This is a genomic window from Brevibacterium sp. (assembly GCF_052105255.1).
Classification (GTDB): Bacteria; Actinomycetota; Actinomycetes; order Actinomycetales; family Brevibacteriaceae; genus Brevibacterium; species Brevibacterium linens_B.
This window is the reverse complement of the sequence record NZ_JBQDYQ010000020.1, coordinates 1-43,627: the sequence shown is the minus strand read 5'-3', so window position 1 is coordinate 43,627 and position 43,627 is coordinate 1. Positions and strand designations below refer to the sequence as shown.

Genomic DNA, 43,627 nt, shown 5'->3' with positions numbered 1-43,627 from the left:
CGCGGGGGGGGCGAGCCCGGTGCTCCCCCACTCCCCCCGCGGCGGGGGCCTGCCCGCCGGTGGCGCCCGCCCCCCCCGGGGTCAAGACTGGGGGGGGGGCCCCGTGGGCGGGGCCCCCCCCGACGTGTCTGACTCACGGCTCGGCAGATCCCGGCCGAGAGTCGGTCGAGGAGTTTACTTCTCCTCGGCAGCCTCGTCAGCGGTCTCGGCGTCAGCCTCGACAGCATCGGCCTCGACAGCGGCGTCCTCGGTGGGCGCCTCGTCGACGACCTCGGCCTCAACCGGTGCCTCTTCAGCCGGAGCGGCAGCGGCGGTGGCCTGTTCGGCTTCCTTCACGGTCGCCTGCTTCGGCGAGTAGGGCTCGAGGACCAGTTCGATGACGGCCATCGGGGCGTTGTCGCCGGGGCGAGGACCGATCTTGGTGATCCGGGTGTATCCACCGGGACGCTCGGCCATCGTTTCGGCGATCGAGGTGAAGAGCTCGTGCACGATCGACTTGTCGGAGATCTGGCCGAGCACGCGACGACGTGCGGCCAGGTCACCCTTCTTGGCGTTCGTGATCATGCGCTCGGCAACCGGGCGCAGGCGCTTGGCCTTGGTCACGGTCGTCTTGATCTGCTTGTGCTCGAACAGCTGGGCTGCCAGGTTGTTGAGCATCATGCGCTCGTGTGTGGGCGATCCGCCGAGGCGGGGACCCTTGGTTGGGGTTGGCATTGTCAGTTACTCCTAGGTCTTAATCAGTACTGTTCGTCTTCGACGTAGGACTGGTCCTCATCAACGAGTCCGGCTTCGAAGCCGGCAGGACTGTCCTTGAGGCTCAGGCCGAGCTCGTTGAGCTTCGCCTTGACCTCGTCGATCGACTTCGAACCGAAGTTGCGGATATCCATCAGATCGGCTTCGCTGCGAGCAACGAGCTCACCGACGGTGTGGATGCCTTCGCGCTTGAGGCAGTTGTAGGAGCGCACGGTCAGGTCGAGATCTTCGATCGCCAGCGCCAGGTCGGCGGCCAGTGCCGCGTCCACAGGCGAGGGTCCGATCTCGATGCCTTCAGCTTCGACGTTGAGCTCTCGAGCCAGGCCGAAGAGTTCGACCAGGGTCTTGCCCGCAGATGCGATGGCATCGCGCGGGGTCATCGAGGGCTTGGTTTCGACGTCGAGGACCAGTCGGTCGAAGTCGGTGCGCTGTTCGACACGCGTGGCTTCGACCTTGTAGGTGACCTTGAGAACCGGGGAGTAGATCGAATCGACCGGGATCCGGCCGATCTCTGCATCCGCGTTCTTGTTCTGAGCGCTCGAAACGTATCCGCGTCCACGTTCGATGGTCAGTTCCATGTCCAGACGCCCCTCACCATTCAGCGTGGCGATGTGCAGGTCCGGATTGTGGATCTCGACCCCGGCGGGAGCAGAGACATCGGCAGCGGTCACGGTGCCGGGTCCCTGCTTGCGCAGGTAGGCGACGACCGGTTCGTCGAATTCGGACGATACGACCAGGGACTTCAGGTTGAGGATGAACTCGGTGACATCCTCCTTGACTCCCGGTACGGTGCTGAACTCGTGGAGCACTCCGTCGATCCGGATGGACGTGACGGCGGCACCAGGGATCGAGGACAGCAGGGTCCGGCGAAGCGAGTTGCCGAGGGTGTAGCCGAATCCGGGCTCGAGCGGTTCGATGGCGAACCGTGAGCGGTTATCGGAGACGACTTCTTCCGTGAGCGTTGGGCGCTGTGCAATGAGCACGTGGGCTTCCTTTCAGCGAACATCCGCTATATGACGTTCGCACTGCACGTCATGGCTCTGAGGCCATGAAGAACGGTTCGGGTTATCTGGGAATCCGTTCTGCGACCGATGTCGGACAAGTGCCCGTCATCCGTTGCAGTTCCACGGAAGGATCAGCCGCGGCGGCGCTTGGGGGGACGGCAGCCGTTGAACGGAACGGGGGTGACATCCTGGATGGTTCCCAGTTCCAGGCCGGCGGCCTGCAGCGAACGGATGGCCGTCTCGCGGCCCGAGCCCGGTCCCTTGACGAACACGTCGACCTTCTTCAGGCCGTGTTCCTGCGCCCGGCGAGCAGCCGATTCAGCAGCCATCTGAGCGGCGTACGGGGTCGACTTGCGCGAACCCTTGAAGCCGATCTCACCTGAGGAGGCCCAGGAGATGACAGCACCGGTCGGATCGGTGATCGACACGATGGTGTTGTTGAAGGTTGATTTGATGTGAGCCTGGCCGGCAACGATATTCTTCTTCAGCTTGCGGCGAGGCTTGCGCACTGTAGCGGCGCGTGACTTGGGAGGCATATGTCCTACTCCTGATCGAGGTGGTTGGCGCTGGCCAACCGGGTGAGCGTGTTACTTCTTCTTACCGGCCACGGTGCGCTTGGGTCCCTTGCGGGTACGCGCATTGGTCTTGGTCCGCTGACCGCGAACCGGCAGACCGCGGCGGTGACGCAGGCCTTCATAGCTTCCGATTTCGACCTTGCGGCGGATATCGGCGGCCACCTCACGACGGAGGTCACCCTCAACCTGGAATGTGCCCTCGATGTAGTCACGCAGCTGGACGAGCTCTGCGTCGCTCAAGTCCTTCACACGGGTATCAGGGCTGATTCCCGTTTCGGTCAGGGTCTGGCGCGCACGGGTGCGGCCCACACCATAGATGTAAGTCAAGGCGACTTCCACACGCTTTTCACGCGGGATGTCGACTCCGGCAAGTCGTGCCATGGGTACTGTCTCCTGTTGTTGTTTCGGAGGTGCTGATGCAGACCTGTCCTTGGTCTCCCAAGGTCTCCGGCCCCCGACCGGAGGTATCGTCCTGTGTCCGTTCCGCCGAAGCTCTCACTTCTCGCGGGTCCGAACGCAGATGGCGAGGTCTGCGCGGGTGTGGTGCTGCTGAAGCCCCTCTCGGAGGAGCCTCGATCTGCTCAGAACGAGCTGCTCAGCCCTGGCGCTGCTTGTGGCGCGGGTTGGAGCAGATGACGATGACCCGACCGTGACGGCGGGTAATCTGGCAGTTCTCGCAGATCTTCTTGACGCTGGGCTTAACCTTCATCGTTTTTCCTTCTTTCGGTCCCTGCCCGGCAGGACAGGACGCGAATGATCGAAGATCCTTACTTGTAGCGGTAAACGATTCGTCCGCGCGAGAGATCGTATGGAGACAGCTCCACGACGACCCGGTCCTCGGGAAGGATGCGGATATAGTGCTGTCGCATCTTTCCGGAGATATGTGCGAGCACCTTGTGCCCGTTGCTCAGCTCGACCCGAAACGATGCGTTCGGCAGAGCCTCGACAACGGTGCCCTCGATCTCAATGACCCCTTCTTTTTTGGCCATATCGTTCGCTAACCTCGTATTCCCGCGAAACCTTCGCGTTCGACGTAATCGTGTATCACCGACTCAGTGCCGGTGACCCCTCGGCCTGCCGTCCTCGTCACCACATGAAAAGATGTGGATGGCAGAAGCCGCCCACAACTGAAAAAGGGTGAGTTGAATGAGAACAGACCAATCATCAACCCTACACTACGGGGAAAGATTCTTCCACACGGTGTTCGCTTCCGGGCGTGAAGTCCCTTACAATTCCATCCTCGCCGAGGCGGCCGACCGCTCCCGTGACGGCTGAGGTCGAATGCACCCGACGTTCACCGACGCGACTGCTAGCGTGAGAACCGCCCCCGACGCAGTCCCCGAAGAGGAGTACACAGATGTCCGATTTCGATGCCATCACCGAGGAGTCCCTGGTCACGAAGGGCGGGCGCAAGTGGTCGTCCTTCCCCGGTTCCATCGGAGCCTTCATCGCCGAGATGGACTTCGGGGTCGCTCCTGCAGTGCGTCAGTCGCTGCAGACCATCGATGACCGCGACCTCTACGGCTACGCTCCCGCCGATCTCGTCGCCGATCTGAAGACAGCGACCTCGAGCTTCTGCTCCGAGCACTACGGCTGGCGCATCCCCGTCGGCCACATCGAACCGGCCAGTGATGTGCTGGCCGCGTTCCTCGGCGTGCTCACCCACCTCACCCCGCCCGACACCCCGATCGTGCTGCCGACACCGGCCTACATGCCCTTCTTCGACGTCGCGCGGGTGACCGGCCGCGAACTCATCGAAGTTCCGATGCTGCGGTCGGAATCCGGCTGGTCCCTCGATCTCGACGCCATCGCCTCTGCCCTGACGCCCGGTGCGACATTCGTTCTGTGCAATCCGCACAATCCGATCGGCAAGGTCTACACCGAGGCCGAGCTGTCGGCACTCGCGGACGTCGTCGAGGACGCAGGAGCCCGGGTGTTCTCCGACGAAATCCATGCTCCCGTCGTCTATGCCCCCGCACGGCACATCCCGTATGCCGCCCTCACCGAGGCGACCGCCGCGCACACCGCGACCGCGACGGCCGCGTCGAAGGCCTTCAACATCCCCGGCCTCAAATGCGCTCAGCTCATCCTCACCTCTTCTGCCGACCGTGATGTCTGGGCCGAGAAGGGGCAGTTCGTCTCCGGTGCCGCCTCGAACCCGGGAATCCTGGCGACGACCGCCGCATACACCCGCTCGAGCGACTGGCTGAGCGAGGTCAACGGCTACCTCAAGGCAAACCGCGATCATTTCACCGATCTCGTCGGCTCGCTGCTGCCGGGGGCCGCCTACATCGAACCCGAAGGCACGTATCTGGCGTGGTTGGATCTGCGCGGCTACGGCCTGGAGTCGGGTCTGTCCGCTATCATCCGTTCCCGCGCCGAGGTGGCCGTGACCGAGGGTCGCCTGTGCGGTGAGGTCGGGGCCGGGCATATCCGGTTCAACTTCGCCCTCCCCCGTCCTCTGCTCACCGAGGCGGTCGAGAGGATCGCCCGGATCCTCTGAGCCCCGTCCCGAGGCACGTTGTTCTTCGGCGGCTCAGTGCTCGGGCAGCCATTCGATGAGGTCGAAAGAGGAGCTGGCTCCCGCACACTCGCGGATCTGCTGATCGAAGCGCAGATAGTACTCGAGATTGCACTGCTGCATGAGAGCGCGGAACCGCACGGCCGGCTGAGTGCCGTCGACGAGGGCTTCGGGCAGCAGCGGGTGGGTCATCACGGCACGCGCGATGTCAAAGTACAGATCGAAGAAGCCTCTCAAGCTCAGCTCCGGGCATCCGGTTCCCGGCGCTGATCCGCCCGAGGTCAGTGCGTTCATGCGCTGCTCCAATTCAGGCAGCTGGGCGAGAGCGGCATCGAGTTCGAAGGCCCGAGTCGTCATCCTGCGAGCCGCGGCCGTGGAGTCGGGTGTCAGCTCTCCCGCCTCGGACCAGCTGGGACCCGACATCTCGGGCAGCCGCGCCGACAGCTGAGCGGACCGGTCTGCGAAGCCGATGAGGATTCCCGGCCTCAGCTGCCTGTATCCCAAGCTCTGGGCAATGTACTGCAGTCGGTCCCGCAGACCGCGCGAGGACTCCGGAACGGAATACACAACAGTGTGGAAGCGACCCTCGTAGTCCGGAAAGACATGGTCGCCTGCGATGTCGCCGAAGTCCGAGAGGACGTGTTCGCTCAGGCGGTAGACGGAGACCCGCCCGAAACGCTCACTGCTGATGATGCCTCGTTGGACCATTCGCACGAGCTGATTGTGCACGCTCGAGGAAGAATACCCGTGCTCACCCAGCACACTGACGATGACGGGCCCCGGCAGTCCACTCGCCTGCAGACACCCGAAAGCGGAGATCACATCGAAGGCGATACGTGTCATCCGATAGCGATCGCCCACATCTGTCCGACGTTTCGGGACATCGTGGACACTCGTCATGGCCAGATCCTACCGTGAAAACACAAGGATCGGTGCCGACAAGGACCGAGATCGCAGCGAAGCGACGAGGAGCCACAACATGGATGACGAGAAGCACTCAATCGATCAGCGCGCGTACCAGATGTCCCGCACATCGGGAATGCTGGCGGGGGCCATCACGGCCTTCATCGCCTTCTGCGCGTTCCAGATCTTCGGGTTCACCATCGCCGAGACCGCAACATGGATGTTCGCGCTCGGGCTGATGGCGGCGTCCGGAACTTTCGCCGCCGTCTACTTCGTCGGCAGGTCGACCCTGAGGAGGCAGATGGCGGCCACCTGAGTTCGGGCTCGGGCCCCCTCCCCCGCGGATCTCCCCTCAGATGCCGTTCGGAGGCACGGGAGTGATTCCGAACGGTGCCAATCCGGCCGCTCCACCGTCGGCGGCTGTGAGTACCCAGACTCCCCCATCGTGGCGAGCCACGCTGTGTTCCCAGTGGCTCGCCCGTGAGCCGTCTGCCGTGACGACTGTCCAGTCATCGGCAAGGGTGCGCGTATCCGCGCCGCCGGTGGTGAGCATCGGTTCGATCGCCAGGCACATTCCGGGCTTGATCTTCGGGCCGTTCGAACGCGCACGGTAGTTGAGCACCTCTGGAGCCATGTGCATGGAGGTGCCGATCCCGTGTCCGGTGAACTCCTCGACGAGACCCAGGTGGGGGAAGGACTCGGAGACGAAGTCATCGATGGCGTCTCCGATGTCGCTGACCTTCGTGCCCGTTGCGAACGCCGCGATGCCTGCCCACATGGCCGCCTCGGTGGCGGTTGAGAGCTCACGGTCGGCGGCCGTGCCCGCTTCGTCGCCGCCGACGATCATCGTCAGCGCGGAGTCCCCGTGGAAGCCGTCGACGATCGCACCGCCGTCGATCGAGACGATGTCGCCGGCGTGGAGGACACGAGGCCCCGGGATGCCGTGGACGATCTCCTCGTTCACGGAGATGCACACGACCGCAGGAAATCCCTGATAGCCCTTGAAGTTCGACCGTGCCCCGGCGGAGTCGATGACCGCCTCGGCGGCGGCGTCCACCTCGGCCGTGGTGGCCCCGGGAACGGCCGCGGACCGGGCTGCTGACAGCACTTGCCGTGTCAGCTGCCCGGCCCGATGCATGAGCTCAAGCTCCGCGGGAGTCTTCAGCTCGATACGCGGTCCGAAGATCATCGAATGGACGACAGGATGCGTTCGGTGATGTCGTCGACGTCGCCGAGGCCGTCGACCTGGCGCAGCAGTCCGCGGCTGCGGTAGATATCGGTCAGCGGCTGCGTCTGCTCTTCGTACACGTCGAGACGGTGGCGGATGACGTCTTCGCTGTCATCGCTGCGGCCCTCGGTCTGAGCCCGCGCGAGCAGGCGGGCGACGACCTCGTCGGTGTCGGCCGTGAGTTCGACGACGTGCTCGATGGCTGTGTCCTCGGCTGCGAGGATCCGATCGAGCTCATCGACCTGGGCACTGGTGCGGGGGTATCCGTCGAGGAGGAACCCGACAGCTGCATCGTCCTGTGCCAGACGGTCGGCGACCATCGAGTTCGTGACCTCGTCGGGCACGTATTCGCCGGCATCCATGTAGCGTTTCGCCAGCTTGCCCAGCTCGGTCTCACCCTTCACATTCGCCCGGAAGATGTCTCCGGTCGAGATGGCTGGGATGCCGAGCGCCTCGGACAGGCGGGCGGCCTGGGTGCCCTTGCCGGCGCCGGGAGGGCCGATCAGGATGATGCGTGAACTCATAAGATGTCCTTCCAATGGGATGTCCGCTGAACGTCAGCGTCCGGTCGTATCAGCGCAGCAGACCCTCGTAGTGGCGCTGCTGCATCTGTGCGTCGATCTGCTTGACCGTTTCGAGGCCGACGCCCACGACGATCAGCAGGGAGGTGCCGCCGAACGGGAAGTTCTGATTGGCATTGATGAGCACCAGCGCGATCAGCGGGATGAGGGCGACGAAGGCAAGGTAGAGCGAGCCGGGGAAGTTGATGCGGCTGAGTACGAAGCTGAGGTATTCGGCAGTCGGGCGACCGGCACGGATGCCGGGAATGAAGCCGCCGTACTTCTTCATATTGTCCGCGACCTCTTCAGGATTGAAGGTGATGGCCACGTAGAAGTAAGCGAAGAAGATCGTCAGCAGTGCGTACACGGTGATGTAGATCGGGTGATCACCGCGGGTGAAGTAGGTGTTGATCCATTCGACCCACTTCGACTCGGGATCGAAGAACTGCGAGATCAGGCTCGGCAGGTAGAGAACCGAAGAGGCGAAGATGACGGGGATGACACCGGCCATGTTCACCTTGATCGGGATATAGGTCGAGGTTCCGCCGAACATCCGACGGCCCACCATGCGCTTGGCGTACTGGACGGGAATCCTGCGCTGCGACTGCTCGACGAAGACGACGAGAGCGACGAGAACGAGACCGACTGCCATGACGATGAGGAAGATGTCGACGCCCTGCTCACGGAAGATCGCGCCGAGCGAGGACGGGAACGCCGATGCGACGGAGGTGAAGATGAGCAGCGACATTCCGTTGCCGACGCCATGCTCGGTGATCTGTTCGCCCAGCCACATGATCAGGCCAGTGCCTGCGGTCAGCGTCAGCACGAGGACGGCGATGCCCCACCAGGTGTCGTTGGCGATGAGGTCCTGGCAGCCTTCGACCTTTCCGAACAGTGCCCCGGAGCGGACGGTCGCAACGAGAGTCGTCGAGTTGAGGATCGCGAGGCCGATGGTCAGGTAGCGAGTGTACTGAGTCAGCTTCGCCTGACCCGAGGCTCCTTCCTTGTGAAGAGCCTCGAAGCGCGGAATGACCACGCGCAGCAGCTGGACGATGATGCTCGCGGTGATGTAGGGCATGATGCCCAGAGCAAAGATCGACAGCTGCAGCAGCGCGCCGCCGCTGAAGAGGTTGATCATGGCGAATCCGCCCTCATTGAGCTGAGGCGAAGCCACGCATTCCTGCACCTTGGTGTAGTCGATGCCAGGCGAGGGAATGAACGAGCCGAGTCGGAAGATGACAAGAATGCCCAGGGTGAAGAGGAGTTTCTTCCTCAAGTCGGGCGTTCTGAAGGCCCTCCGGATTGCGCCGATCAAGCGTCCTCCTCGTTGGGGGATGAAAAGTCAGAGTCGTGGTCGCGACCTGGCGATTGAGACAAATACCTGCAAAAGACTACCAGGGTATGCCCTCCAGGCCGAAACCGGCGAAGCCCGTTGCGGCCTGAGTTTCAGGCGCTGTCCGAGAGGTCTCGGGGGCTCGGTTCGAGGTGGCATCGTCATGGACTCTCACCGGTGTGCTCGCGGCGGAGCGATGCTCGCCGCCGTGACAGTTGCGAGCATGCAGAAGGGGGCGGCCACCGAAGTGGCCGCCCCCATTCCGGCGATGAGGCCGGGATACCGTCCGCGGGGAACGGATCAGGCCTCGTTGGCGCTTCCGCCTGCAGCCTTGATCTTCTCGGCTGCGGAGCCGGAGAACTTGTCTGCAGTGATGTTCAGGGCCACGGTGATCTCACCGGTGCCGAGAACCTTGACGGGCTGCTTTGCGCGCACAGCGCCCTTCTCCACGAGGTCGGCGACGGTGACGTCTCCGCCCTCGGGGAACAGGCTGGACAGCTTGTCGAGGTTGACAACCTGGAACTCCACCTTGGCGGGGTTCTTGAATCCACGCAGTTTGGGCAGACGCATGTGCATCGGAGTCTGGCCGCCCTCGAAGCCGTGCGGAACCTGGTAGCGGGCCTTCGTGCCCTTGGTTCCGCGTCCGGCGGTCTTGCCCTTCGAAGCCTCACCACGACCGACGCGGGTCTTGGCGGTCTTGGCTCCCGGGGCAGGGCGCAGATCGTGCAGCTTCAGCGAGTCGTTGTTCGACATATCAATCGACCTCTTCCACAGTCACGATGTGGCGGACAGCGTTGATCATTCCCCGGATCTCGGGGCGATCTTCCTGCACCACAACGTCGTTGGTCCGCTTGAGACCGAGCGAACGCAGCGTGTCGCGCTGGCTCTGACGGTATCCGATTGCGGACTTGCGCTGAGTAATCTTGAGCTTTGCCATCAGGACTTCGCCCCACTTTCAGCGGCTGCTCGCAGCAGTGCGTGCGGAGCAACCTCGTCGACGGGCAGGCCGCGGCGAGCCGCAACCTCTTCCGGACGCTCGAGGCCCTTCAGCGCGGCGATCGCGGCGTGCACGATGTTGATCGCGTTCGCCGAGCCCAGCGACTTGGACAGGACGTCCTGGACGCCTGCCGCATCGAGGACCGCACGGACGGGTCCACCGGCGATGACTCCGGTACCCGGAGCGGCCGGACGCAGCAGGACGACGCCTGCAGCCTCCTCGCCCTGGATCGGGTGCGGAATGGTCTTCTGGATGCGGGGAACGCGGAAGAAGTTCTTCTTCGCTTCCTCGACACCCTTGGCGATGGCGGCAGGAACTTCCTTCGCCTTGCCGTAGCCCATGCCGACCATGCCGTCGCCGTCGCCGACCACGACGAGAGCCGTGAAGGAGAACCGACGTCCGCCCTTGACGACCTTCGACACGCGGTTGATCGTGATGACGTGTTCGATGAACTGGTTCTTGTCTTCACGGTCGTTGCGACCGCCGCGTCCGCGACCTTCGCCGCGTCCGCGACCCTGACCGCCCTGTCCGCCCTGGCCGCGGCCACGGGAAGAACGGTCACCGCTGTTGTCGGTGCGGGTCTCAGCAGCTGCCTGCTGTTCCTTGTTCTCTTCAGTGCTCATAGGGCCAATCCTCCTTCACGGGCACCTTCGGCGATTGCCTGCACACGGCCGTGGTAGGCATTGCCTCCACGGTCGAAGACGACGGATTCGATTCCGGCGTCCTTGGCACGCTGAGCAACCAGCTCGCCCACCTTGCGGGCCTTGCCGGTCTTGTCGCCTTCGAATGTCCGCAGGTCGGCTTCCATGGTGGAGGCCGAAACCAGGGTCTTGCCGACGGTGTCGTCGATGACCTGGACGAAGACGTGGCGCGTGGAGCGAGTCACTGAGAGGCGAGGGCGCTCGGTCGTGCCGCTGACATGCTTGCGCAGTCGAGCGTGACGACGCTTGCGAGCAGCTGCCCTGCCTTTGCCGTAGCTTTCCTTCTTGCCAAAGGCCATCTTTACTTACCAGCCTTTCCGACCTTGCGACGGACGATTTCGCCGGCGTAGCGCACGCCCTTGCCCTTGTAAGGCTCGGGCTTACGCAGCTTCCGGATGTTCGCAGCCGTCTCACCGACGAGCTGCTTGTCGATTCCGTGGACAGCGACCTTGGTCTGGCCGTCGACGCTGAAGGAGATTCCCTCCGGCGGTTCGACGACGATCGGGTGGCTGTAGCCGAGGGCGAACTCGAGGTTCGATCCCTTGGCCAGGACACGGTAACCGGTTCCGACGATCTCGAGGGCCTTGGAGTAGCCATCGGTCACACCGACGATCATGTTGTTGATGAGCGTACGGGACAGTCCGTGCAGCGAACGCGATTCGCGCTCCTCGTCCGGACGGGCCACTGTGATGACACCGTCTTCGAGCGAGACCGTGATCGGCTCGGCGATGGTGACGGACAGCTCGCCCTTAGGTCCCTTGACGGCGACATCCTGGCCGTCGACCTTGACCTCGACGCCGCTGGGAACGGAGATCGGGTTCTTGCCAATACGTGACATGTTCTTCTCTCCTTCCTTTACCAGACGTAGGCGAGGACTTCCCCACCCACACCCTTCTTGGCGGCCTGACGGTCCGTCAGGAGACCTGACGAGGTCGACAGGATGGCGATGCCGAGGCCGCCGAGAACCTTGGGCAGGTTCGTGGACTTCGCGTAGACGCGCAGTCCCGGCTTCGACACACGGCGCAGGCCGGCGATCGAACGTTCCCGGTTGGGTCCGAACTTCAGGTCCAGGAGCAGCGTCTTGCCGACTTCGGCGTCTTCGACGCTCCAGCCGGTGATGTAGCCCTCGGTCTTGAGGATCTCGGCGATGTTCGACTTGAGCTTCGAGAACGGCATGCTGACGTCCTCGTGATAAGCCGAGTTGGCGTTGCGCAGACGCGTAAGCATGTCTGCGACTGGATCAGTCATTGTCATTTGGGCACGTGCCCTTCCTCGTTACGGTTTCCGCCCACATGCTGTGCTTGGACCTGCAACGTAGCGATTATTTTTGCTTGAACGGGAACCCGAGGTGACGCAGCAGTGCACGTCCCTCATCGTCGGTTGCCGCGGTGGTGACGACGGTGATGTCCATACCGCGGACACGGTCGATCCGGTCCTGGTCGATCTCGTGGAACATGGACTGTTCCGTGAGGCCGAAGGTGTAGTTGCCGTGTCCGTCGAACTGACGATCCGAGAGTCCACGGAAGTCGCGGATACGCGGCAGTGCCAGAGTGATGACGCGGTCGATGAACTCCCACATCCGAGCTCCACGCATGGTCACGTGGGCGCCGATGGGCTGACCTTCGCGCAGCTTGAACTGTGCGATGGACTTGCGGGCACGGGTCACGACGGGCTTCTGACCGGTGATCAGAGTCAGGTCGTTGATCGCGCCTTCGATCATCTTGGAATCGCGTGCTGCGTCACCCACACCCATGTTCACGACGACCTTGGTCAGTCCGGGAACCTGCATGGGGTTGGCGTAGTTGAACTCTTCCTGCAGCTTCGCAACGATCTCTTCGCGGTAAATCTGCTTGAGACGCGGTGCGGGACGGCTGGTGGTTGTTTCCGTCATCAGATCTCCTCCCCGGTGCGACGCGAGAAGCGAACCCGAACGGTCTTGGTGCGACCGTCGCGCTCGACGCTCTCCTCGCGGTATCCGACGCGGGTGGGCTTGTTGTCCTTGGGGTCAACGAGCGCCACGTTGGACACGTGGATGGGGGCTTCGTGGGTCTCACGGCCACCAGCGGTGCCGCCGGCCTGAGTCTGCGTAGCCTTCTTGTGCTTGATCACGCGGTTGACGCCCTCAACGAGGACGCGGTTGCGTTCGGGGTAGACGGCAAGGACCTTGCCCTGCTTGCCACGATCGCCACCACGGGACTGCCGAGCGCCGGCGATGACCTGGACGAGGTCGCCCTTCTTGATATTGAGCTTGTTCGCCATGCTCACAACACCTCCGGTGCCAGGGAGACGATCTTCATGAACTTCTTGTCGCGGAGTTCGCGTCCCACGGGCCCGAAGATACGGGTGCCGCGCGGTTCCTCATCGTTCTTGAGGATGACGGCTGCATTCTCATCGAACTTGATGTACGAACCGTCGGGACGACGACGTTCCTTGGCAGTGCGAACGATGACGGCCTTGACGACGTCACCCTTCTTCACGTTTCCGCCCGGGATCGCATCCTTGACGGTTGCCACGATGGTGTCACCGATCGAGGCGTAGCGCCGACCGGAGCCACCCAGGATCCTGATTGCCAGGATCTGCTTGGCGCCAGTGTTGTCGGCGACTTTGAGTCGCGACTCTTGCTGAATCACTATTTTCTCCTGTCGTCGCGCTGGTTCTCACGCCTTGAGCGTGAGCCTTGCGGAACGGATTCATTGACATTTCACCCCGTTCCCGGTAGCCGCCCGCGGCCTGCAGGAGGCCGCGGGCGGGACCGGGTGGGTGGGGTGGCGTTGACTACTTGGCGCGTTCGACGATTTCGACGAGCCGCCAACGCTTCGCGGCCGAAAGGGGCCGCGTCTCGGCCACGAGGACGAGGTCGCCGATGCCGGCGGTGTTCTCTTCGTCGTGAACCTTGTACTTGACCGACTTGCGCATGACCTTGCCGTAGAGGCGGTGCTTCATGCGCTCCTCAACCTCGACGACGATGGTCTTGTCCATCTTGTCGGATACGACGTAACCACGTGCGGTCTTGCGGGAGTTGCGTTCCGCAGCAGTGGCCTCGGTATTCGTGGTCTCCGCCATCACTTGCTCTCTTCCTTGGCATCAGCGGGGTTCGGACGGATGTCCAGCTCCCGTTCGTTGAGCACGGTGTAGATACGAGCGATGTCGCGACGCACGGCCTTGAGGCGACCGTGGCTCTCCAGCTGACCGGTGGCCGACTGGAAACGCAGGTTGAACAGCTCGGCCTTGGCCTTCTTGAGCTCTTCCTGCAGACGCTCGTTGTCGTAACCGTCAAGCGCGTCGATGGAAAGGTTCTTCGAACCGATAGCCATTCTCACTCACCACCTTCGCGGGCCACGATACGGGCCTTCAGCGGAAGTTTGTGGATCGCCAGGCGCAGGGCCTCGCGAGCAACTTCCTCGGACACACCGCCGAGTTCGAACATGACTCGACCGGGTTTGACATTGGCGATCCACCACTCCGGCGAACCCTTACCGGAACCCATGCGGGTCTCGGCAGGCTTCTTCGTCAGCGGGTGATCAGGGTAGATGTTGATCCACACCTTGCCGCCGCGCTTGATGTAGCGGGTCATGGCAATACGTGCGGCCTCGATCTGACGGTTGGTGACATAAGCCGGCTCGAGAGCCTGGATGCCGTAGTCACCGAAGGACACCGTCGTGCCTCCCTTGGCGGCGCCGCCCCGGTTGGGGTGGTGCTGCTTGCGGAATTTCACTCGACGAGGGATCAGCATTTCTCAGCCCTCCGATCCGGCCTCAGCCGCGGGGGCTTCGGCACTGTTCTCAGTATTACGGGCCTGGTCGCCTCGGCGCGGTGCGCCTTCCTGACCACGTCCGCGGCCTCCACGACCGCGCCCACGGCCACGCGGGCCACGAGCAGCAGGAGCCTTGGCCTGCTCGGCGGCAAGCTCCTTGTCGGTCATGTCGCCCTTGTAGATCCACACCTTGACGCCGATGCGTCCGAAAGTGGTGTGGGCTTCGTGAACGCCGAAGTCGATGTTCGCGCGCAGGGTGTGCAGCGGCACACGACCTTCACGGTAGAACTCGGACCGGCTCATCTCAGCACCGCCGAGGCGGCCGGAGCACTGCACGCGGATGCCCTTGGCACCTGCGCGCTGCGCGCTCTGGATCGCCTTGCGCATCGCACGGCGGAAGGCCACGCGGCTGGCGAGCTGTTCGGCAACACCCTGAGCGACGAGCTGTGCGTCGACCTCGGGGTTCTTCACCTCAAGGATATTGAGCTGAATCTGCTTGCCGGTGAGCTTTTCGAGCTGACCGCGGATGCGGTCCGCTTCGGCTCCGCGACGGCCGATGACGATGCCCGGACGTGCGGTGTGGATGTCGACGCGAACACGGTCACGCGTGCGCTCGATGTTGACCTTCGAGATGCCGGCCCGCTCGAGACCGGTGTTCAGAATCTGGCGGATCTTGACATCTTCGAGCACGTAGTCGCGGTAGCGCTGCCCCGGCTTGGTCGAGTCAGCGAACCACTTCGACTTGTGATCCGTGGTGATTCCGAGTCGGAATCCATTCGGATTGATCTTCTGGCCCATTAGCGGTTCCCCTTCCGGCTCTTGCGCTGAGGCAGGTCGTCACCGCTGGCCAGGACCACTGTCACGTGGCTGGTGCGCTTCTCGATGCGAAAAGCGCGGCCCTGGGCACGCGGACGGAACCGCTTCATGGTCGGCCCCTCGTCCACGAAGGCTTCGGAGATGACCAGTTCGTTCTCGTCGAACGCAACGCCTTCCTCGTCGGCCCGGACACGCGCATTGGCGATGCCGGAGGCCACGAGCTTGTAAATCGGATCTGATGCCGACTGTTCTGCAAACTTCAACACTGCAAGTGCTTCGGTCGCCTGCTGACCACGAATGAGGTCGATGACGCGCCGAGCCTTGCGAGGCGTAACGCGCAGGTAACGCGCCTTAGCCTTGGCTTCCATCGCTTCCTTCTCTCTTCTCTAGGATCGAAAGAGTGCCCCGCCTCAGCGGCGGCGCCCCTTGCGATCGTCCTTTTCGTGGCCACGGAACGTCCGTGTCGGTGCGAACTCGCCGAGCTTGTGTCCGACCATCGACTCAGTGATGAAGACGGGGACATGCTTGCGTCCGTCATGTACTGCGATGGTGTGTCCCAGGAAGTCCGGGATGATCATCGAGCGACGAGACCAGGTTTTGATGACATTTTTGGTGTTCTTCTCGTTCTGACGAGCCACCTTCTGGAAGAGGTGTTCGTCGACGAAAGGACCCTTTTTGAGGCTACGAGGCATAAGTCAGTACTCCAATCAGCGCTTCTTGCCGGTCCGGCGACGGCGCACGATGTACTTGTCGCTCTCTTTGTTCGGCCGGCGTGTGCGGCCCTCCAACTGACCCCACGGGCTGACTGGGTGACGACCACCCGAAGTACGGCCCTCGCCACCACCATGCGGGTGGTCGATCGGGTTCATCACGACACCGCGGACGGTCGGGCGCTTGCCCTTCCAACGCATGCGGCCTGCTTTGCCCCAGCTGATGTTCGACTGCTCGGCATTGCCGACCTCGCCGATCGTCGCACGGCAGCGCGCATCGACGTTGCGGATTTCGCCCGAGGGCATCCGCAGCTGTGCGAAACGGCCGTACTTCGCCACGAGCTGCACGGACGAACCGGCAGAACGAGCGATCTTGGCACCGCCGCCGGGACGCATTTCGACTGCGTGCACGACAGTGCCGACCGGGATGTTGCGCAGGGCAAGGTTGTTGCCCGGCTTGATGTCTGCACCCGGACCGGCTTCCACCTGTGCGCCCTGCTTGAGGTTCTGCGGGGCGATGATGTAGCGCTTCTCTCCGTCTGCGTAGTGCAGCAGAGCGATGCGAGCCGTACGGTTCGGGTCATATTCGATGTGTGCGACCTTCGCCGGAACGCCATCTTTGTCATGGCGGCGGAAGTCGATGACACGGTACTGACGTTTGTGACCGCCGCCCTGGTGGCGAGTGGTCACGCGTCCCTGACTGTTGCGGCCGCCGCGCTTGGGCAGCGGGCGCAGAAGCGACTTCTCCGGTGTAGACCGGGTCACTTCGACGAAGTCGGCGACCGACGAGCCACGGCGGCCCGGGGTCGTCGGCTTGTGCTTACGGATTCCCATGAGTCTTGTCCTTCTTTGACGAAGGATCGCTTAGAGCGATCCACCGAAGATGTCGATCGATCCGTCCTTGAGGGCGACGATGGCACGCTTGGTGTCCTTGCGCTTTCCCCAACCGGTGCGGGTGCGGCGGCGCTTGCCCTGACGGTTCAGGGTGTTCACCTTGGCAACCTGCACATCGAAGATCGTTTCAATGGCTTGCTTGATCTCGGTCTTGTTCGAGTCCTGGTCGACGAGGAAGGTGTACTTGCCTTCGTCCATCAGGCTGTAGGTCTTCTCCGAGACGACCGGAGCGACGATGATGTCGCGCGGGTCCTTGAAGTTCAGACTCATGATGCGTCCTCCGATTTGCGGTTTCCGCTCAGGAACGCGGCAAGAGCTGCCTCGGTGAACACGATGTCATCGGCGAGCAGCACATCATAGGTGTTGAGCTGATCGGAGGTGAGCACGTGAACGTGGGGCAGGTTGCGCACGCTCAGGTAGGTGAGCTCGTCGTCACGCTCGAGCACCACGAGAGTGTTCTTGCGCTCGGACAGGCCGGCCAGTGCGGCCTTCGCCTGCTTGGTCGACGGGGCGTCGCCGGTGACCAGGTTCTTCATCACGAAGACCTGATCGAGCCGTGCGCGGTCGGACAGGGCTCCGCGCAGAGCGGCGGCCTTCATCTTCTTCGGGGTCCGCTGCGAGTAGTCGCGCGGGACCGGTCCGTGCACGATTCCGCCGCCGTTGTACTGGGGAGCGCGGATCGAACCCTGACGGGCGTTGCCGGTTCCCTTCTGGCGGTAGGGCTTGCGACCGCCACCGCGAACTTCGGAGCGGGTCTTCGTCTTGTGCGTGCCCTGACGGGCCGCAGCCAGCTGTGCAACGACGACCTGGTGGATCAGGGGCACGTTGGTCGGCACGCCGAAGACCTCGGCGGGCAGATCAACCGAACCGGCCTTGGCACCAGCGGCATCGATGACGTCGACTGTCTTGACATCAGTCATTACGTTCAGGCCTCCTTCACGGCCGAGCGAACGAGGACGACTCCACCCTTGGGGCCGGGAACGGCGCCCTTGATGAGCAGGAAGTTGTTCTCGTTGTCCACGGCATGGATCGTGAGGTTCTGGGTGGTGTGCTTGACAGCGCCCATACGGCCGGCCATGCGCATACCCTTGAACACGCGACCAGGTGTTGCGGCTCCGCCGATCGAACCTGGCTTGCGGTGGTTGCGGTGCTGACCGTGGGAGGCACCGACACCGGCGAAGCCGTGACGCTTCATGACACCGGCGGTTCCCTTGCCCTTGGTCTTCGCGGTCACATCGACCTTGATTCCGGCTTCGAACGTGTCGACGCCGAGTTCCTGGCCGAGCTCGTAGTCAGCAGCATCTGCAGTGCGCAGTTCGACCAGGTGACGGCGTGGGGTCACACCGGCCTTTTCGAAGTGGCCTGCAGTCGGCTTGTTGACCTTGCGAGGATCGATTTCGCCGAATGCGATCTGCACAGCGGGGTAACCATCGGTTTCCTCGTTGCGGACCTGAGTTACGACGTTGTTTCCGGTGGCCACAACGGTCACCGGTACGAGGTTGTTCTGCTCATCCCAGACCTGGGTCATGCCCAGCTTGGTTCCCAGCAGGCCCTTGACCTTGCTGGTGGTCGGGAGAGCGGATGAACGAGTGTTCGCCATTGCTGCCTCCCTTAGAGCTTGATCTCGATGTTGACGTCGTCAGCGAGGTCGAGGCGCATCAGCGAATCGACCGCCTTCGGCGTCGGGTCGACGATGTCGATCAGACGCTTGTGCGTGCGCATCTCGAAATGCTCACGGCTGTCCTTGTACTTGTGCGGCGAACGGATGACGCAGTACACGTTCTTCTCCGTTGGCAACGGCACGGGGCCCACTACAGTCGCGCCAGCGCGAGTGACGGTGTCCACGATCTTGCGTGCGGCACTGTCAATCACAGCGTGGTCGTACGACTTGAGCCGAATGCGGATCTTCTGTCCCGCCATGGCGTCGTCTCTTTCTTTAGTTGCTTCCGGCCATCAACTCGCAGAGGCTCGAAGGCTCACTGCCGTCTGTGCCGGCTGACCATGACCGACCCCCGAGGTCGGGCGTGTCGGCTATTCCTACCGGAGAAGATCTCACTTCACCGCAGGCGCCGACGGCGCTTCTACTCATTGGCTGCTCGGTCCGAACCCGCATGGTGCAGATTCATCGATCCGATAGTGTTTCGGGCTGTTCGCGGTATCACTACCGCAGTGCAGGGGTCAACGCCCGAAACGCAACTTCACTATCTTGTCATAGAGCACTTCACCCGCGCAATTCCGGGGACCGTGCCTGTGAGGGAACTCTCAAGGATTCAGTGAGGCACTTCTGTTCTCGCCTCGCGCTCCGCGCCCCTCGGCTGCTCATCCACCTGCACCGTCCGATCGAGCACTGACGACACCGGCTGGAAATGACGACCATTGCCCGGGCATACAGAAGGGGCCGCAGTCCCGAAGGACTGCGACCCCAACCTGTGGTGCTCAGTCAGTCAGATCAGGCGGTGATCTTGGTGACTCGACCGGCGCCGACGGTGCGGCCACCTTCGCGGATTGCGAAGCGGAGGCCGTCCTCCATGGCGATCGGCTGGATGAGCTCGACCGACATATCGGTGTTGTCGCCGGGCATGACCATCTCGGTGCCCTCGGGCAGCGTGATGACACCGGTGACGTCCGTGGTCCGGAAGTAGAACTGCGGACGGTAGTTCGAGTAGAACGGGTTGTGACGTCCGCCCTCGTCCTTGCTCAGGATGTAGACCTGAGCCTCGAACTTGGTGTGCGGGGTGATCGAACCCGGCTTCACGATGACCTGACCGCGCTCAACATCCTCGCGCTTGGTGCCGCGGAGGAGCAGACCGACGTTCTCACCTGCACGGGCATCCGGCAGGGTCTTGCGGAACATCTCGATAGCGGTGACAGTCGTCTTGGACGACTTCTCCTTGATGCCGACGATTTCGATTTCGTCGTTCGGCAGGAGCACGCCGCGCTCGACACGACCGGTGACGACGGTTCCACGACCGGTGATCGTGAAGACGTCCTCGACGGGCATGAGGAACGGCTTGTCGACATCGCGCTCCGGCTCCGGAACGTTGTCATCGACGGCAGCCATGAGATCCTGAACGCTCTTGACCCACTTCTCGTCGCCTTCCAGCGCCTTGAGAGCGGACACCGGAATGACCGGAGCGTTGTCTCCGTCGAAGTCCTGGCTCGAGAGCAGGTCGCGGACCTCGAATTCGACGAGCTCGAGGAGCTCCTCGTCATCGACCATGTCGGACTTGTTCAGAGCCACGACGATGTAGGGAACGCCGACCTGACGCGCGAGCAGCACGTGCTCACGGGTCTGGGGCATCGGTCCGTCGGTAGCGGCGACGACGAGGATCGCACCGTCCATCTGAGCGGCACCGGTGATCATGTTCTTCACGTAGTCGGCGTGACCCGGGGCATCGACGTGAGCGTAGTGACGCTTCTCCGTCTGGTACTCAACGTGCGAGACGTTGATGGTGATGCCGCGCTCCTTCTCCTCAGGTGCGTTGTCGACCTGGTCGAAGGCGCGAGCCTCATTGAGATCCGGGTACTGATCCGCCAGGACCTTGGTGATCGCAGCGGTCAGGGTGGTCTTTCCGTGGTCAACGTGGCCGATGGTGCCGATGTTGACGTGCGGCTTAGTCCGTTCGAAACTAGCCTTTGCCACTGGGTTCCTCCTCGTGGTTGGAATAAGATATGCGGTTCATATCTTAGACCTTGTGTTGGTTATCTTTCATTCCGGAGACCATGTTCTTGATCACCGGGGCGACCGGAATTCGGAGATTACTCTCCGCCGCGCACCTTCTGGATGATCTCCTCGGCAACAGCCTTCGGGACCTCCGCATAGCTGGAGAAAGTCATCGAATACACCGCACGGCCCTGGGTCTTCGACCGCAGATCACCGATGTAGCCGAACATCTCCGACAGCGGGACCACAGCCTTGACGACCTTCACACCGGAAGCATCGTCCATCGACTGAATCTGTCCACGCCGGGAATTCAGGTCGCCGATGACGTCACCCATGTATTCCTCAGGGGTACGCACCTCGACGTCCATGACCGGCTCGAGAAGAACCGGGTTCGCCCGCTGGACGGCCTCCTTGAAGACCATCGAACCGGCGATCTTGAATGCCATCTCCGAAGAGTCGACATCGTGGTAGGCGCCGTCGACCAGAGTGGCCTTGACACCCACCATGGGGTAACCGGCCAGGGCACCGAGCTGCATGGCGTCCTGGATGCCGGCGTCGACGCTCGGAATGTACTCGCGCGGAACGCGTCCGCCCGTGATGGCATTCTCGAACTCGTAAATCGTATCGCCTTCGACCTCGAGAGGTTCGAAGGTGACCTGGACCTTCGCGAACTGTCCCGATCCACCCGTCTGCTTCTTGTGGGTGTAATCGTACTTCTCGACAGTGCGACGGATGGTCTCACGGTAGGCGACCTGCGGCTTGCCGACGTTCGCCTCGACCTTGAACTCGCGACGCATGCGGTCGACGAGGATGTCGAGGTGCAGCTCGCCCATTCCGCGGATGACGGTCTGGCCGGTCTCGTCGTCAAGCTCGACCTGGTAGGTCGGGTCTTCCTTGACGAACTTCTGGATGGCCGACGACAGCTTCTCCTGGTCGCTCTTGGTCTTCGGCTCGATGGCCACGGAGATCACAGGCTCCGGGAAGGTCATCGATTCGAGAGCGATCGGGTTGGCCGGGTCGCTGAGCGTGTCGCCCGTCGTGGTCTCCTTGAGACCGATGAAGGCGTAGATGTGGCCGGCGAACGCCTCTTCGACAGGGTTCTCCTTGTTGGAGTGCATCTGGAAGAGCTTGCCGACGCGTTCCTTCTTGCCCGACGAGGTGTTGAGCACCTGTTCGCCGGACTTCACATGACCGGAGTACACGCGCACGTAGGTCAGCGATCCGAAGAACGGGTGGGAGGCGACCTTGAAGGCCAGAGCCGAGAACGGCTCGTCCGTCGAAGGCTTGCGGGTCAGTTCCTCTTCGTCGTTGCTCGGGTTGTGTCCGATCATCGGAGGCACGTCGAGCGGTGAGGGGAGGTAGTCGATGACCGCGTCGAGCATGGGCTGCACGCCCTTGTTCTTGTAGGCGGAACCGCACATGACCGGGAAGGCCTCGGACTTGATGACGAGTTCGCGGATGCCGGCCTTGATCTCAGCCGTCGTGAGCTCTTCGCCCTCGAGGTACTTCTCCATGAGCTCTTCCGAGTTCTCGGCGACGTCCTCGACGAGCTGCGCACGATACTGAACAGCCTTGTCCTTGAGATCCTCGGGGATCTCGACCTCGGTCATGTCCTGACCCATCTTAGTCTCGTCGGGCCAGATGTAGGCCTTCATCTCGAGCAGATCGACGACACCGGCGAATTCGCTTTCGGCACCGATCGGCAGCTGGATGACCAGCGGCTTCGCGCCGAGGCGCTCCTTGATGGTGTCGACGGTGAAGTAGAAGTCAGCACCGAGCTTGTCCATCTTGTTGACGAAGCACACGCGCGGAACGTCGTACTTGTCGGCCTGACGCCACACGGTCTCCGACTGGGGCTCGACGCCCTCTTTGCCGTCGAACACGGCGACGGCACCATCGAGGACGCGCAGCGAACGCTCGACCTCGACCGTGAAGTCGACGTGACCGGGGGTGTCGATGATGTTGATCTGGTTGTTGTCCCAGTAGCAGGTCGTCGCGGCCGACGTGATCGTGATGCCGCGCTCCTTCTCCTGGTCCATCCAGTCCATGGTGCCGGCGCCGTCGTGGGTCTCGCCCATCTTGTAGTTCACGCCGGTGTAGAAGAGGATGCGTTCGGTCGTCGTTGTCTTACCGGCATCAATGTGGGCCATGATGCCGATATTACGGACCTTGTTCAGGTCGCTGAGCACGTCAAGTGCCACGGTGTCTCTCTCTCGATCGATGATTTGCTCGACTCCCCTGTGCAGCCGGCCGGCGGCACTCGCGGACGAGGTCCGCCGACCGGCGCGCAGGGCAGACGATTACCAGCGGTAGTGGGCGAAGGCCTTGTTGGACTCGGCCATCTTGTGAGTGTCCTCGCGGCGCTTGACTGCTGCGCCGAGGCCGTTGCCGGCGTCGAGGATCTCATTCATGAGCCGTTCGGTCATGGTCTTCTCACGGCGCTGGCGGGAGTATCCCACGAGCCACCGCAGAGCCAGAGTGGTCGAACGAGCCGGACGAACATCAATCGGCACCTGGTAGGTCGCACCGCCGACGCGGCGGGAGCGGACCTCGAGGGACGGACGGATGTTGTCGAGAGCCTTCTTCAGGTTGACAACGGGGTCGTTGCCGTTCTTCTCGCGGGTGCCTTCGAGAGCGCTGTAGACGATCCGCTCTGCGGTCGAGCGCTTGCCGTCGAGCAGGATCTTGTTGATCAGCTGCGTGACGAGCGGTGAGCTGAAGACCGGGTCAACGACGATCGGTCGCTTGGGTGCAGGACCTTTGCGTGGCATTACTTCTTCTCCCTCTTCGCACCGTACTTGCTGCGGGCCTGCTGGCGACCCTTGACGCCCTGGGTGTCGAGCGAACCGCGGACGATCCGGTAGCGGACACCGGGCAGATCCTTGACGCGGCCACCGCGCACGAGCACGATCGAGTGCTCCTGCAGGTTGTGTCCCTCGCCCGGGATGTAGGCGGTCACCTCGATCTGGCTCGAAAGCTTGACACGAGCGACCTTGCGAAGAGCCGAGTTCGGCTTCTTGGGGGTGGTGGTGTACACACGGGTGCACACTCCACGACGCTGCGGGCTGCCCTTGAGGGCAGGAGCGTCCGATCCTGCTGTATTGACATGCCGTCCCTTGCGGACGAGCTGTTGGATTGTCGGCACTAAGCGTTCTCCATTTGCTTCTCGATAGACCTAATTCCCAATGCCGGCCACGACCGCAGTCGCCTCTGTGAACCGTGGGACATATCCGACCGGACACCGGGTGAAGCTTGGCTCCCGATGCCAGTAACCACGCGAGTCATCGACCCCTGCGCCCGGGTGTGTCGCAAGGACACGGAAGCACAGAGACGACATCTCGGCGGCCTGCATCGACGACTTCTCTCAGGGATTCCGAGCCTCACAGAACACTCGGCAGGATCGATCGACGACGCAGATAACACAATCAGTCGCCTACCAGAATATCTCTCTCGAGCACGTCTGGTCAAAATGGCGATCATCCATCTTACCTCTCCGCACCGGCGAAATCACGCAGCACTCCCCTCGCCCGATCAACCACACGGCTCACCAGCGTATTCACAGACCGGCGGCGCACTTCTCAGCACTCGGCGAACCACGGTCGCCGCCTGGGGCGGATTCACAGCGATTCCGGTCGGCCGCCTCGGCGAGGACCCATCCCCACTTTCCTTGACTCGTTCAAGAGAAGCAGGCATTCTGGTGCTGTGAAAGGGACGAAGCATGAACACGACGACGCCGCTGCGGCTCTGCGGCAGACGTCGCTGCGCGTGACGAAACAGCGGGTCGCAGTCCTCGGTGCCGTGCGGGATCACCCGCATGCCGACACCGAGACCGTGATCCGCTCGGTGCGGGAATCGCTGCCGGCGGTCTCCCACCAGGCTGTCTATGATTCGCTTCACACTCTGACCGAGGTGGGGCTCGTCCGCTGCATCAGGCCTGCGGGCTCGGTGGCGCGGTACGAGCGTCGCATCGGGGACAACCACCATCATCTGGTGTGCCGATCGTGCAATCTCATCGTCGATGTCGACTGCACGATCGGGCAGGCTCCGTGCCTGACCCCGTCCCATGATGCCGGCTTCGTCATCGAGCAGGCCGAAGTGACGTTCTGGGGTCTGTGCCCCGACTGCGCGGCCGCCGGTGCTCAGCCGACCGGCGACGATCAGTTCTCGGTCGTGTGACTCCGGCTTCCGTTCACCACCACCCGTCTTCTCCCGAGGACACGACTATGCCCTTTCTGCGAGGGTTGCCCATCCCGTCATCCGAGTCGTCGAATGCGACTCGACTGTGAAAGGAACACGATGACCCAGACGACCACCGGCGGCTGCCCGGTCGCACACACTTCCACGGAACCGGCGGCGCCGGATTCCGACCAGTTGGTCAATCCCGTCCAGGGTGATGCCAACGCTCAGTGGTGGCCCAATCGGCTCAACCTCAAGATCCTCGCCAAGGGTCAGCCGGCACGCGACCCCATGGACCCCGACTTCGATTACGACGCGGAGTTCAACAGTCTCGACTACTACCAGCTCAAGGCCGACATCGAAGCACTGCAGAAGGACAACCAGGACTGGTGGTCCGCTGACTTCGGGCACTATGGTCCGTTCATGATCCGCATGGCCTGGCACTCGGCCGGCACCTACCGCGTGCAGGACGGCCGCGGCGGCGGCGGCGAAGGCCAGCAGCGGTTCGCACCGCTGAACTCCTGGCCCGACAACGTCTCACTCGACAAAGCTCGTCGCCTGCTGTGGCCGGTGAAGAAGAAGTACGGCAAGAAGATCTCCTGGGCCGACCTCTTCATCCTCGCCGGCAACGTCGCGCTCGAATCGATGGGCTTCAAGACCTTCGGCTTCGCCGGCGGCCGCAAGGACGTCTGGGAACCCGACAACGATGTGTACTGGGGCTCCGAGACCGAGTGGCTGGGCACCGACAAGCGCTATGTGGGCAACCGTGAGCTGCAGAAGCCCCTGGCCGCGACCACCATGGGACTCATCTACGTCAACCCCGAGGGCCCCGAAGGCGAACCCGATCCGGTCAAGGCCGCGATCGACATCCGCGAGACCTTCGGACGGATGGCCATGAATGACGAGGAGACCGTCGCTCTCATCGCCGGTGGACACACCTTCGGCAAGACGCACGGTGCCGGCCCCGAATCTCACAAGGGCGCCGACCCGGAGGCCGCCCCGCTCGAAGAGCAGGGTCTGGGCTGGAAATCCGACTTCGGTTCGGGCCAGGGCAATGACTCCATCGGCTCGGGCATCGAGGTCACGTGGACCTACCACCCGACCCGCTGGGACAACGAGTTCTTCCACATCCTCTTCGCCTACGAGTGGGAGGTCTTCGAGAACGAAGGCGGACACCTGCAGTGGCGGCCCAAGGACGGCGGCGGAGACGATATGGTCCCGATGGCCCAGGGCGACGGACGCCGCGAGCCCCGCATGCTCACCACCGACCTGTCGCTGCGCTTCGATCCCATCTACGAGAAGATCTCCCGCCGCTTCAAGGATGATCAGAAGGCGTTCGAGGACGCCTTCGCCCGCGCCTGGTTCAAACTCACCCACCGCGATATGGGTCCCGCGACCCGTTACCTCGGTCCCGAAGCTCCGGCCGAGGAGCTCATCTGGCAGGACCCGGTCCCGGCCGGAACTCCGCTCGATGACGCCGGCCTCGAAGCCGTCAAGGCCGCTGTCCGTGAGTCCGGTCTGACCGTCTCGCAGCTCGTATCGACGACCTGGGCCGCCGCGTCGTCCCACCGCGTCTCGGATATGCGCGGCGGAGTCAACGGCGGTCGTCTGCGCCTCGAACCGCAGCGCAGCTGGGAGGCCAACGAGCCTGCCAAGCTCGCCGAGGTGCTCCCGGTACTCGAGGGCATCGCCGAGTCCACCGAAGCATCGTTTGCCGATGTGCTGGCGATCGCCGGTGCCGTCGGAGTCGAGTCCGCTGCCGCTGCGGCCGGTCACCCGGTTACGGTTCCGGTCTCCACGGGTCGCGGCGACGCCACCCAGGAGCAGACCGATGTCGACTCCTTCGGCTACCTCGAGCCGACCCACGACGGCTTCCGGAACTACCTCACCGAGGGCCTTCCGCTCAAGGCCGAGTACCTCCTGCTCGACAAGGCCAGCCTGCTGGGTCTGACCCCGCCCGAGCTCACGGTCCTCATCGGCGGACTCCGCGTCCTCGGTGTGAACTACGAGGACTCCGCTCTCGGTGTCTTCACCGACCGGCCCGGAGAACTGACGAACGACTTCTTCGTCAATCTGCTCGAGCTCGGCAACGTCTGGAAGCCCGTCGGACCGTCCGAGACCGCCAATGTCTACGAGTGCTTCTCCCCCTCGGGCGAGAAACTCTGGACCGGCAGCCGGATCGACCTCCTGTTCGGAGCGAACTCCGAGCTGCGCGCGATCGCCGAGGTCTACGGCTCGGATGACGCGAACGAGAAGTTCGTCGCCGACTTCGTCAGGGCCTGGACGAAGCTCGTCGAAGCCGATCGCTTCGACCTCAAGCGCTGATCCGGCGACGGTCGCCGAGGTGACCGACGCGTCAGCATGACGATGCCCCCACCGATCGGTGGGGGCATCGTCTGTGCCGCACTGATATCAGCAGCGTTCACTCGTCCCGGTTGAGCACGGCGAATCCGGTGAAGATCCGGTCGAAGTGCGCGACGGCTGCGTTCTCGATCGTCGTCTCGTCGGTGCCTGCCGAGGTGGTGTCAGCGCTCGCGTCCGATCCGTCGGAGTCGGAGGCGCTGCCGTCCGAGCTGGATCCATCGGAGCCGGACCCGTCGGAGGAGTCCCCGGAGTCGGTGCTGCCGTTCTGGTTTCCCGGCATTCCGTTGGACTGTCCGCCGGGCATGCCGCCGCCGTTGGACTGCCCGCCGGGCATGCCTCCGCCGTCGGACTGTCCGCCGCCGTCCTGAGCACCGCCCTGTTGGCCGCCCATTCCGCCGAGTCCGTTCTGGCCTCCCGGGCCCTGGCTCGTCCCCGAATCATTCGACGCTGTTGCCGCCGATACCCCGATCGCTCCCCCGGCGAGACCGCCGACGACGAACAGGGCCGAACCGGCGAGCACCGCCGGGACGAGCGGGACTCTCCGCTTCTGCTTCCGCGGTCCTGCGGTGCTGCCGAACTGTGTACTCTGCGCAGACTGTTCGTAGGGGTTCACCCACGGCCGCTGACCCTCCGGGACCCCGGCCTGCGGATCGGGTGCCGAGCGCGTGGTCTGCTCGGCCCATCCGTTCGCACGGCCTTGGTCGGCCGGTGGCGATTGCATTGCCCAGTTGGGTCCGGCATGAGGTCCTGCCGTGCCCTGCGCTTCGATCCTGCGAGTGGTGTCCGCGCCGTTCGAGTCCGGCGCTGCATTCTCCGCGTGGTTCCGGTTCTCCTCGTGGTTGCGGTTCTGGTCGGGGTTCTGGTTCTCGGTCATGGAATCTCCTCTGGTTGTCGGTGATACCACTCTCGGCCCCCTCGCTGTAGCCCGTCCCGGTCGTGCCTGTGGCCAGCCTGTGCGATTGGCCTCAAGCCGCAGGCAGGCGCAGCTCGAAGGTCGTACCCGCGTCCGTGCTCGACATCGAGATGCCGCCGCGCATGAGTTCGACGAGTCCGGCGGCGATCGACAGTCCCAGCCCCGAGGAACCTCCCTTGGCTCCGTCCTGCCGTGTCCGCGAGGGGTCTCCACGCACGAAGCGGTCGAAGACTCGGTCCCGGATCTCGGGCGGAATGCCCTGACCATCGTCGCTGATGCGGATCGCCACGACATCGCTGGGCAGCTGGCCGGAGACCGGTTTCCGGGTCGCCAGTGCCTCGACGTGCACGTTGGTGCCGGGCGGCGTGTGCACGCAGGCGTTCGTGAGCACGATCGACACGACCCGGCGGACCTGATCGGCTGCTCCGCGCACCTCGAGGGCCTCCGGGGGGACATCGAGGGAGATCGCATGGTCGGGATTGACCACATGGACATCCTCGACGAGTTCGACGAGCAGTGAGGAGACGTCGACGGTGTCCTCTCTCGTCGGCTGGCGGCCGGCTTCGAGCCGAGCGAGGAGAAGGAGATCATCGACGAGGGACGACATCCGCATCGCTCCGGAATCGATCTTGCCCAAGGAGGTGGTCACCTCGGCGGGCAGAGCATCACGGTACGGGCGGGTGAGGTCGGCCCAACCGCGGATCGTCGCGATCGGAGTGCGCAGCTCATGGGAGGCGTCGGCAACGAAGCGGCGCATCTGCTCCGTGCCGCGGTAGCGCTCCTCGAGGGCGGATCCGACATGGTCGAGCATCCGGTTGACCGAGGCTCCCACATCGCCGACCTCCGTGCCCGGCACCGCGAGCTCGGCGGGAACCCGCAGGGCGAGCTCGGGTTTGCCGGCACTCAGCTCGAGGTCGGTGACCTCCCTGGCAGTGCGCGCGACGTCGCGCAGGTCCCGCAGCTGGCGATGGATGATCACGGCCATGAGCGCGGCCGTGGCGATGACGCCGAAGAGGACGACGAACGCGGTCGTCCACGCCGTGCGCTCGAGCGCGGAATCGACGTTGCCCTGCGGGACGCCGTAGACAGTGGTGGTTCCGCCGTCGTCGAAGGCCACGACCCGGTAGGCGCCGAACCCGGGCACCCGCACGGACTCATGGGCGGACGAGGCGCCGCCGGGTTCGACCTCGAGCAGGGCGTCGATCGCTTCTGCGGACAGCGCGCGCGGACGGGTCAGTCCCGCCTCGGCGATGAGTCCCTCTCCCCCGTCACCGGAATCAACGACGACGAGAGCTCCGTCGCCGACCCCCGGCTGGAAGAGATAGCGCAGAGCCGAATCGACCGCCGCCGCCGAGTCGTCGCCCCCACCGGAGGTGCCCGTGTTGCCGCTCGCCCCGGGGCCCGCGCCGGGGCCGTCTCCCGAACGTGCATGCGAGGTCATCGATGTCAGTTGGGCGTCGAGGTCGGTCATCAGCGAACCGCGCACGCTCAGCCAGGAGGCGGTGCCGATTCCGGCGCCGACGAGGAGGAGGACGAGTCCGGCGAGGACGATGAGCCTCGTCTGCAGCCGCCACCGGCGCAGCGTCACTGTTCCGCCCGCATGATGTAGCCGGCCCCGCGCTTGGTGTGGAAGAGGTTCGGCAGGTCGGGGAACGGGGTGTCGATCTTCTTCCGCAGGTAGGAGACGTAGAGTTCGACGATGTTGCCGTTGCCGCCGAAGTCGTAGTCCCACACGCGATCGAGGATCTGGGCCTTCGACAGCACCACCCGCGGGTTGCGCATGAACAGCAGCAGCACCTCGTATTCGCGTGCCGTCAGCTCGATCGGATGACCGGCGCGGGTGACCTCGTGGGAGCGTTCGTCGAGTTCGAGGTCACCCACGCGCAGCACGTCATCCTCATCGACTGGACCGTTCGAGATCCCCCGGCGCAGGCGCACCTCGATCCTGGCGATGACCTCGTCGAGGTTGAACGGCTTCGTCACGTAGTCGTCCCCGCCCAGCCGCAGACCCGTCAGCCGGTCGTCGACCTCGTCTCTGGCCGAGAGGAAGACCACCGGAGTGTCGATGCCCTCTCCCCTGACCTTCTCGATGACGGCGAAACCGTCGAGGTCGGGCAGCATCACGTCGAGGACGATCGCGTCGAAGTGCTCGCTGCGGGCCAGCGCCACTGCCTCGCGGCCCGTGCCGACTCCCTCGGCTTCCCACCCGCGAACCTGGCAGGCCATGACGAGGAGCTCGGCGAGGTTCGCTTCGTCGTCGACGATGAGGATGCGCGCCGGTGGATTCGCTGTCGGGTTCATAACTCGATTATCCCCTCAACCCGCACTGAGATCGTAGAGCGAAACGGAGTCGACGGTCGTCGCCTCGTAATTCGCCTCGACCCAGTCCGCGATCTGGGATGAGGCAGAGTCCGAGCCCCCGCCGGGACCTTGGCCGCCGGAACCCGATCCGATGTAGTAGTGGATCTTGCCTTCGGACACGAGCTGCTTGAACTCGGCGAGGGTCGGCGAAGGGTCGGTGCCGTTGAAGCCGCCGATCCCCATCACGGGTTCTTCGAGCGAGAGCTGGTATCCCGCCGCCTGGTTCGCCCCCGTCGTCGCCGCCACCCACGTGTAGTCCGCGGCATCCTGTTCGAGCAGCTGTGTGAGTTCGTCCGAGGGGTCGGAGGCGCCCAGCAGACCGCCCATTCCGCCTCCGCCGCCGGCGCCGCCGGGCATCCCACCGGTGCCGCCCCTGCCGGCTTCGGAATTGCCTGCCCCGCCGGGCGTGCCATCCGTGCCGCCGCCCGGCCCGGCTCCTCCGCCGGGCATTCCGCCACCGCCGGGTCCACCGCCCAGACCTGCGCTCGTGCCGGCGATCGTGACGATCGATCCCTGCGTCGTCCCGGCGATCGTGCGCACGGCCAGCTGAGCCGGAATCGCGGCGCTGCCGAGGACGGCCAGCGCGACGAGCACCGAGGCGAGCGCCGTGCCGAACCGCCGGTGCGCGGTGACGATGAGAACCAGAGCGCCGAGGATCGAGACGATGAGCACGCACCAGCGCAGGATGCTCGGAATCCCGGTCATCTCCGAGCTGATGATGAACTGCCACGCCCCGGTCAGGGCCCAAGCCACTGCCAGCAGCAGACGCGGGAGGAATCCGTCACGAGCGAGCAGCACCGCGACGGCGAGGCCGATGACGGCGGCGATCGCGGGAATGAGCGCGACCGTGTAGTACTCGTGGACGATCCCGTTCATATTCGACAGCACGAGCCACGTGACGATCAGCCACGCACCCCACATGAGCAGTCCCGCACCGAGGCTGCCCGTGCCGATTGCGCCGGACGCGCTCACCGCACGGCCGGTTCCCTGGTCACCGTCCGTGACGGTGGGAACACGGCGACGGCGGGCCACCTCGGCGAGGGTGAGGAGAACGATCGTCACGACCAGGAAGAACAAGGCGGTGGGCAGGAACCACGACGCCTGCTGGCCGAAGCTGCCGGTGAAGAGGCGGGTGATTCCCGTTTCGCCCCATCCGCCGCCCTGACCGCCGCCTCCTCCGCCGACGGACCCGGTCTCGTTGCCGGTCAGCCGTCCGAAGCCGTTGTAGCCGAAGGTGAGTTCGAGGAAGGAGTTCGACTGGGAGCCGCCGACGTAAGGGCGGGAGCCGGCGGGGGTGAGTTCGACGAGGGCGATCCACCAGCCGGCGCTGACGATCATCGACCCGAGCGGGACGAGCAGCCACAGCAGGCGACGGGGCCAGGAGGTGCGGGCGAAGAGCACCCAGGCCACAGCGAGGCCGGGGACGATGAGGAGGACCTGGAACTGTTTGGTCAGGAAGCCCAGCCCGAGGCAGACCCCGGCGAGGACGAGCCAGCCGACGATGCGGCGGGCCGAGCGTCGCCGGCGGGCCTCGGTGAGCGTGCGCAGGGCGTGCTGGGTCGCGACGACCGCACCGATCATCAGAGTCACCAGCAGCGCGTCCGGGTTGTTGAACCGGAACATCATCGCCACGACCGGGGAGACGGCGAAGATCGCACCGGCACCCAGCGCGGCGGCCTTCTCAAGCCCCGGACCGACATGGGGCCGCAGGCTCAGCCGCAGCGAATGGACGACGAGGAGCACGCTCACCCCGGCCAGGAGGACCTGGGGCAGCAGCATCGAGAACGATGAGAAGCCGAAGACTCGGGCGCTCAGGGCCATCAGCCACAGGGAGGCCGGGGGTTTGTCGACGGTGATCGCGTTCGCCGAGTCGAGCGAGCCGAAGAGGAACGCCTCCCAGTTCTCCGATCCGGCCTGCACGGCCGCCGCATAGAAGGAGTTCGCCCAGCCGTTGGCCGTGAGGTTGAAGAGGAAGGCCGCGATCGTGCCGAGTGTGAGCACGGTGAGCGTGATCGGGTACCAGTGCCGTCGCAGTCCGCGGCTGCGGGCATATCGGGTGGGGGTCTCAGACATGGTCGATGTCCTTCTCGTTCGAGTTTGCCGTTCCGGCTGCAGCAGGCGTGGTCGCGCGGTGGGCGCTGTGGTGGGAACCACGGGCGAAGACCCATGTGCGCATGAGCACGAACCGGACCACAGTGGCGGCGAGGTTCGCCGCCGTCAGCACGGCGAGGGTGCCGACGGTCGCCCACGGCCCGGTGAATCCGTCAGCGACGACCAGGCCCGCCGAGGTGAAGGCCAGGCACAGGCCGAAGGCCGCCAAGCCCTTCACCTGGGAGGTCAGGCGGCGGTGCGGAGATCTCGCTCCGAATGTGTGTCCCCGGTTGAGAGCCGTGTTCGCAATCGTCGAAAGGAGCAGCGCAAGCATGTTCGCCGCGGGTTCCGAGACGAATTGGATGCCGAGGAGGAACAGCACGGCGTAGAGCACGGTGCTGATGATCCCGACGTCGATGAAGTGGAGGATCTGAGCTCCGGTGTTCGGTGCGGGGACGGTGTGACTGACCCGGGTGGGTCCGCCGGTGAGCAGCCGGACGATGCCCTTGATGTCCTTCCACGCCGTGCTGACCACGTCGACTGAGGAGTCCGGGTCGTCCGTCCAGTCCGTGCCGAACTCGTGGATGCGGTACCCGGCCCACTCGGCGCGAGCGAGCAGCTCAGTGTCGAAGAACCACTCGGAATCCTCGACCTGCGGCAGCAGTTCCTTCGCTGCCCGTGCCGACAGCGCTTTGAAACCGCATTGGGCGTCGCTGAACCCGACTCCGAGGCTGAGCTTGAGCAGTCGGTTGTAGCAGCGGGAGATGATCTCGCGTCTGATCCCGCGTTCGACCGCCACACCGAGCTGCAGGCGCGAGGCGATGGCGACATCGGCCAGCCCCGACCGGATGATCTCGACCATCGGGTCGAGGACGCGGATGTCTGTGGCCAGATCCACGTCCGTGTAGGCGACGACGTCCGCCGACGAGGCCTGCCACACCTGGTTCAATGCGCGACCGCGGCCCTTCTGTTCGAGGCGGACGTACTCGACCTGCGGATGCGTCGCCGCCAGGGTCGCGGCGATGATCGCAGTCTCATCGGTGCTCGCATTGTCGGCGATGATGATCGTGACCTCGGTGCCGCGGGCGGGTTCGACGGCCAAGAGGGTCTCGATCGAGGCGGCCAGCGAGGCCTCCTCGTTGTACACCGGGACGACGAGGTCGACAGTCGTGGTCGGTCGGATGGTCGTGTCTGCTGTCTGCGTCTCCGGCTGCCGCCAGGCGCTGCTCTCATGTCTCATGCCCTCCACATTCGCTGCGGTCGATAGGCCCAGCATTGGTCGAAGCTGTGGCCCTGCTGTGGAGTCCTCGTCACGACAGTCCTCCCTGCTCGCAGATGTGAAGACCGCTACACTGGGCACCATGGCCGACGACGATTCCCCTCCTCCTCAGCGGCGCATCCGCGCCTCCGACCAGGACCGCGACGATGTCCTCTCAGTGATCACCGATGCCGTGACGAACGGCCGCCTCGATCCCGAGGAGACGACGCAGCGACAGGATGACGCCATCGGAGCGAAATTCCTCGACGAGCTCATCCCCCTCATCGACGACCTGCCCGAAGGAGACTCGCTCCACCGGAGGCTCGCCCGCCAGACCGGCCGGACACCTGGTCCCACAGATCCGGGGTCCCAGCTGCAGCGGCGCGGACCTGGCGCACTCTCCCCAGCTGCGGAACCGGGATCGGCCTCGCCGATGAACTCCGTGGCCATCATGTCCGGACGTCAGCTCGACGTACCTCCCGGCACCGCCGAGGTCACCACCTACGCCCTCATGGGCGGAGACGACATCGACCTGTGCGAAGTCATGGGTCCCGGAGTGACCGTCGAACTGAACTCATATGCGATGTGGGCCGGCAACGACATCTGGGTGCCCCCGGGAGTGCGCATCCGCGACGAGACCATCAACATCATGGCGGGCAACGAAGTCCGCCGATCCGCGCAGGGTGACGGGTCCAACGGGACCGTGATCCTCAAGGGCTTCTCCCTCATGGCCGGACATGACGTCCGGCTCGCCAAAGGCTATCGAGCAAAGGATCAGGGTCAACTGGAATGAAGATCGGTGTACTCACCTCGGGAGGTGACTGCCCGGGCCTCAACGCTGTCATCCGCGGCATCGTCCGCAAAGGCATCCGCGCCTATGACGCGGAGTTCGTCGGCATTCGCGACGGCTGGCGGGGTCTGCTCGACGACGACATGGTCGATATGACCATGCTCGACGTGCGCGGACTGTCCGGACGCGGGGGAACCATCCTCGGCACCTCCCGCACCCACCCCTATGAGGACGGCGGACCCGAGCGGATGCGGGAGGTCATGGCCGCCCACGGCATCGATTCGCTCATCGCCATCGGCGGCGAAGGCACCCTGGCCGGCGCCTCACGTCTGGTCCATGAAGAGGGCCTGCACATCGTCGGCGTGCCCAAGACCATCGACAACGACCTCGGCAACACGGATTACACTTTCGGCTTCGACACCGCACAGTCCATCGCCACCGAGGCCATCGACCGACTTCGCACCACCGCAGAGTCCCACCACCGCTGCATGGTCATCGAGGTCATGGGACGCAATGTCGGATGGATCGCGCTGCACGCCGGCATGGCCGCAGGCGCACACGCGATCCTCATGCCCGAGTTCCCCGTCTCCTTCGAACAGATCTCGGACTGGGTGCGCTCGGCCAGGGACCGTGGGCGCGCACCTATCGTCGTCGTCGCCGAAGGGTTCACCCCCGAAGGATTCGACTCACAGGTCGCCGACCACGGCGTCGACAACAAGGGACGGGTCCGCCTCGGCGGGATCGCGAACTACCTGGCCCCGAAGATCGAGGAGATCACCGGCATCGAATCTCGGGCGACGATCCTCGGACACCTGCAGCGAGGCGGCTCCCCCACCGCGTACGACCGGGTCCTGTCGACCCGGTTGGGCATGGCGGCAGCCGACCTCGCCCAGCACGGCCACTGGGGCAAGATGGCCAGCCTCAAGGGCACGGACATCGTCTCGGTCGAGATGTCATCGGCCGTCGACAGCCTCAAGTCCGTGCCGCTGCATCGCTGGGAAGAGGCACAGGTGCTCTTCGGCTGAGTGATTGCGAGAGCTTCACCGAGAAACGGGTGGAGTGTCGAGACTCGGGCGCACACCCGTGTTTCGACACTCAGCCCGTTTCTCGCTGTCGCAGCGTGAATGACGAGAGGGGCATCCACCGTGTGGTGGATGCCCCTCATCGCGTGCCTCTCTCAGACGCTGCGACTCAGCCGTTCAGTCTCAGCTGAACGCACCGTAGTCGTAGTCCTCCAGCGGGATGGCGGAACCGGAATCGGCGCCGACGCCCGCGTAGAAGTCGCCGTAGCTGTTGGTGAACATCTCGGCCTTGGCCTCTTCGGTCGGCTCCACCACGAGGTTGCGGTGAGTCTGCAGGCCGGTGCCGGCAGGGATGAGCTTACCGAGGATGACGTTCTCCTTCAGTCCCATGAGCGTGTCGGACTTGCCTTCCATGGCCGCCTCGGTGAGGACGCGGGTGGTCTCCTGGAAGGACGCGGCCGACAGCCACGACTCGGTGGCCAGCGAAGCCTTCGTGATGCCCATCAGCTCGTCACGAGCCGAGGCCGGCTGGCCGCCTTCGGCGACCACACGACGGTTCTCCGCCTGGTAGCGGCCGCGGTCGACGAGCTCACCGGGCAGCAGGTTCGTGTCACCCGACTCGATCACGGTCACGCGACGCAGCATCTGCCGCACGATGACCTCGATGTGCTTGTCGTGGATGCCCACGCCCTGCGAACGGTAGACCTTCTGAACCTCCTCGACGAGGAAGCGCTCGGCCTCACGGCGACCACGGATACGCAGCACCTGCTTCGGATCGACGGCACCGACGATGAGCTGCTCTCCGGCCTTGACGTGCTGGCCGTCCTCGACCATGAGACGGGCACGCTTGGACACTGCGTGCTCGATCTCCTCGCTGCCGTCATCGGGGGTAATGATGACGAAGCGGGTCTTGCGGCTGTCGTCGATCTTCGCCCGTCCGGTCGCCTCGGCGATGGGGGCGAAGCCCTTCGGTGTGCGAGCTTCGAAGAGCTCGGTCACACGCGGCAGACCCTGCGTGATATCACCGGTCGAAGCGGCGGCACCACCGGTGTGGAACGTACGCATCGTCAGCTGGGTACCGGGCTCACCGATCGACTGGGCAGCGACGGTGCCGATGGCCTCGCCGATGTCGACGAGCTGACCGGTCGCCATCGAGCGACCGTAGTGCTCGGCGGAGATCTGCGCATCGGAATCGGCTGTCAGCACAGAGTGGACCTTGAGCTCCTCGATGCCGTTGGCCACGAGCATATCCACCACAGCGCCGGTGACATCGGACTTCGCCGGCAGGAGCACATTGCCCTCGGCGTCCGTGACATCGGAGACGGTGAGTCGACCGTAGACGCTGGTCTCGGCGTACTCGTGCGGAACCAGGTTACCCTCGTGGTCGCGTTCGGCGATCGGCAGGGTGATGCCCTTGTTCGACTCGGCCTCTGCGGCACGGATGATGACATCCTGCGACACATCGACGAGACGACGGGTGAGGTAACCGGAGTCAGCGGTACGCAGAGCGGTATCGGCCAGACCCTTACGAGCACCGTGCGAGGCGATGAAGTACTCGAGCACGGCGAGTCCCTCACGGTAGTTCGACACGATCGGACGCGGGATGATCTCACCCTGCGGGTTCGTCACCAGACCACGCATACCGGCCAGCTGACGCACCTGCATCCAGTTGCCGGATGCGCCGGACTCGACCAGGCGCAGCACCGAGTTCTCCGCGGGGAAGTTCGTGCGCATGATCTGGTCGACCTTCTCGGTCGTCTCAGTCCACAGCTTGACGAGCTCGTTGCGACGCTCGTCGTCGGTCAGTGCACCGAGTTCGTACTGCTGCTGAACCTTCGTGTCGATGACTTCGGCATCGTCGATGATCTCGGTCTTCGCCTCGGGTGAGACGACGTCCGACATTGCGATGGTGATGCCGGAGCGGGTAGCCCAGTGGAAGCCGCCGGCCTTGAAGTTGTCCAGCGTGTGTGCGACCTCGACCTTCGGGTATTCCTCGGCCAGGTGGTTGACGATCCGGCTCAGGGCCTTCTTGTCGATCGTCGAGTTCACGAAGGCGTAGTCGGCAGGCAGGTACTCGTTGAACGTCGCGCGACCGAGAGTGGTCTGCACGTCCAGCGGGTCTCCGGCCTCCCAGCCCTCGGGAAGATCCATGTCCGCGCTGGGAACGACGTCTTCCAGGCGGATGGTGATCGGCGAGCCCAGGTCGAGCTCTCCGTGGTCGAAGGCCATGATGGCTTCGCCCATTCCGGAGAACGCGCGTCCTTCGCCGGGCAGTCCCTTGCGCTCGGAGGTGAGGTGGAACAGACCGATGATCATATCCTGCGAAGGCATGGTCACGGGCTTGCCGTCCGAGGGCTTGAGGATGTTGTTGGCCGAGAGCATGAGGATGCGGGCCTCGGCCTGCGCCTCGGGGCTCAGCGGCAGGTGCACAGCCATCTGGTCACCGTCGAAGTCAGCGTTGAAAGCCGAGCAGACGAGCGGGTGCAGCTGGATGGCCTTACCCTCGATGAGCTGCGGCTCGAACGCCTGGATGCCCAGGCGGTGCAGGGTCGGTGCACGGTTGAGCAGCACCGGGTGTTCGGTGATGACCTCTTCGAGGACGTCCCACACCTGCGGATGCTGACGCTCGACCATGCGCTTGGCCGACTTGATGTTCTGAGCGTGGTTGAGATCGACCAGACGCTTCATCACGAAGGGCTTGAACAGCTCCAGCGCCATGGTCTTGGGCAGACCGCACTGGTGCAGGTGCAGCTGCGGACCGACGACGATGACCGAACGGCCCGAGTAGTCCACACGCTTACCGAGCAGGTTCTGACGGAAACGTCCCTGCTTGCCCTTGAGCATGTCCGACAGCGACTTGAGCGGGCGGTTGCCCGGTCCGGTCACCGGGCGTCCGCGACGTCCGTTGTCGAACAGCGAGTCCACGGCCTCCTGCAGCATCCGCTTCTCGTTGTTGACGATGATCTCGGGAGCACCGAGGTCGAGCAGACGCTTGAGGCGGTTGTTGCGGTTGATGACACGACGGTAGAGGTCGTTGAGGTCCGAGGTCGCGAAGCGTCCACCGTCGAGCTGGACCATCGGGCGCAGCTCCGGCGGGATCACCGGGACGACGTCGAGGACCATGCCCTCGGGGTTGTTGTCGGTGGTCAGGAACGCGTTGACGACCTTGAGCCGCTTGAGTGCACGGGTCTTGCGCTGTCCCTTGCCGGTGGCGATGAGCTCACGCAGCTTCTCCGCTTCGCCTTCGAGATCGAAGTCGATGAGGCGCTTCTGGATCGCCTCGGCGCCCATGGCACCGGTGAAGTACAGGCCGAAGCGGTGGAACATCTCGCGGTACAGGCTCTCGTCACCTTCGAGGTCGTTGACCTTGAGGTTCTTGAACCGATCCCACACCTGCTCGATACGGTCGACCTCGCGGTCGGCGTTCTTGCGCAGCTTGTCCATTTCCTTCTCGGCGGTGTCGCGCAGCTTCTTCTTGGCCTGGGCGGTTCCGCCTTCGGCCTCGAGCGCGGCGAGATCCTCTTCGAGCTTCTTGGCACGACGGTCGATGTCAGCGTCACGGCGGGTGCCGATCTGCTGCTTCTCGACGTCGATCTTGTTCTGCAGGCTCGGCAGATCACGGTGACGGGAATCCTCGTCGACCGAGGTGATCATGTAGGCCGCGAAGTAGATGACCTTCTCGAGGTCCTTCGGAGCCAGGTCCAGCAGGTAGCCCAGACGAGAGGGCACACCCTTGAAGTACCAGATATGGGTCACGGGAGCGGCGAGCTCGAGGTGGCCCATCCGCTCACGACGCACCTTGGCACGGGTCACCTCGACGCCGCAGCGTTCGCAGATGATGCCCTTGAAGCGGACTCGCTTGTACTTTCCGCAGGCGCACTCCCAGTCACGGGTGGGGCCGAAGATCTTCTCGCAGAAGAGTCCGTCCTTCTCCGGCTTCAGGGTGCGGTAGTTGATGGTCTCAGGCTTTTTCACCTCACCGTGTGACCAGCCGCGGATGTTCTCCGTGGTGGCAAGACCGATGCGCAGTTCATCAAAGAAATTGACGTCAGGCACGTAAATCCTCTTTCCTGGCGATGAACGAATCGTTCATCAAAAAGTTGTGTCGGTTGAAGTGGAAGTCCTCAGACTTCTTCTACGGTTTGTGCTTCGCGGCGGGAGAGGTCGATGCCGAGCTCTTCGGCTGCGCGGTAGACTTCGTCCTCCGACTCGCCCATCTCGACATGGCCTCCGTCGGAAGACAGGACTTCGACGTTGAGGCACAGGGACTGCATCTCCTTGATGAGGACCTTGAACGACTCCGGGATTCCCGGGTCGGGCAGGTTCTCACCCTTGACGATGGCTTCGTAGACCTTCACACGGCCGGGGATGTCATCGGACTTGATCGTCAGAAGCTCCTGCAGGGTGTAGGCGGCGCCGTAGGCCTCGAGGGCCCAGACTTCCATCTCACCGAAGCGCTGACCACCGAACTGCGCCTTACCACCGAGCGGCTGCTGGGTGATCATCGAGTACGGTCCGGTCGAACGCGCGTGGATCTTGTCGTCGACGAGGTGGTGGAGCTTGAGCATGTACATGTAGCCGACCGAGATCGGGTACGGGAACGGCTCACCGGAGCGGCCGTCGAACAGCTGAGCCTTGCCCGAGGAGTCGATGAGGCGGTCCCCATCGCGGTTCGGGGTCGTCGAATCCAGCAGTCCGCGCAGCTCCTGCTCGTGCGCACCGTCGAAGACCGGGGTGGCCAGGTTGGTGCCGGCCTCGGCTTCGCGAGCGGCATCGGGCAGCTCGGCAGCCCACTCGGGGTTGCCCTCGATCTTCCAGCCCTGCTTCGAGATCCATCCGAGGTGGACTTCGAAGACCTGACCGATGTTCATACGGCGGGGAACACCGTGCGGGTTGAGGATGACGTCGACGGGGGTGCCGTCGGCGAGGAACGGCATGTCCTCGACCGGCAGGATCGTCGAGATGACGCCCTTGTTTCCGTGACGGCCGGCCATCTTGTCGCCGATGGTGATCTTGCGGCGCTGGGCCACGTAGACGCGGACCATCTGGTTGACGCCGGGCGAGAGCTCGTCGTCGTCCTCACGGTCAAAGACGCGGACACCGATGACGGTGCCGATCTCGCCGTGGGGAACGCGCAGCGAGGTGTCGCGGACCTCACGGGACTTCTCACCGAAGATCGCGCGCAGCAGGCGCTCTTCCGGGGTCAGCTCGGTCTCACCCTTCGGGGTGACCTTGCCGACGAGGATGTCACCGTCGGTGACCTCGGCGCCGATGCGGATGATTCCGCGATCGTCGAGATCGGCCAGAGCGTCGGGCGAGATGTTCGGGATGTCCCGAGTGATCTCTTCGGCACCGAGCTTGGTGTCGCGCGCATCGACCTCGTGCTCCTCGATGTGGATCGAAGAGAGCACATCGTCCTGAACGAGACGCTGCGAGAGGATGATCGCATCCTCGTAGTTGTAGCCTTCCCAGGACATGAACGCCACGAGGAGGTTCTTGCCCAGAGCCATCTCGCCGTTCTCGGTGGACGGCCCGTCGGCGAGGACGGTTCCGGCCTCGACGCGGTCGCCTTCGTCGACGAGGATGCGCTGGTTGTACGAGGTGCCGTGGTTCGACCGCTTGAACTTCGCCGCCTTGTAGGTCAGCTGGGTTCCGTCGTCGGCGAGCACGGTGACGTAGTCGGCCGAGACCTCGGTGATGACACCGGACTTCTCAGCGGTGATGACATCGCCGGCGTCGACGGCGGCACGGTATTCCATGCCGGTGCCCACGACCGGGGATTCGGCCATCACCAGCGGCACGGCCTGACGCTGCATGTTCGCACCCATGAGGGCGCGGTTGGCGTCGTCGTGCTCGAGGAACGGAATCAGAGCCGAAGCCACAGACACCATCTGACGTGCGGAGACGTCCATGAAGTCGATCTGGTCGTGCTGGACCAGCTCTGCCTCACCGCCGCCGCCCTTCGGACGGGCCAGGACCTCGACCTCGGCGAAACGCTGGTGGTCGGTCAGCGGTGCGTTGGCCTGGGCGATGTTGAACTCGAGTTCGTCATCGGCGGTCAGGTACTGCGTCTCATCGGTCACGACACCGTCGACGACCTTGCGGTAAGGCGTCTCGATGAAGCCGAAGGGGTTGATGCGGGCGTAGGACGCCAGCGAACCGATCAGACCGATGTTCGGACCTTCGGGGGTCTCGATCGGGCACATGCGGCCGTAGTGCGAGGGGTGCACGTCACGGACTTCCATGGCGGCACGGTCACGCGAGAGACCGCCGGGTCCCAGTGCGGAGAGACGGCGCTTGTGGGTCAGACCCGCGAGCGGGTTGTTCTGATCCATGAACTGCGAGAGCTGCGAGGTGCCGAAGAACTCCTTGATCGCGGCCACCACGGGGCGGATGTTGATCAGGGTCTGCGGGGTGATCGCCTCGACGTCCTGAGTGGTCATGCGCTCACGCACGACGCGTTCCATCCGGGACAGACCGGTGCGGATCTGGTTCTCGATGAGCTCGCCGACGGCACGGATGCGGCGGTTGCCGAAGTGATCGATGTCGTCGAGCTTGACGCTGATCTCGACCTCTTCGCCGTCGCGGGTGCCCTTGGCCGTGTCCACTCCGGCGTGCAGAGACACGAGGTAGCGAATGGTGGCCACGACGTCCTCGGTGGAGAGCACCGAGTCCGACAGCGGGGCTTCGACGCCGAGCTTGCGGTTGACCTTGTAGCGGCCGACCTTGGCCAGGTCGTAGCGCTTCGGGTTGAAGTACAGGTTGTTGAGCAGGTTGCGAGCGGCCTCAGCGGTCGCGGGCTCTGCCGGGCGCAGCTTCTTGTAGATGTCGAGCAGCGCTTCGTCCTGCGTGGTGACGGTGTCCTTGGCCATCGTCTCGCGGATCGATTCGAACTCGCCGAACTCTTCGAGGATCTTCGCTTCGGACCAGCCGAGGGCCTTGAGCAGAACCGTCACGGACTGCTTGCGCTTGCGGTCGAGGCGAACACCGACCTGGTCGCGCTTGTCGACCTCGAACTCCAGCCAGGCACCGCGGGACGGGATGATCTTCGCGGTGAAGATGTCCTTGTCCGTGGTCTTGTCGACGCTGGATTCGAAGTAGGCGCCGGGCGAACGCACGAGCTGGGAGACGACGACGCGCTCGGTGCCGTTGACGATGAACGTGCCCTTGTCGGTCATGAGGGGGAAGTCACCCATGAACACGGTCTGGCTCTTGATCTCGCCCGTGTTGTTGTTCATGAACTCGGCGGTGACGTACAGCGGCGCCGAGTAGGTCATATCGCGTTCCTTGCACTCATCGATCGAGTACTTGGGAGCTTCGAACCGGTGCTCGCGGAACGACAGCGACATGGATCCGCCGAAGTCTTCGATCGGCGAGATCTCTTCGAAGATGTCTTCGAGTCCCGAGGTGGTTGCGACTGAGTCGTCCCCGATCTCGATGGCCTCGGCGACGCGGTCCTGCCACGCCTCCGATCCGATCAGCCAATCGAAGCTGTCCGTCTGCAGACCGAGCAGATCGGGAACCTCGAGGGGCTCGCGAATCTTCGCGAAGGAAATTCTCTTGGGGGGATTAGCGGTCCTGGTGTTGTCGTTGGCGGCGGCCAATTGGTTCCTTCCGAGTGCTTCACCATCTGATACTTCGTCTGCCCACTCGCTCCGGCGACGTCCACGGGGTGTGTCAAATTTCGACTCCCGGCGTCGGCATGGTTCACTTGAGTGGAAATGCTGTGCCCACCGCTATATGAAGGCACACCACAGGCAGAACGATGCAAATATCAAGCTTATAGCATCAGGTCAAGCCTGGCAAGACGGACGGTTTCAGGGCACATTCTTCGAATACAGTCCCACCCATGCCCAGGTGCCGAATCCCGCCTGATCGGAGATCGCCAGCATCCACGAGTTCTCCACGGCGTTCCAGGTGTACACGCGCTCGTCCGCCGAATGCTGCGCGAGGCTGCGGTGATTGGCGACCTTGAGCCGGGCACCGAGGCGGTGCCCCCGGTGCTCGCTGAGCACCGGGGTTCCTCCTTGCCAGCCCACGGTCGGCCTGTCGGCTGAGGACCCGACCTGTGTGTACCCCGCCGGTTCCCCGTCGAGGAGGGCGAGTGCCGTGGCCATGGATTCTCCCTTGGCCATCTTCTCTGCGTCGAGGGCCCTCACGTGCTCGCCGTCCCAGCTCTCCTCTCCCCCGTTACCTTTTAAGTAGCCCCATCATCCGTCAGGATAGAAGGGGTCGCTGG

48 protein-coding genes are annotated in these 43,627 nt (G+C 64.1%); 6 read left to right on the top strand and 42 right to left on the bottom strand.

Features of this window, described 5'->3' with window-relative positions:
• Positions 1–174 precede the first annotated feature (174 nt).
• The 6 genes from rplQ to infA form a co-directional block, all read right to left on the bottom strand.
• Entirely contained in the window at positions 175–714 is a 540-nt protein-coding gene (gene rplQ, locus ACTIIH_RS07790) for a 50S ribosomal protein L17 (RefSeq protein ID WP_101555477.1), read from the bottom strand.
• 23 nt (positions 715–737) lie between these two features.
• Positions 738–1,736: a DNA-directed RNA polymerase subunit alpha gene (locus ACTIIH_RS07785; protein ID WP_025777903.1), complete on the bottom strand. Its 999-nt coding sequence runs from the start codon at positions 1,734–1,736 to the stop codon at positions 738–740.
• 152 nt (positions 1,737–1,888) lie between these two features.
• The gene (gene rpsK, locus ACTIIH_RS07780) at positions 1,889–2,293 is read right to left on the bottom strand and encodes a 30S ribosomal protein S11 (protein ID WP_025777904.1); all 405 of its coding nucleotides are present in this window, start codon (positions 2,291–2,293) and stop codon (positions 1,889–1,891) included.
• Positions 2,294–2,344: 51 nt separating this feature from the next.
• Positions 2,345–2,713 (bottom strand): 30S ribosomal protein S13, encoded by a 369-nt coding sequence (gene rpsM / locus ACTIIH_RS07775; protein WP_025777905.1) that lies wholly within the window; start codon positions 2,711–2,713, stop codon positions 2,345–2,347.
• 214 nt (positions 2,714–2,927) lie between these two features.
• Positions 2,928–3,041: a 50S ribosomal protein L36 gene (gene rpmJ / locus ACTIIH_RS07770; protein WP_009884960.1), complete on the bottom strand. Its 114-nt coding sequence runs from the start codon at positions 3,039–3,041 to the stop codon at positions 2,928–2,930.
• A 58-nt stretch (positions 3,042–3,099) separates the two neighbouring features.
• A complete protein-coding gene (infA, locus tag ACTIIH_RS07765; protein WP_025777906.1) occupies positions 3,100–3,321 on the bottom strand; it encodes a translation initiation factor IF-1 in 222 nt (73 codons plus the stop codon).
• 368 nt (positions 3,322–3,689) lie between these two features.
• On the opposite strand from infA, the gene ACTIIH_RS07760 reads away from it, so the two are divergent.
• Positions 3,690–4,835 (top strand): MalY/PatB family protein, encoded by a 1,146-nt coding sequence (locus ACTIIH_RS07760; RefSeq protein WP_101555476.1) that lies wholly within the window; start codon positions 3,690–3,692, stop codon positions 4,833–4,835.
• Between the two features lie 33 nt (positions 4,836–4,868).
• On the opposite strand, the gene ACTIIH_RS07755 is transcribed toward ACTIIH_RS07760, so the two are convergent.
• Positions 4,869–5,753, bottom strand: coding sequence for a PaaX family transcriptional regulator (locus ACTIIH_RS07755; protein WP_101555475.1), 885 nt, complete (start codon positions 5,751–5,753; stop codon positions 4,869–4,871).
• 79 nt (positions 5,754–5,832) lie between these two features.
• Here ACTIIH_RS07755 and ACTIIH_RS07750 point away from each other — a divergent pair, with 79 nt between their 5' ends.
• Positions 5,833–6,072 (top strand): hypothetical protein, encoded by a 240-nt coding sequence (locus ACTIIH_RS07750; protein WP_101555474.1) that lies wholly within the window; start codon positions 5,833–5,835, stop codon positions 6,070–6,072.
• A 36-nt stretch (positions 6,073–6,108) separates the two neighbouring features.
• Here ACTIIH_RS07750 and map read toward each other — a convergent pair whose 3' ends face one another.
• The 27 genes from map to rpsL form a co-directional block, all read right to left on the bottom strand.
• Positions 6,109–6,945 carry a type I methionyl aminopeptidase gene (gene map / locus ACTIIH_RS07745; RefSeq protein WP_101555473.1) on the bottom strand — a complete coding sequence of 279 codons (837 nt, stop codon included), beginning with the start codon at positions 6,943–6,945 and terminating at the stop codon, positions 6,109–6,111.
• The gene (locus ACTIIH_RS07740) at positions 6,942–7,508 is read right to left on the bottom strand and encodes an adenylate kinase (protein WP_101555472.1); all 567 of its coding nucleotides are present in this window, start codon (positions 7,506–7,508) and stop codon (positions 6,942–6,944) included. The genes map and ACTIIH_RS07740 overlap by 4 nt, the downstream gene beginning before the upstream one ends.
• Before the next feature lie 49 nt (positions 7,509–7,557).
• A complete protein-coding gene (gene secY / locus ACTIIH_RS07735) occupies positions 7,558–8,859 on the bottom strand; it encodes a preprotein translocase subunit SecY (RefSeq protein ID WP_441451323.1) in 1,302 nt (433 codons plus the stop codon).
• A gap of 318 nt (positions 8,860–9,177) precedes the next feature.
• Positions 9,178–9,630, bottom strand: a complete 453-nt coding sequence (rplO, locus tag ACTIIH_RS07730) for a 50S ribosomal protein L15 (RefSeq protein ID WP_025777913.1) — start codon at positions 9,628–9,630, stop codon at positions 9,178–9,180.
• 1 nt (position 9,631) lies between these two features.
• The gene (gene rpmD, locus ACTIIH_RS07725; RefSeq protein WP_025777914.1) at positions 9,632–9,814 is read right to left on the bottom strand and encodes a 50S ribosomal protein L30; all 183 of its coding nucleotides are present in this window, start codon (positions 9,812–9,814) and stop codon (positions 9,632–9,634) included.
• On the bottom strand, positions 9,814–10,497 hold the full coding sequence (rpsE, locus tag ACTIIH_RS07720; RefSeq protein ID WP_025777915.1) for a 30S ribosomal protein S5: 684 nt from the start codon (positions 10,495–10,497) through the stop codon (positions 9,814–9,816). The genes rpmD and rpsE overlap by 1 nt, the downstream gene beginning before the upstream one ends.
• Positions 10,494–10,874, bottom strand: coding sequence for a 50S ribosomal protein L18 (gene rplR / locus ACTIIH_RS07715; protein ID WP_025777916.1), 381 nt, complete (start codon positions 10,872–10,874; stop codon positions 10,494–10,496). Before rplR ends, rpsE begins: the two co-directional genes overlap by 4 nt.
• Before the next feature lie 2 nt (positions 10,875–10,876).
• The gene (gene rplF / locus ACTIIH_RS07710; RefSeq protein ID WP_025777917.1) at positions 10,877–11,413 is read right to left on the bottom strand and encodes a 50S ribosomal protein L6; all 537 of its coding nucleotides are present in this window, start codon (positions 11,411–11,413) and stop codon (positions 10,877–10,879) included.
• A gap of 17 nt (positions 11,414–11,430) precedes the next feature.
• Positions 11,431–11,829 carry a 30S ribosomal protein S8 gene (gene rpsH, locus ACTIIH_RS07705; RefSeq protein WP_025777918.1) on the bottom strand — a complete coding sequence of 133 codons (399 nt, stop codon included), beginning with the start codon at positions 11,827–11,829 and terminating at the stop codon, positions 11,431–11,433.
• 67 nt (positions 11,830–11,896) lie between these two features.
• Positions 11,897–12,466, bottom strand: coding sequence for a 50S ribosomal protein L5 (rplE, locus tag ACTIIH_RS07700; RefSeq protein ID WP_025777919.1), 570 nt, complete (start codon positions 12,464–12,466; stop codon positions 11,897–11,899).
• Complete coding sequence (gene rplX, locus ACTIIH_RS07695; protein WP_025777920.1) at positions 12,466–12,834, bottom strand: 50S ribosomal protein L24; 369 nt, start codon at positions 12,832–12,834, stop codon at positions 12,466–12,468. Before rplX ends, rplE begins: the two co-directional genes overlap by 1 nt.
• 2 nt (positions 12,835–12,836) lie before the next feature.
• The gene (rplN, locus tag ACTIIH_RS07690; protein ID WP_025777921.1) at positions 12,837–13,205 is read right to left on the bottom strand and encodes a 50S ribosomal protein L14; all 369 of its coding nucleotides are present in this window, start codon (positions 13,203–13,205) and stop codon (positions 12,837–12,839) included.
• A 145-nt stretch (positions 13,206–13,350) separates the two neighbouring features.
• Positions 13,351–13,638, bottom strand: a complete 288-nt coding sequence (rpsQ, locus tag ACTIIH_RS07685; protein ID WP_025777922.1) for a 30S ribosomal protein S17 — start codon at positions 13,636–13,638, stop codon at positions 13,351–13,353.
• Positions 13,638–13,889 carry a 50S ribosomal protein L29 gene (gene rpmC / locus ACTIIH_RS07680; RefSeq protein WP_025777923.1) on the bottom strand — a complete coding sequence of 84 codons (252 nt, stop codon included), beginning with the start codon at positions 13,887–13,889 and terminating at the stop codon, positions 13,638–13,640. The genes rpsQ and rpmC overlap by 1 nt, the downstream gene beginning before the upstream one ends.
• A gap of 2 nt (positions 13,890–13,891) precedes the next feature.
• On the bottom strand, positions 13,892–14,308 hold the full coding sequence (gene rplP / locus ACTIIH_RS07675) for a 50S ribosomal protein L16 (protein ID WP_025777924.1): 417 nt from the start codon (positions 14,306–14,308) through the stop codon (positions 13,892–13,894).
• A gap of 3 nt (positions 14,309–14,311) precedes the next feature.
• A complete protein-coding gene (gene rpsC, locus ACTIIH_RS07670; RefSeq protein WP_025777925.1) occupies positions 14,312–15,127 on the bottom strand; it encodes a 30S ribosomal protein S3 in 816 nt (271 codons plus the stop codon).
• Positions 15,127–15,513: a 50S ribosomal protein L22 gene (rplV, locus tag ACTIIH_RS07665; RefSeq protein ID WP_025777926.1), complete on the bottom strand. Its 387-nt coding sequence runs from the start codon at positions 15,511–15,513 to the stop codon at positions 15,127–15,129. Before rplV ends, rpsC begins: the two co-directional genes overlap by 1 nt.
• A gap of 42 nt (positions 15,514–15,555) precedes the next feature.
• The gene (gene rpsS / locus ACTIIH_RS07660) at positions 15,556–15,837 is read right to left on the bottom strand and encodes a 30S ribosomal protein S19 (protein WP_025777927.1); all 282 of its coding nucleotides are present in this window, start codon (positions 15,835–15,837) and stop codon (positions 15,556–15,558) included.
• A 15-nt stretch (positions 15,838–15,852) separates the two neighbouring features.
• On the bottom strand, positions 15,853–16,689 hold the full coding sequence (gene rplB, locus ACTIIH_RS07655) for a 50S ribosomal protein L2 (protein ID WP_025777928.1): 837 nt from the start codon (positions 16,687–16,689) through the stop codon (positions 15,853–15,855).
• A 30-nt stretch (positions 16,690–16,719) separates the two neighbouring features.
• Complete coding sequence (gene rplW / locus ACTIIH_RS07650) at positions 16,720–17,019, bottom strand: 50S ribosomal protein L23 (protein ID WP_025777929.1); 300 nt, start codon at positions 17,017–17,019, stop codon at positions 16,720–16,722.
• Positions 17,016–17,669, bottom strand: a complete 654-nt coding sequence (gene rplD / locus ACTIIH_RS07645) for a 50S ribosomal protein L4 (RefSeq protein ID WP_025777930.1) — start codon at positions 17,667–17,669, stop codon at positions 17,016–17,018. The genes rplW and rplD overlap by 4 nt, the downstream gene beginning before the upstream one ends.
• A gap of 5 nt (positions 17,670–17,674) precedes the next feature.
• Positions 17,675–18,349 carry a 50S ribosomal protein L3 gene (rplC, locus tag ACTIIH_RS07640; protein WP_025777931.1) on the bottom strand — a complete coding sequence of 225 codons (675 nt, stop codon included), beginning with the start codon at positions 18,347–18,349 and terminating at the stop codon, positions 17,675–17,677.
• 11 nt (positions 18,350–18,360) lie between these two features.
• On the bottom strand, positions 18,361–18,669 hold the full coding sequence (gene rpsJ, locus ACTIIH_RS07635) for a 30S ribosomal protein S10 (protein ID WP_009379191.1): 309 nt from the start codon (positions 18,667–18,669) through the stop codon (positions 18,361–18,363).
• Between the two features lie 529 nt (positions 18,670–19,198).
• Positions 19,199–20,392: an elongation factor Tu gene (gene tuf, locus ACTIIH_RS07630; protein ID WP_101555467.1), complete on the bottom strand. Its 1,194-nt coding sequence runs from the start codon at positions 20,390–20,392 to the stop codon at positions 19,199–19,201.
• Positions 20,393–20,508: 116 nt separating this feature from the next.
• Entirely contained in the window at positions 20,509–22,614 is a 2,106-nt protein-coding gene (gene fusA, locus ACTIIH_RS07625) for an elongation factor G (RefSeq protein ID WP_025777933.1), read from the bottom strand.
• Between the two features lie 99 nt (positions 22,615–22,713).
• Positions 22,714–23,184, bottom strand: coding sequence for a 30S ribosomal protein S7 (gene rpsG / locus ACTIIH_RS07620; RefSeq protein ID WP_025777934.1), 471 nt, complete (start codon positions 23,182–23,184; stop codon positions 22,714–22,716).
• Entirely contained in the window at positions 23,184–23,558 is a 375-nt protein-coding gene (rpsL, locus tag ACTIIH_RS07615; protein ID WP_025777935.1) for a 30S ribosomal protein S12, read from the bottom strand. The genes rpsG and rpsL overlap by 1 nt, the downstream gene beginning before the upstream one ends.
• Before the next feature lie 557 nt (positions 23,559–24,115).
• Here rpsL and ACTIIH_RS07610 point away from each other — a divergent pair.
• Together ACTIIH_RS07610 and katG are read left to right on the top strand one after the other, a co-directional pair.
• Positions 24,116–24,589: a Fur family transcriptional regulator gene (locus ACTIIH_RS07610; protein WP_101555465.1), complete on the top strand. Its 474-nt coding sequence runs from the start codon at positions 24,116–24,118 to the stop codon at positions 24,587–24,589.
• Between the two features lie 120 nt (positions 24,590–24,709).
• Positions 24,710–26,914: a catalase/peroxidase HPI gene (katG, locus tag ACTIIH_RS07605; RefSeq protein WP_101555464.1), complete on the top strand. Its 2,205-nt coding sequence runs from the start codon at positions 24,710–24,712 to the stop codon at positions 26,912–26,914.
• 97 nt (positions 26,915–27,011) lie between these two features.
• On the opposite strand, the gene ACTIIH_RS07600 is transcribed toward katG, so the two are convergent.
• From ACTIIH_RS07600 to ACTIIH_RS07580, 5 genes are all read right to left on the bottom strand, one after another.
• The gene (locus ACTIIH_RS07600) at positions 27,012–27,827 is read right to left on the bottom strand and encodes a hypothetical protein (protein WP_441451322.1); all 816 of its coding nucleotides are present in this window, start codon (positions 27,825–27,827) and stop codon (positions 27,012–27,014) included.
• 91 nt (positions 27,828–27,918) lie between these two features.
• Positions 27,919–29,454 carry a sensor histidine kinase gene (locus ACTIIH_RS07595; RefSeq protein ID WP_441451321.1) on the bottom strand — a complete coding sequence of 512 codons (1,536 nt, stop codon included), beginning with the start codon at positions 29,452–29,454 and terminating at the stop codon, positions 27,919–27,921.
• Entirely contained in the window at positions 29,451–30,167 is a 717-nt protein-coding gene (locus tag ACTIIH_RS07590; protein ID WP_101595971.1) for a response regulator transcription factor, read from the bottom strand. The genes ACTIIH_RS07595 and ACTIIH_RS07590 overlap by 4 nt, the downstream gene beginning before the upstream one ends.
• 15 nt (positions 30,168–30,182) lie before the next feature.
• Positions 30,183–32,300 carry an ArnT family glycosyltransferase gene (locus ACTIIH_RS07585; protein ID WP_441451320.1) on the bottom strand — a complete coding sequence of 706 codons (2,118 nt, stop codon included), beginning with the start codon at positions 32,298–32,300 and terminating at the stop codon, positions 30,183–30,185.
• On the bottom strand, positions 32,293–33,558 hold the full coding sequence (locus ACTIIH_RS07580; RefSeq protein WP_441090197.1) for a glycosyltransferase: 1,266 nt from the start codon (positions 33,556–33,558) through the stop codon (positions 32,293–32,295). Before ACTIIH_RS07580 ends, ACTIIH_RS07585 begins: the two co-directional genes overlap by 8 nt.
• Positions 33,559–33,679: 121 nt before the next feature.
• Here ACTIIH_RS07580 and ACTIIH_RS07575 point away from each other — a divergent pair, with 121 nt between their 5' ends.
• Positions 33,680–34,369, top strand: coding sequence for a DUF1707 SHOCT-like domain-containing protein (locus ACTIIH_RS07575; protein WP_441090198.1), 690 nt, complete (start codon positions 33,680–33,682; stop codon positions 34,367–34,369).
• A complete protein-coding gene (locus tag ACTIIH_RS07570; protein ID WP_441090199.1) occupies positions 34,366–35,391 on the top strand; it encodes an ATP-dependent 6-phosphofructokinase in 1,026 nt (341 codons plus the stop codon). The genes ACTIIH_RS07575 and ACTIIH_RS07570 overlap by 4 nt, the downstream gene beginning before the upstream one ends.
• A 180-nt stretch (positions 35,392–35,571) precedes the next feature.
• Here the strand turns inward: ACTIIH_RS07570 and ACTIIH_RS07565 are convergent, their stop codons facing one another.
• The 3 genes from ACTIIH_RS07565 to ACTIIH_RS07555 all read right to left on the bottom strand — a co-directional run bounded on the left by ACTIIH_RS07565 (position 35,572) and on the right by ACTIIH_RS07555 (position 43,547).
• On the bottom strand, positions 35,572–39,444 hold the full coding sequence (locus tag ACTIIH_RS07565) for a DNA-directed RNA polymerase subunit beta' (protein ID WP_441451319.1): 3,873 nt from the start codon (positions 39,442–39,444) through the stop codon (positions 35,572–35,574).
• A gap of 68 nt (positions 39,445–39,512) precedes the next feature.
• Entirely contained in the window at positions 39,513–42,992 is a 3,480-nt protein-coding gene (gene rpoB, locus ACTIIH_RS07560) for a DNA-directed RNA polymerase subunit beta (RefSeq protein WP_441451318.1), read from the bottom strand.
• 213 nt (positions 42,993–43,205) lie between these two features.
• Positions 43,206–43,547 (bottom strand): hypothetical protein, encoded by a 342-nt coding sequence (locus ACTIIH_RS07555; RefSeq protein ID WP_441451317.1) that lies wholly within the window; start codon positions 43,545–43,547, stop codon positions 43,206–43,208.
• Positions 43,548–43,627 lie beyond the last annotated feature (80 nt).

Coding starts and splice junctions, on each gene's coding strand:
- rplQ (WP_101555477.1), bottom strand. CDS start 714: ATGCCAACCCCAACCAAGGGTCCCCGCCTCGGCGGATCGCCCACACAC.
- rpsK (WP_025777904.1), bottom strand. CDS start 2,293: ATGCCTCCCAAGTCACGCGCCGCTACAGTGCGCAAGCCTCGCCGCAAG.
- rpsM (WP_025777905.1), bottom strand. CDS start 2,713: ATGGCACGACTTGCCGGAGTCGACATCCCGCGTGAAAAGCGTGTGGAA.
- rpmJ (WP_009884960.1), bottom strand. CDS start 3,041: ATGAAGGTTAAGCCCAGCGTCAAGAAGATCTGCGAGAACTGCCAGATT.
- infA (WP_025777906.1), bottom strand. CDS start 3,321: ATGGCCAAAAAAGAAGGGGTCATTGAGATCGAGGGCACCGTTGTCGAG.
- ACTIIH_RS07760 (WP_101555476.1), top strand. CDS start 3,690: ATGTCCGATTTCGATGCCATCACCGAGGAGTCCCTGGTCACGAAGGGC.
- ACTIIH_RS07755 (WP_101555475.1), bottom strand. CDS start 5,753: ATGACGAGTGTCCACGATGTCCCGAAACGTCGGACAGATGTGGGCGAT.
- ACTIIH_RS07750 (WP_101555474.1), top strand. CDS start 5,833: ATGGATGACGAGAAGCACTCAATCGATCAGCGCGCGTACCAGATGTCC.
- map (WP_101555473.1), bottom strand. CDS start 6,945: ATGATCTTCGGACCGCGTATCGAGCTGAAGACTCCCGCGGAGCTTGAG.
- ACTIIH_RS07740 (WP_101555472.1), bottom strand. CDS start 7,508: ATGAGTTCACGCATCATCCTGATCGGCCCTCCCGGCGCCGGCAAGGGC.
- rplO (WP_025777913.1), bottom strand. CDS start 9,630: ATGTCGAACAACGACTCGCTGAAGCTGCACGATCTGCGCCCTGCCCCG.
- rpmD (WP_025777914.1), bottom strand. CDS start 9,814: ATGGCAAAGCTCAAGATTACTCAGCGCAAGTCCGCAATCGGATACCGT.
- rpsE (WP_025777915.1), bottom strand. CDS start 10,497: ATGAGCACTGAAGAGAACAAGGAACAGCAGGCAGCTGCTGAGACCCGC.
- rplR (WP_025777916.1), bottom strand. CDS start 10,874: ATGGCCTTTGGCAAGAAGGAAAGCTACGGCAAAGGCAGGGCAGCTGCT.
- rplF (WP_025777917.1), bottom strand. CDS start 11,413: ATGTCACGTATTGGCAAGAACCCGATCTCCGTTCCCAGCGGCGTCGAG.
- rpsH (WP_025777918.1), bottom strand. CDS start 11,829: ATGACAATGACTGATCCAGTCGCAGACATGCTTACGCGTCTGCGCAAC.
- rplE (WP_025777919.1), bottom strand. CDS start 12,466: ATGACGGAAACAACCACCAGCCGTCCCGCACCGCGTCTCAAGCAGATT.
- rplX (WP_025777920.1), bottom strand. CDS start 12,834: ATGGCGAACAAGCTCAATATCAAGAAGGGCGACCTCGTCCAGGTCATC.
- rpsQ (WP_025777922.1), bottom strand. CDS start 13,638: ATGGCGGAGACCACGAATACCGAGGCCACTGCTGCGGAACGCAACTCC.
- rpmC (WP_025777923.1), bottom strand. CDS start 13,889: ATGGCTATCGGTTCGAAGAACCTTTCCATCGACGCGCTTGACGGTTAC.
- rplP (WP_025777924.1), bottom strand. CDS start 14,308: ATGCTGATCCCTCGTCGAGTGAAATTCCGCAAGCAGCACCACCCCAAC.
- rpsC (WP_025777925.1), bottom strand. CDS start 15,127: ATGGGCCAGAAGATCAATCCGAATGGATTCCGACTCGGAATCACCACG.
- rplV (WP_025777926.1), bottom strand. CDS start 15,513: ATGGAAGCCAAGGCTAAGGCGCGTTACCTGCGCGTTACGCCTCGCAAG.
- rpsS (WP_025777927.1), bottom strand. CDS start 15,837: ATGCCTCGTAGCCTCAAAAAGGGTCCTTTCGTCGACGAACACCTCTTC.
- rplB (WP_025777928.1), bottom strand. CDS start 16,689: ATGGGAATCCGTAAGCACAAGCCGACGACCCCGGGCCGCCGTGGCTCG.
- rplW (WP_025777929.1), bottom strand. CDS start 17,019: ATGAGTCTGAACTTCAAGGACCCGCGCGACATCATCGTCGCTCCGGTC.
- rplD (WP_025777930.1), bottom strand. CDS start 17,669: ATGACTGATGTCAAGACAGTCGACGTCATCGATGCCGCTGGTGCCAAG.
- rplC (WP_025777931.1), bottom strand. CDS start 18,349: ATGGCGAACACTCGTTCATCCGCTCTCCCGACCACCAGCAAGGTCAAG.
- rpsJ (WP_009379191.1), bottom strand. CDS start 18,669: ATGGCGGGACAGAAGATCCGCATTCGGCTCAAGTCGTACGACCACGCT.
- rpsG (WP_025777934.1), bottom strand. CDS start 23,184: ATGCCACGCAAAGGTCCTGCACCCAAGCGACCGATCGTCGTTGACCCG.
- katG (WP_101555464.1), top strand. CDS start 24,710: ATGACCCAGACGACCACCGGCGGCTGCCCGGTCGCACACACTTCCACG.
- ACTIIH_RS07600 (WP_441451322.1), bottom strand. CDS start 27,827: ATGACCGAGAACCAGAACCCCGACCAGAACCGCAACCACGAGGAGAAC.
- ACTIIH_RS07590 (WP_101595971.1), bottom strand. CDS start 30,167: ATGAACCCGACAGCGAATCCACCGGCGCGCATCCTCATCGTCGACGAC.
- ACTIIH_RS07585 (WP_441451320.1), bottom strand. CDS start 32,300: ATGTCTGAGACCCCCACCCGATATGCCCGCAGCCGCGGACTGCGACGG.
- ACTIIH_RS07580 (WP_441090197.1), bottom strand. CDS start 33,558: ATGAGACATGAGAGCAGCGCCTGGCGGCAGCCGGAGACGCAGACAGCA.
- ACTIIH_RS07575 (WP_441090198.1), top strand. CDS start 33,680: ATGGCCGACGACGATTCCCCTCCTCCTCAGCGGCGCATCCGCGCCTCC.
- ACTIIH_RS07570 (WP_441090199.1), top strand. CDS start 34,366: ATGAAGATCGGTGTACTCACCTCGGGAGGTGACTGCCCGGGCCTCAAC.